This window comes from Aerococcus agrisoli, from assembly GCF_003797145.1.
In the GTDB taxonomy this organism is placed as follows: Bacteria; Bacillota; Bacilli; order Lactobacillales; family Aerococcaceae; genus Aerococcus; species Aerococcus agrisoli.
Genome location: NZ_RKMG01000002.1, coordinates 1 through 57671, shown reverse-complemented (window position 1 = coordinate 57671; position 57671 = coordinate 1). Strand labels below are relative to the sequence as shown.

Sequence of the window (57671 nt, the reverse complement as noted above, 5' to 3'; positions counted from 1 at the left end):
GGTTATTCAAACAAAATAAAAACTTACAACCGAAAGTACTCATTGCCTATGACCGCGTATCACTATTTGATAAAGAAGACGGTGAATTCCGAGTAACCTTTGACCAAAACATACGTTACCGTAACGACCATTTAGCACTTGTTCAAGGTGACGTTGGCGAACCGGTAGCCCCAGGTCTGGGTATTCTAATGGAAGTGAAGGCACTCGGCGCCTACCCATTATGGTTTGTAGCTTTGTTAGATAAATACGAAATCCGCAAATCAAGCTTCTCAAAATATGCCGAAACATACGAACGTCACTTATTCAAACAGGAGGATATTATTCATGTTCACTAGTCTTTTTTCAGGCGACACAGCCAACTTAGTCTTTAGCGATTTAATCATCACAGCCATTGTTTCGATGGTATTAGGTATTTTGGTAGCCATTGTTTACATGTACAAAAATACTTACACGAAAAATTTCGTTATTACCTTAGCAGTTTTACCAATCCTAGTACAAACGGTCATCATGTTGGTGAACGGTAACTTAGGAACAGGGGTAGCCATCTTAGGTGCCTTCTCCCTAATTCGATTCCGGTCAGTACCAGGTGGATCACGTGAAATTGCTTCTGTATTCTGGGCAATGGGTGTTGGTTTAGCAACAGGAATGGGTTATGTAACCTATGTAGCTGTATTCTCAGCACTAGTCGCTATTTTCTTACTAGTTCTTTATACCTTACCATTCGGTGAACATGCGAAAACGGCGGAACGTGAATTAAAAGTTACAATTCCAGAAGATTTAGATTATCCTGATTTATTTGACGATATCTTTGAGAAATATACCCAATCAGCATCGTTAGACAACGTCCGTACAACAACTATGGGTAGCCTATACGAATTACGGTACAAACTTGTTTTGAAAGATATTAAGCAAGAAAAAGCCTTAATCGATGAAGTGCGTGTTCGTAACGGCAATCTACCTGTAATTTTGGGTAAAGTTGCAACAGCTGCAGACCAACTATAGACTAGCTTAAAAGGAGCAAATATGATGAATATACATAAACAAACAGGAAAAATATTAATGCCAATTTTGGTATCAGGTCTCTTATTAGGGGCTTGTGGCCAAGTTGCTGAGAGCCAAGCCTCGGCAAGTACATCTAGTTCAAGTGAAACAACGGCTGCAACAGCAAGTTCAGCTACTGATGCAAGTGGTGATACAACTACTTCAACATATGGTACCTATGAAGAGGAAGATTTAGAAACAACATACGATGAGGCTGAAGCAGTCACCATAAATTTATCGGATGATGGTACGGAGGCTAGTGATGGTGTAACTGTTGATGGTTCAACAGTAACGATTACCCAAGCAGGTACATACGTCATTAACGGATCGCTTTCTGACGGTCAATTGCAGGTTTCTGTTGGTGCAGAGGATAAAGTTCATATTATTTTAAATGGTGTCACAATCAATAATAACGATGGTGCAGCCATTAATATCACTGAAGGTGAAAAAGTGATTACAACTTTAGCTTCAGGTACTGAGAATACTTTAACTGATGGATCAAGTTACACTTTAGCAACAGATGAAACAGAACCGGATGCAACCTTCTATTCAAAAGCTGATTTAGTCATCAATGGTGATGGTAAATTAGTAATTGAAGGGAACTACTCAAATGGTATCCGCTCTAAGGACGATTTGATCTTGGTTTCCGGTGAATATGACATCACAGCAGTCAACAATGGTATCAAAGCTAAGGATAATTTATCTATCTTAGATGGTACATATACTGTAACAACCAGCGAAGGTGACGGTTTACAAGCCGATAATGAAGATGAAGCTGATTTAGGTAACGTATATATCGACGGTGGTAGCTTTACGATTAACGCTGGCCGCGATGGGGTTCAAGCCATCAGTAACTTAATGGTTCAAAATGCAGAAATGACGATTACAACTGCCGATGGTGCTAGTTCAACTTCTGTTGATACAGCCGAATCATACAAAGGGCTAAAATCAACAGGGGCAATTGAAATTGCTTCCGGTACAATCAACATTGATTCAGCTGACGACGCCATCCACGCAAATGCAACTATTAGCGTTTTAGGTGGTACCATTAATGCAGCATCAGGTGATGATGGTATGCATGCAGATACAAACCTTAGCATTTCTGGTGGTACAGTCGATATTCAACAATCTTATGAAGGTTTAGAGTCTTCAATTATCGATATTGCAGGCGGTGAAATTAACGTTGTGGCTAGTGATGATGGTTTGAATGCCGGTGGTGGTTCAGATACGGAAACAACGACAGGAACTTTTGGCGCTGATAGCTTTGGCGGCCAAATGGGCGGTGGAATGGAAGCCGATGAATCTAAAGAACTAAATATTAGTGGTGGTACCTTAATTGTAGATTCAGAAGGTGATGGTCTTGATTCAAATGGGATTATTACCATGACTGACGGGTTAGTTATCGTGAATGGTACAACAAGTGGTGGTAATGGGTCATTAGACTATGGATCATCATTTGATTTAAGTGGCGGTACTTTAGTAGCCACTGGTACATCAGACATGGCACAAAATGCTTCAACAGCAAGTCAAACTTCTGTAGGTATCACATATGATACTACCCAAGAAGCAGGTACTTTAGTAAGCCTTGTGGATGCAGACGGTAATACTGTCTTCTCATTCAGTCCAACGAAAACTTATAGCCACGTGGTAATATCAACTGCTGACTTAGCTACAGGTGATTACACCTTAGTATCTGGCGGTACAAATGATGGTACAGAATCAAATGGTTACTATACAGATGGTAGTGTCAGTGGAGGTACTGAACTAGCTACATTAAGTATCACAGATACTATTACAAACTTAACTTCAACAGGTGAAACTGCTACTGCAACAGGCATGATGGGTGGTGGCGGACCACAATTTTAATTCAGACCAAATAAACCAATTTCTACACGACAGCAGGCTTGACCACCTGCTGTTTTTTGTCATTTTCATAATGTTTTACCATTGAAGCATGAATATTATCCTAAGAAGGGTGATTAGTATAGGTTTTTGCCCTTATTTTTGTTACAATTATTTAGAATTACAAATGGAGGTTCGAAATGGTAGAAGAACGAAAATATGATCCATCTTTACCTGTACCTAATCATGTAGCTGTCATTATGGATGGTAATGGCCGTTGGGCTCAAGAGCGTGGTTTAAAGCGTACGGATGGACATTCAGAGGGCTTGAAAGCCTTAAAACGTGTAGTTATTGCAGCACACAAAATGGGGATTAAAGTGTTAACTGCATATGCATTTTCAACTGAAAATTGGAAACGTCCACTTTCTGAAGTCAATTATTTGATGAGTTTACCTAAAGTATTAAATGATGAAATTTTACCAGATTTAATTGAAAATAATGTACAAGTCCGTTTAAGTGGTTCTTTTGAACAAGTGCCTATGGGGACAAAAAAATATATTCAAAATGCAATGGATAAAACAAAAGACAATACTGGCTTAATCCTAAACATTGCCTTCAACTATGGTTCACGTGACGAAATAACCAAAGGTGTTCGTGAAATTGCACAGGCTGTGGCAGATGGTGCGTTACGTGTCAAAGATATTAATGAAGACACGATTTCTAATCATTTATATACAGCACAGTTGGGTGAATTTGCAGATCCAGACTTGATGATTCGTTCAAGTGGTGAGGTTCGTTTATCTAACTATTTATTATGGCAATTGGCTTATAGTGAAATGATTTTTACGGAAACAAAATGGCCAGACTTTGACGAGGCTGTTATGCAAGCTTGCATTGGCGAATTCCAACATCGGAACCGTCGTTTTGGGAAAATAGATTCAAAATAGAAAGAGGGATTTTTATGACACAAAGAGTGATCACAGCCGTTGTGGCGCTAGCAGTTTTCATCCCCCTTTTATTAATTGGCGGACATCCGTTTGATTTAATGATTGCAATCATAGCCGTAATTGCCTTCCGGGAAATCTTGCAAATGGCACATATTCCATTCTTTTCTTGGCAAGGAATCGTGGGTGTACTGACGATGGCGTTCCAATTATTGCCATCGTATTACTTAGCACTTTTTCCACAAGAAATAGATTTTATGACCTTATATTTTGCAGGTGTAGCAGTGCTGTTAATGATTATGGTATTTAAACCGGAAAGCGTAAATTTTGAAACAGTTGGCGTGATTAGTTTGGCTGCCGTTTATGTGGGGCGCGGCTTTCACCTATTGATTGAAACACGTATTTTAGGTTTACTACCGGTCCTATACATCCTCTTGATTATTGGGGGGAATGATACCTTTGCTTATCTAGTAGGGCGAAGAATTGGTCGCACACCATTAGCGCCAAAGATTTCACCAAATAAAACAATTGAAGGCTCTGTAGGGGGAATTGTAGGTGCTTTTGTTTGCACTAGTATTGTGTTATACTTCAGCAACCCATTTGGTCTATCAATTTTTGATAACGTGGTTTTAGCCATTGTCTTAGGTTTAACTGGGCAATTAGGAGACTTAGTGGAGTCTGCCATGAAACGTCATTACCAAGTGAAAGATTCCGGCAATATTATGCCAGGACACGGTGGCTTCTTAGATCGATTTGATAGCCTATTATTAGTATTACCAATTTTTTATTTCCTTATTCCATTTTTAGGCAATTAGATAGGAGTAGCACATGACAAGTATTATCGCTTTTATACTAATCTTTTCAATTATTGTCATCGTCCATGAATTTGGACATTATTATTTTGCAAAAAAAGCGGGCATTCTTGTTCGCGAGTTTTCAATCGGCATGGGTCCAAAAATTTACCATTATGAAGCCGAAGAAACTACCTATACACTACGCATGCTACCAATCGGTGGTTATGTCCGTATGGCTGGTTTAGAAGAAATGGCAGACACCATCACCAAAGGGATGCAAGTGGTCATTGAACAAGACACAGAAGGTATTGTTCAAACAATTTCCTTAGAAAATGAAGGTCAAAATTTCAATGGTCTACCACTTGAAGTGTGGGAAGCAGATCTAGAAAATGAGATGTTTATTGAAGGAATTCCTTATGGTGGTTCTGAACGTGTTCGCTACAGTGTATCGAAACAAGCCAATATCGTTGAATCAGACGGTACGATTGTAAAAGTAGCACCACGCGAACGCCAATTCCAATCAGCTACAATTTGGCAACGTCTAATTGTGAATTTTGCGGGACCAATGAACAACTTTATTTTAGGGATTATCGCTTTTATCCTACTTGCTTTCATGCAAGGTGGGGTTTGGTCAAATGAACCAATTATTGGTGAAATTCAAGCAGATAGTGTAGCACAAGTTGCCGGTTTACAAACTGGTGATGAAGTCGTTGCTATCAATGGTGAAGCTGTTGATTCATTTGCAGAACTTCAATCAACTATTCAAAGTAATCCAGATACAGCATTAACCTTCGAAGTAAATCGTGATGGGGCAACTGAAGAAATTACGGTAACCCCTGAAGCGACAACTGTGGATTCTGGCGAAACAGTGGGCTTAATTGGTGTACAACGTTCACAAGATACGTCATTTTTAGCGAAAATTGCTTATGGTTTTACGACTACTTGGTCAATGATGACTGGTATTTTCTCAGTAATTGCAGGTATGTTTAAAACTGGTTTTGACATCAATAACTTTGGTGGTCCAGTGTATATGTATCAAACAACCTCTGAAGTGGTATCCTTTGGTTTAGTCGGTATTATTTCATGGTTAGCTTCATTGAGTATTAACTTAGGAATTGTGAACCTGTTACCTGTACCAGCACTTGATGGCGGAAAAATCGTCCTAAATCTGGTAGAATTAGTGCGAGGCAAACCATTACAAGCCAAAACAGAAGGCATGATTAATATTGTGGGTGCAGTCTTAGTGTTAATCCTAATGATTGCAGTAACCTGGAATGACATTATGCGCATGTTTGGCTAGTTAGTGTTACATTATAAATAGATTTGTATAAAAGGCCATTGCTATGGCCTTTTATTGTTCAATATACAGAAAGGAAACTTGACGATGTCAGAATCAAAAGAAGGATTATTTCAAGCCTTACTAGGGCAAATACAATGGACATCCGACGATCCGCTTGTACAAGCAGGCTGGTTAGAAGATGTGATTGTGCATACAAAGTCACGGTTGTGGCAATTTAAAATTGGTTTTCCGAATCGTCTGAGTGCGGCAACATTATTAACTTTCGAGGATCATTTAAGAAAAGGCTTCAATCATATTGGTGCGGTAGATTTTTCTTTTCACATTACAGATGAATCTAAACCAAGCAGTGAAGAGGTCCTAGATTATTGGCCGATTGTGATTAGCCGTTCTGGTATTTCAAGTGGTGTAGCAAAATCCATTTTTGAAGGTCAGTTACCGACATTCGAAAATGACCGCTATATCATTCGCGTTGATAATGCGACGATGAAACAATTTATTCAAGACAATTACATTGAAACAATTAAACAAAATTATATGGTCTTAGGTTTCTATAAGGTGCCATTTGATATTGTAGTGGACGAAGAAACGGCTAAAGATCGTCGTGACGTCTTTACTGAACGTGCCAATAATTTGGCAGAGAAACAGCAAGAAATGGCAAAACTTGCCGTTGAAAAACAACAAGAAATGGCCAATGCAGAAAGCAACGGACCTGTCATCAAAGTAGACAAGATTCAATTAGGGAAACATATCCCAGTGGATGATAAGTTACGTCCAATGAATACATATGTGGAAGAACAACGTTTTGTATCAATGGAAGGTGTCGTTTTTGAAGTTGAAATTAAAATTTTAAAAACAGGTCGTCGTATATTAAATGCGAAGATTTCTGATTATACATCTGCTTTCCTAATTCAAATGTTCTCTCGTAATGATGAAGATATCGCGATTTTTGACGCCATTCGTAAAGGTATGTGGTTACGCGTTCGTGGTGACCTACAAATGGATGACCGTTTCGCTCGTGATCTAGTCTTAAATGTACGTGATTTAGAAGAAATTCAAAAAGAAAAACGTAAAGATACAGCACCTGAAAAACGTGTGGAATTACACGTTCATTCTAATATGTCGATGCTAGATGCAACGAACGGTATTGCGGACTTCGCAAATCTGGCTGCTTCATGGGGACACCAAGCAATTGCCATTACGGACCATGCTACATTACAAGCATATCCTGAAGCATCAGGCGTAGCTAAATCAACAGGTATTAAAATGTTGTACGGGGTTGAAGCCAACGTTGTGGATGATGGGGTAAATATTGCTTACAACCCGCAACATATTGAATTAAAAGAAGCTACATATGTTGTATTTGACGTGGAAACGACAGGGTTATCCGCTGTTTACGATAATATTATCGAATTAGCAGCAGTGAAAATGCAAAATGGTAATGTCATTGACCAGTTTGAAGAATTTATTAATCCAGGTCGACCATTGTCAGCTACTATTATCGAATTAACGAGTATTACAGATGCTATGTTAGCCAATACACGTACGGAAGCTGAAGTTTTAACTGATTTTAGAGAATGGGTTGGCGACGCGATTTTAGTAGCCCATAATGCGAGCTTCGATATGGGCTTTATCAATACAGCCTATAAACGACTTGGTTTTGGCGAAGCACCGAATGCCGTTATTGATACCTTGGAGTTATCTCGTTTCTTGCATCCACAATTGAAATCACATCGTTTGAATACCCTAGCAAAACGCTATAATGTCGGACTAGAACAACATCACCGTGCCGTTTATGATGCGGAGACGACAGGAGCCTTGGCTTGGATCTTTATTAAAGAGGCTGCAGCTGACCATGATATTCATTTTCACGATGAGATCAATAAAGATGTTGGTAAAGGAGATGCCTATAAACAAGGACGTCCTTTCCATGCGATTTTATTAGCCAAGAACCAAACAGGTTTGAAAGACTTATTTAAACTTGTTTCAGCATCTAATATTGATTATTACTACCGCGTACCGCGTATTCCTAGATCATTATTATCTGCCCACCGTGAGCACTTATTAATTGGTTCAGCATGTTCGGGTGGAGAAGTTTTTGAAGCCTTAATGCAAAAAGGTAAAGTTGAAGCTGAGAAAAAAGCAGCCTTTTACGACTACCTGGAATTGCAACCAAAAGCCGTATATCAACCATTGATTCAAGACGAATTGATTCAAGACGAAGCGACACTAGAAAAAATTATGCGTGACATGTTAGATATCGGCCAAACACTGGATAAACCAGTTGTCGCAACCGGTGACGTGCATTATTTAAATCCGGAAGATAAGATTTACCGTGAAATTCTAATTAATTCGATTAAATCAAATCGGACGAAATATTTCCCAGAAGCGCATTTACGTTCAACTGATGAAATGCTTGCTGATTTCGCCTTCTTAGGTGAAGAAAAAGCTTATGAAATTGTGGTGAAAAATACCAACGCCATTGCGGACAGTATTGAATTTATCGAGCCGTTAAAAGATAAATTATATACACCAACAATTGAAGGGGCAGAACAAGAATTAACCGATATGTCTTATGCCAAAGCCCATGAAATTTACGGTGAGGAATTACCTGAAATTGTAGAAGCGCGTTTGGAAAAAGAATTAAAATCAATCATTTCAAACGGTTTCTCCGTTATCTATTTGATTTCACAAAAATTGGTTAAAAAATCAAATGACGACGGTTATATCGTTGGTTCCCGTGGTTCCGTAGGTTCATCTTTCGTTGCAACCATGTCAGGGATTACTGAGGTAAACCCGTTAGCACCGCACTATGTCTGCCCTGATTGTCATTACAGCCAATTCTTTACGGATGGGTCTGTGGGTTCAGGATTCGACTTAGAGGACAAAGCTTGTCCACAATGTGGCGCTATGATGGACAAAGATGGCCAAGATATTCCTTTCGAAACCTTCCTTGGATTCAAGGGTGACAAGGTACCCGATATCGATTTGAACTTCTCAGGAGAATATCAATCACGTGCCCATGCATATACTAAAGTGCTGTTCGGTGAAGACCACGTATTCCGTGCGGGTACAATCGGTACCGTAGCGGATAAGACAGCCTTTGGTTATGTGATTGGTTACGACCAAGATAAGAACTTAAACCTACGTAAAACAGAGAAGGAATTTTTAGCAAAAGGTGCTACTGGTGTGAAAAGAACGACCGGTCAGCATCCAGGGGGTATCATTGTTATTCCAGAAAATATGGACGTATATGACTTTACCCCAATCCAATACCCAGCGGATGACGTGGAATCAGAATGGAAAACGACGCACTTTGATTTCCATTCCATCCATGATAACGTCTTGAAACTGGATATTCTGGGACACGATGACCCGACCATGATCCGTAAACTGCAGGACCTTTCTGGTATCAAGCCAACAGATATTCCAACAGATGATCCGGAAGTATATGAACTATTCAACGGGACTGAGGTATTAGGTGTTACACCTGAACAAATTTATTCCAATACTGGTACATTGGGTATTCCCGAATTTGGGACACGTTTTACCCGTCAAATGCTAGAAGCAACGAAACCATCTACATTTGCGGAGTTGCTACAGATCTCTGGATTATCTCACGGTACCGACGTTTGGTTGGGTAACGCAGAAGTGCTTGTCCGTGAAAAAGGCTTGCCATTAAGTGAAGTTATCGGTTGTCGTGACGACATCATGGTTTATTTAATCCATAAAGGTTTACCAGAGTCTGACGCTTTCCAAATTATGGAAAAAGTGCGTAAAGGTAAAGGATTATCGGATGAACATAAAGCCATTATGCGTGAATACGATGTGCCAGAATGGTATATGGAATCATGTCAAAAAATCAAATACATGTTCCCGAAAGCTCATGCAGCGGCATACGTATTGAACGCCATGCGTGTAGCTTGGTTTAAAGTGAAACATCCGATTTGGTATTATTGTGCATACTTATCTGTACGTGCATCAGACTTTGATTTGGTTTCAATGTCAAATGGACTTGAATCAACCAAAGCGAAAATTAATGAAATTAATGGTAAAGGGTTAGAAGCATCTACCAAAGAAAAACAATTATTAACTGTATTAGAAATTGTCAATGAACTTTGGGAACGTGGCTTTACCTTGAAAATGGTAGATATTAATAAATCAGATGCAACTGAATTTGTCATTGAAGATGACAAAACATTAATTGCGCCATTTAGAGCCATCGATGGACTTGGTATCAATGTGGCCAAATCTATCGTTGCAGCACGTGAAGAATCACCATTCTTATCTAAAGAAGATTTACAAACACGTGGTAAAGTATCGAAATCAATTATTGAATACATGACTGAAAACCATGTACTTGATGGGTTACCTGATCAAAACCAATTATCATTATTCGATTTTTAATATGTAAGTATTTAAAAATGGCTGGGATTTTTATCCTAGCCATTTTTTTTGTAAAAAGAGATAAACTTTGAGGAAAAATACAGATTATGTTAACATGAATTTAAAAGTTTATCACTTTTATGATAATGAAGGAATAGACCTTCATTCAATAAAACAAACAAGCCAACATTTTGATTAAATGCCTGACTTGTTTTTTTTAGACTTATTTTGCAAAGGAGGAATTAGATGCAGCTTTTAAAAGATAAATTTAAAGAAGTATTGTCATCTGTCATGCCCATCGTTGCGCTAGTTGTCATACTCGCCTTAACGATTGTTGATGTACCAGGCGATGTAATGGCGCGGTTCGGTATAGGATCAGTATTGTTAATTCTAGGACTAACGATATTCCTATTTGGGGTTGATATAGGTATGGAACCAATAGGGGATTATTTAGGGCATTCGATTATCCGAGCGTCATCCCATTTTATGGTCTTGTTATTAACTTTCCTAATTGGTTTTTCCATTACCGTAGCAGAACCTGACCTACTCATTTTAGGTCAGCAAATATCAGATGCCACAGGTGGCGCAATAGGTGCCCAATTTATTGTGTTTGTAGTATCAATTGGGGTAGGGATTATGATTGCCTTAGGTGTGTATCGTGTCATGAAGGATATAGCCTTAAAATGGTTCTTCTTGATTGTGTACGGGCTGATATTTATCTTGACCCTATTTGCAGATTCAACGTTCTTAGCCATGGCATTTGATGCTTCTGGTGCGACCACGGGTGCATTGACGACGCCATTTATTTTAGCCTTAGGAGCCAGTGTATCATCACGTAAGGGTGGTAAAGGTGCCGAAGATGACTCATTCGGTTTAGTTGGTGCCATGTCAACGGGGCCAATTATTGCTGTGCTGTTAATGGCTATTATCCAACAAACAAAAATTCAAGATTTCAGTCAAGAGTATCAATATGCAAAAGGAATCTTCGCACCATTTATCCGTAACATGAAGCATACCTTCCAAGAATCCTTATTTGCCTTAATTCCAATTTTGATTTTATTTGCAATCGTGTATTTAATTCAAAAACGCTTATCCCAAATGGAACTGATTCGAATTATGGTAGGTATCGTATATGTTCTCATCGGATTGACCTTATTCTTAGTCGGTGTAAACCAAGGATTTATGGATATGGGTCGCTATTTAGCAACTGAGTTAGCTACAAATTACCAAAGTTTACTGCCATGGATTGGCCTTGTCATGGGTCTGGTTGTTGTTTTAGCAGAACCAGCCGTCCATGTATTAGGTGATCAAGTGGAAGAGGTAACGGGTGGACATATTCCGAATAAGTTGCTACTATTTGCCTTATCAATTGGTGTAGGCTTAGCGGTAGCTTTATCGATGGTCCGCATTATGGTGCCAAGTGTTGAATTATGGCATTTTTTATTACCAGGATTTGGCTTATCTATTTTATTAAGCTTCTTCGTGCCAAATCTATTTACGGGTATCGCATTTGATGCTGGTGGAGTGGCATCTGGCCCAATGACGGCTACCTTTATCTTGGCCTTTGCACAAGGGGTAGCGGCCACATTACCACAAGCTGATGTATTAGTTGACGGTTTTGGTATTATCGCCACCGTCGCTATGGCCCCAGTTTTAATGATTCAATTAATTGGCTTGTTCTATAAATTACGTGTGAAAAACAATCAAGCCCTGGATGAATAGAATAGTATAGGAGGAATGATTGCATGACAATACAATCACAACCGGTCGCATTCTTTGCCATTCTAAACCATGGCTACGGGAATAAGGCCTTAAAAATTGCGAAATCCCACGGAACTAGTGGTGGTACTTTGGTACTTTGTGAAGGAACCGTTTCAAACCGCTTTTTACAGTTGATGGGATTAGATGAATCTAAAAAAGAATTATTAATCACGCTAGTACCGAAAGAGAAAGAAGATGAAATCCATCGTGCAGTTGTTGATGGACTAAATCTGAATAAAAAAGGTAGAGGAATATTATTTTCTAGCGATACTTCAAGTGTTTATGGTAGTCGGTTATATCATCACGATTTTGAGGAGAATGAGCAAACAATGGGGAATTATCAATTATTAGTAACAATTGTATATAGAGATAAAGGCGATGAAGTAGTAGACGCAGCACGTCATGCGGGTGCTAAAGGTGCTACCATTCTACATGGTAGAGGGATTGGTACCGCGGAAATTTCAAAATTATTCTATATTGAAATGCAACCAGAAAAAGAAGTTGTGCTATTGGTCGTTGAATCAGAAAAAGTTGATCATATTGCGAACGTAATTAAAGAAGAATTGCAATTAGATTTACCTGGTAAGGGTGTTACATTCTCAATTCCGGTAAATGCGGTAAGTGGATTAGTCCAAGACTTGTAAAATCCCGTGCTAGCAACAATTATTGCGAAGCCTAGTGAAATATGTTATACTGTAACAGTAGAGAGAAAGACAGTGGTGGAGTGAGCGGTGACGCTCACTTTTTTCATGGTAAAAAGTAATTGCAAAAAGTGAGGGGAAATATGGCTAAAGTAACTGATCAAATGGAAGAGATTGTGAAACCCGTAATAGAAGGCTTAGGATTTAAATTATTTGATATAGAATTTGTCAAAGAAGGTAAATCTTGGTTTCTAAGAATTTATGTGGATAGACCAGGTGGCGGTATCACTATTGAGGATTGTGTGTTAGTAAGTGAACACATTTCTGAGACTGTTGACCAGTTAGAAACTGATCCAATCCCACAAGCATATTACTTGGAAGTCTCATCTCCAGGTGCAGAACGCCCATTGAAAGATGCGGACGATGTTCAAGCTGCAATTGGTGAATGGGTATTCTTGTCATTCTATCAAGCCGTAGATGGTCAAAAAAATATTCAAGGCCGTTTAAAAGCTGTTGAAGATGATGAATATGTCATTGAAACAAAAGTTAAAACACGTCTTAAAGATATTACTGTTTCAAAAACAAACGTGTCTTTAATCAGATTGGCTATTGAATTTTAATTGAAATCATTGTGAAAGAAGGAATATAGATGAGTAAAGAAATGTTAAGAGCCTTCGAGGTGCTTGAAGAAGAGAAAGGTATCTCTAAAGATGTCATTCTTGAAGCGTTAGAGGCTGCCTTAGTTTCTGCATATAAACGTAATTACCAACAAGCGCAAAATGTTGAAGTACATTTTGATGACAAAAAAGGTGATATCAAAGTTTTTGCGGTCAAAGAAGTAGTGGAATTAGTCATGGACTCTCAATTAGAAGTATCTATTGAAGATGCACATGAAATGAATAAAGCTTACGAAGTTGGCGACAAAATCAAATTTGAAGTAACGCCTAAAGACTTTGGTCGTATTGCTGCACAAACTGCAAAACAAGTAATTATGCAACGTGTACGTGAAGCTGAACGTTTAATCATTTATAATGAATATATTGACTATGAAGATGATATTTTAACAGGTATCGTTGAACGTCAAGACCGTCGTTATGTATATGTTAGCTTAGGTAAAATTGAAGCGGTTATCCCACCAGAAGGTCAAATTCCAAACGAAACATTCCAACCACACGAACGTGTGCAAGTGTATGTTGAACGTGTAGAAAATACGACTAAGGGACCACAAGTATACGTGAGCCGTAGCCACCCAAGCTTGTTGAAACGTTTGTTTGAACAAGAAGTACCTGAAATCTTTGATGGTACAGTTGAAATTAAAGCTATCGCACGTGAAGCTGGTGACCGTTCTAAAGTTGCAGTAGTTTCAAATGACGCCAACATCGATGCTGTTGGTACTTGTGTTGGTCCACGTGGTACTCGTGTTCAACGTATTGTAGATGAATTAAAAGGCGAAAACATGGACATTGTACAATGGTCTGATGATACAGCTACATTCATTTCAAATGCCTTGAATCCTGCAGATGTTTTATCAGTACATTTTGTACCAAATGAAACATCATGTGTGGTTGTTGTACCTGAAAACCACTTATCACTAGCAATTGGTAAACGTGGTCAAAATGCACGTCTTGCTGCTAAATTAACAAACCACAAAATTGATATCAAATCTGAAGCTGACTTCGAAGCTTACAAATTAACTGAAGAATATGCAATTCGTTTTGGCGAAAAAGCAGCATCAGTTGAAGATGAAGAAGTTGAAATCGCTGATGATGCCGCAGCTGTTGAAGAATATGTTGCGCTAACTGAATCAGTTGATGAAATTACTGAAGAAGATCAAATCGCTTTAGATGATATCGACGAAGGAAACTTCGACGCAGAAACATTTGAATCAGAAATTGATGCAATTGAAGGCGACGATGAAATTTTATTCGGTGAAGAATTAGACCAACAAGAACGTTTAAACGAAGAACGTTAAGATTAGGTGGTGTGAAACATGAAACAACGAAAAATTCCTATGCGAAAATGTGTTGTGACCAATGAAATGTTTCCCAAAAAAGAATTGGTAAGGATTGTTCGAAACCCAGAAGGTGAAGTTGAAATTGACCCTTCTGGTAAAAAGAACGGCCGTGGCGCATATGTGTCACTAGATCCGGATGTTGTTCAAAAAGCTTGGGATAAACACGTATTAGATCGTCATTTAGATGTTAAAATCTCTGATGAATTCTATAGCGAGTTAAAAGCTTATGTAGCACATCAAAAAGCCAGAAAAGAGCTTTTTGAAAATGAACAATAATAAAATCAATTTGTTAGGTTTAGCGCAAGCCGCTGGTAAATTAGTTTCAGGGACTGAAACAGTAGTAAAAGCCGTGAAACAAGGCACTGCTGATTTGGTCATTGTTGCTACAGATGTGAGCGATCAAACCAAACGAAACATTGAGAATAAATGTGAATTTTATGACATTCCTTGGGTTCAAGTGTTTACGACAGAGGAAATCTCGATTGCTTTAGGCAAGAAGAGATCCATTGTCGCTTTCACAGACCGAGGCTTTGTAAAAAGTTTCCAAAAATAATAATGACAGCGTATATTTTTACATCAAATAGGAGCGTAAAAAGTATGAGAGAATAGTAGATTAAGGAAGGTGATGACATGTCAAAAAAACGTGTCTATGAAGTTGCTAAGGAACTAGGCGTTTCCAGCAAAGAACTATTAAGTGAAGCAGAAAAAGTGGGATTTGAATATTCAAGTCACATGGCTTCAATGACAGATGAAGAGGTCAGCAAACTTAAGAGCAATTTTGCTAACGCTAAAAACAAAGCAAATAATACAAATAACGATGCTCAAGAAGCTAAGGCCCCAGCAGCAAAAGCTGAGCCTACGAATGATAAGAAACCTGCAGATGCACCAGCGAAGAAAGAACCTGCTAAAGCAAATGCAAATCAACAAAATCAACAAAACCAGTCGCAAAATCGCCCTAGCCCAGCAAAAGAGAATAAAAAACATATGAATAATAACAATAATAATTTTAGAAATAACAATAACGGTGGATTCAAAGGTAAAGGTAAAAAAGGCAAGAAAGGTCGTTTTAACAACGATCAAAACCGTACAAGTAATCCTGTACCAGCTCGTAAACCAAAACCACTTCCAGAAAAAGTGGAATATACTGAAGGTATGACAGTTGCAGATTTAGCGAAAAAACTTCACCGTGAACCAGCAGAAATTATTAAAAAATTATTCTTGATGGGTATTCCAGCAACTCAAAACCAAGGTTTGGATACTGATGCGCTAGAATTAATCTTAGCTGAATACGGCGTTGAAGCTGAGGAAAAAGTTGTTTTGGATCAAGCAGACTTTGAACACTACTTTGAAGATGCAGAAAATGCACCTGAAGAAGAATTAGAAAGTCGTCCAGCTGTTGTTACAATCATGGGTCACGTTGACCACGGTAAAACAACATTACTAGACTACTTACGTCATTCTCAAGTAGTTGACGGGGAAGCTGGTGGGATTACACAACATATTGGTGCCTACCAAGTTCGTACAAATAATCGTTTGATTACCTTCCTTGATACTCCAGGACATGCGGCCTTTACAACAATGCGTGCCCGTGGTGCTGATGTTACAGATATCGTTATCTTAGTAGTTGCTGCTGATGATGGTGTAATGCCACAAACAGTTGAAGCGATTAACCATGCGAAAGCTGCCGATGTGCCAATCATCGTAGCAGTGAACAAGATTGATAAACCAACAGCTAATCCTGAACGCGTAATGCAAGAATTAACTGAATATGGTTTGATTTCTGAAGAGTGGGGTGGAGATACAATCTTCGTGAACATCTCTGCGAAATTCGGTCAAAACGTTGAAGACTTATTAGAAATGATTCTATTAGTATCTGATGTTGAAGAATACAAAGCTGCACCAAACCGTTTAGCTTTAGGTTCTGTAATTGAAGCTCGATTAGACCCATCTAAAGGTGCGATCGCGACATTACTAGTTCAACAAGGTACATTACATGTTGGTGACCCAATCGTTGTTGGTAACACACATGGTCGTGTCCGTGTAATGACTAACGATGCAGGTCGTCGAATTAAATCTGCTGGCCCATCTACACCAGTTGAAATCACAGGTTTACAAGATGCACCTCAAGCTGGGGACCGTTTTGTAACATTTGATGATGAAAAAACTGCACGTGCAGTTGGTGAAGAACGTGCGAGCCGTGCTTTAGCTGCTCGTCGTAACGCTAACCATGCCGTAACTTTAGAAAATCTATTTGAAACACTTCAAGAAGGTGAATTGAAATCTGTAAATGTCATCATCAAAGGTGATGTTCAAGGTTCAGTTGAAGCCCTTGCTGGAAGCTTACAAAAGATTGAAGTTGAAGGCGTACGTGTAAACATTGTCCACCAAGCTGTTGGTGCAATCAATGAAAGTGACGTTACTTTAGGTCAAGCTTCTCAAGCATTGATCATTGGTTTCAATGTTCGTCCTACTCCGCAAGCGAAAATGCAAGCTGAACAAGACGAAGTTGAATTACGTCTATACAATGTTATCTACGATGCCATCAATGATGTTGAATCAGCGATGACAGGTATGTTAGACCCAGAATTCGTTGAAGAAGTTACTGGTACTGTTGTTGTACGTGAAACTTACAATGTATCTAAAGTAGGTACAATTGTCGGTGGTTACGTAACGGATGGTTCAATTTCACGTAACTCTCAAGTACGTATCATCCGTGATTCTATCGTTATCTTTGATGGTAAATTGGGTTCATTACGTCGCTTTAAAGACGATGTGAAAGAAGTCGGCCGTGGATTCGAGTGTGGTTTAACAATCGAAAACTACAACGATATCAAAGTTGATGACGAAATCGAAGCATACCACATGGTAGAAGTGAAAAAATAATTCAGAGGTGAATATAAATGGCAAAATTTAGAGCCGAGCGTGTAAGTCAAGAAATCCTACGTGATGTAAATGATATTTTACGCAAAAATGTAAAAGATCCTCGCGTTGAAGGTGTAACCCTTACTGATGTTGACATCACTGGTGACCTACAACAAGCAACTATTTACTATACTACTTTAAGCGAACTAGCTAGCGAACGTGAAAAAGCCCAAAAAGGCTTAACAAAAGCGAGCGGTTTAGTTCGATCTGAAATTGGTAAACGTTTAAATCTGTATAAGACACCAGAAATCACATTTGAACGTGATCGTTCAATTGAATATGGTAGCCATATCGATAAATTGCTAGCGCAATTACGTAAAAATGATGATTTTGATTCATCAATGGCTGATTCAGAAGCAGACGAAAAATAGTATTAATGAAACACCTAGGACTCGTTCCTAGGTGTTTTTTTGTGCCGTCAATAAGATTTTTGTGTTGGTGGTTTGAGATTTTGTTTGTAAAAACGAGAAGAGGCTTGATGGAAAATTGGTCGTTTTTGGCTAAGTATCACCTTTTTTCAGGTATTATTTTTTAATTGTCATAAATAATCATGTTACATACAATGTCATAATTATCACTTTTGGCGTATTGAACAATTTTTGCAAATGTGCCATAGACCCTTGTGGGCATGGTGTTTCAGGCTAGATTGTAATATTTGTCATTTAAAACTTAAGGATTACAAAAGATTTCAATAAATGACAAAGCATTTAAAGAGCCTTAACGAATGGCCTTTTGGGGTTCCTTTTTCAATTCGAGGTGTGTAGTATAGGGCAAGTAGTCGAGACAGTGACTAAATAACTTAGACAAGAATAAGGAGTAATACATTATGAAATTCAACAAAACAATTCTAGGAACTACATTTGCCCTATCGGCATTATTTGCAACAGCAGGTTTTAATACTGAAGAAGCAAAAGCAGCAGAGTGGACAGCTCGTACAGTAGAAGAAGTTTCAGCTGATATCGAATCAGTGGACGAATCCACATCTTCTTATACAATTGTTTACGGTGACACATTATCTACTATTGCAACAGCAGCGGGTGTTAATTTAGATACATTAGTACAAATTAACGAGATCGAAAATGCTGATCTTATTTTCCCAGCTAACAAAATCTCATTCACAAAAGATGAATCTGGCGAAGTAGATGAAATCGTTGTGGAAGATACAACACATACAAAAGATACTTATAAAGTAGAAGAAGAATCAGTTTCTAAAACTGAAACGACACCAACTGTAGAAGCTGTTTCTTATGAAGCAGAAACAACTCCAGAAGTAGAAGCAACAGCTGTTGAAACAACTACTGAAACAGAAGCGACAACTGAAACTACTACTGCTACCGCATCAACTGACTATTCTGCAGCATCAGAAGTACCATACTTCGTATTGCAAGTTGTAGAAGCAGAAGCTGGTCCTGGTTATGCTGATACAGCAGCTGTATTCTCAGTAATCGTGAACCGTGCGAACTCAGGTAACTGGGGTGGTACAACATTATTAGACGTAGTAAATGCATCTGGCCAATTTGAAGTTGTTTCAAATGGTATGGCAGCAAGTACTTCAGTTTCAGATACAACTTATCAAGCAGTAAATGACGTGTTAACAAATGGTGTAACAACATCTGCACAATCATTCTACGCTTCAGGTGATGGCGTAACAAACGTATTCTATTAATCAGTAGATTAAATGAATTGAGAAACCACTTCGAAAGAGGTGGTTTTTTGTTTGGCAAAAATGACAGTAAAAAAGGCCGAAACATATACAGTTTCGACCTTAAAATTTGTGATTGATGCGTCCGGAGGGAATCGAACCCCCATCATAAGAACCGGAATCTTATGTGATATCCATTACACTACGGACGCTAAATTTGAAATATGTATTCAATAGATAAAATACAATAACAGAATAAGTATACCGTATTTTAGACGCTTATTCAAGGCGACAATAGGCGCAATACTAGGACAATCAGCCTGTGTCATGATAGAATACTAAAGGTAAGAAGAATCAGTCAATTTTGTTGACCAATTTTGACCATTAAGGTATAATAATCTTGTAATCATCAAAGGAGGACAAATATATGAATTTAGTGCCAACAGTAATTGAACAATCTTCTCGTGGCGAACGCGCATACGATATTTATTCACGTTTATTAAAAGACCGTATTATTATGTTGAGTGGGGAAGTAAATGACGACCTAGCAAACTCAATCATTGCCCAATTATTATTCTTAGATGCTCAAGATCCAGAAAAAGACATCTACTTATACATTAACTCTCCAGGTGGATCTATCACTTCAGGTATGGCTATCTACGATACAATGAACTTTGTACATGCAGATGTACAAACAATTATCATGGGTATGGCTGCATCTATGGGTTCATTCTTAGCAGCAGCTGGTACAAAAGGTAAACGTTATGCATTACCTAACGCTGAAATCTTAATTCACCAACCATTAGGTGGCGCACAAGGTCAAGCAACTGAAATCGAAATTGCTGCCCGTCACATCTTAAAAACAAAAGAAAAAATGAACCGTCTATATTCAGAAATGACTGGTCAACCTGTAGAAGTTATCGAACGTGATACTGATCGTGATAACTGGTTAACAGCTGATGAAGCAAAAGAATATGGTTTATTAGATCACATTATGGCAAATAATGCTGAACTTAAAAAATAGTAATACAATTTGACTAATCAAGGAGAAGCTGGCAGTTATGCTAGCTTCTTTCTTTTATTATTTAAAAATGAAGGCGCTTTGTAAAATTTGTGCAAATTCCAAAACTATTTATCAAATCGCTTGCATGGAGTACAAATTATTGGTAAGATACTTGTGTAAGAGGTTGAGGAACGTAGGTTTCAAAATTTTTTACCGGAAGGTGGTCAAAAAAAGACATCCTGGACATTAAAAGTCCAACGTCTTTTTCCATTGAAATTTATGTACCAGGAAAGTGGAGACTATGGATAATCTATTTGATGATATTTTAAAAGTAGTTCCGGAACTAAAAGAAGATTATTTTGAAAGAATTCGTGTTTTACAGCGAATCTTAAAAGATGGTCCAATTGGTCGAAAGGGCTTAGCTGAAAATTTAGCTATGACTGAAAGACCCTTGCGTACAATCACTGATATTTTGAAACGACAAGGTCTAATTGATTCTTCACCAGCTGGTATGACTATTACTAGTCAAGGTGAAAGGGCAATTGCTACGGGTCAAGACTTGTGGCGTGATATTTCAAAAATTCATCTACATGAAAAAGCTTTGGCTGATGTGCTCAACATAGCAGATGCTCGGATTGTATCAGGTGACATTGATTTAGATAAAAACATTTTATTCGAAATGGGTTTACAGGTTTCAAAATATCTCGATAATAAATTATCGGATGGTAATCATACGATTGCTATTACGGGTGGGTCCACCATGCTAGCGGTCAGCGAGCATATCCAATTAAATCACTCAGCCAATCGACACTTTACAGTGGTAGCGGCTCGAGGTGGTATTGGCGATGCGTCAGCGACTCAAGCCAACACAATTAGCGACATTTTAGCACAGCGGTTACATGGCCATAACATTTCATTGTATGCGCCAGAAAATCTTTCTGAAGTTGCCAACAAGGCATTGATGAATGATCCTGTAATTCAATCTACTTTAAGTAGATTAAAAGAGGCTAACGTTTTACTTTTTAGTGTTGGTAGTGCTAAAATTATGGCAAGGCGACGAGGACTTGATTCTAAGAGTAATTCTAAAATCAAAACGGACCACGCTGTCGGCGAAGCGTTCGGATGTTTCTTCGATAAAGATGGAAATATCGTTCACCGCGTGCCAAGAATAGGCCTTCAATTAGAAGATTTAGCAGATGTAGATTTGCCAATTCTAATTGCTGGTGGCAATATGAAAGCAGAAGCGATTCAAGCTTTTGCAAAACTCGCACCAAAACAATTAGTGATTATCACTGATCAAGGTGCCTCAAACACGGTTTTAAATGGGGAATCCCATTAAAATAATTATGTATTTCTTTAAGGAGGAATTTTGTAGTATGGCAATTAAATTAGCAATTAACGGTTTTGGTCGTATCGGTCGTTTAACTTTACGTCGTATTTGGGAAGAATCAAATTCAAATGTAGAGATCGTGGCAATCAACGATTTAACAGAAAATGAATTTTTAGCTTACCTATTAAAATATGATACTGCTCATGGTACTTTCAACCATGATATTCAAACAACTGATAAAGGTATTTCTATTGACGGTAAAGAAATCGCTGTATACTCTGAACGTGACGCTAACGACTTACCTTGGGGTGATTTAGGTGTTGACATCGTTCTAGAATGTACTGGTTTCTACGCAACTAAAGAAAAATCTCAAGCGCACATCAATGCTGGTGCTAAAAAAGTTATCATCTCAGCTCCTGCTGATGCTGAAACTAAAACAATTGTATTCGGTGTAAACGAAGACATCATCGAAGCTGAAGATACTATTATCTCAGGTGCTTCTTGTACTACTAACTGTTTAGCTCCAGTTGTAAACGTATTGGAAAAAGAATTTGGTGTTAAACACGGTTTAATGTCAACAATCCATGCATACACTGCAACTCAATCTTTACAAGATGGTCCTAACGGTAAAAAAGGTAACTACCGTAACGGTCGTGCAGCTGCTGAAAACGCAATTCCTGCTTCAACAGGTGCTGCTAAAGCTGTAGGTCGCGTTATCCCTTCAGTTAACGGTAAAGTTGACGGTACTGCTATCCGTATTCCTATCGTTACTGGTTCAATGACTGAATTCTACGCAGTATTAGACAAAAAAGTTACTGTAGAAGAAGTTAACGAAGCTATGAAGAAATACGCTAACCCTTCATTCCTATACAATACAGATGAAATCGTTTCTTCTGATATCGTAGGTGTTCCAGCTGGTTCAATCTTCGACGCAACTCAAACTCGCGTTCAAGAATCTGAAGAAGGTCAATTAGTGAAAACTGTTGCTTGGTATGACAACGAAGCTGGTTTCGTTTCTCAATTTGTTCGTTTAATCGAATACTTTGCTGCTAAACAATAATTCACTTTATTGCATACAGTATTAATCAGTTGAATTTGGGCGGGAAGCTTCGCGCTTCCCGTCTTTTTTATTAAGTAACTACTTTAGATAAGGAGTGCTATATACATGGCTAAGAAAACTGTCAAAGATGTAGATTTAAAAGGTAAAGTTGTTCTAGAACGTGCAGACTTTAACGTACCAATGGACAAAGAAGGCAATATTACTGACGATAACCGTATCGTTCAAGCATTACCAACTATTGAATATATTCTTGAACAAGGTGGACGTTTAGTATTATTCTCACATTTAGGTAAAGTTAAAACTGAAGAGGACAAAGCTTCTAAATCACTTCGTCCAGTTGCAGTTCGTTTATCTGAAAAATTAGGTAAAGAAGTAACATTCGTACCTGAAACTCGTGGTAAAGAATTAGAAGATGCTATCGCTAACTTAAAAGACGGCGAAGTATTAATGTTTGAAAACACTCGTTTTGAAGATGTTGATGGCAAGAAAGAAAGCAAAAATGATCCAGAATTAGGTAAATACTGGGCTTCATTAGGTGACGTTTTCGTTAACGACGCTTTCGGTACTGCTCACCGTGAACATGCATCAAACGTTGGTATTTCTAACAATCTAGAAGCTGTTGCTGGTTTCTTAATGGAAAAAGAAATCAAATTCTTAGGTGACGCTGTAAACGAACCAAAACGTCCGTTTGTTGCTATCTTAGGTGGTGCAAAAGTTTCTGATAAAATCAGCGTAATCGAATCATTATTGAACAAGGCTGACAAAGTCTTAATCGGTGGTGGTATGGCTTATACTTTCATGAAAGCTAAAGGTTACGAAGTTGGTGGGTCTCTTCTTGAAGAAGACAAGATTCCATTGGCTAAAGACTTAATGGAACGCGCTGGCGACCGTTTAGTATTACCAGTTGACTTTGTAGTAGCTGATGCTTTTGACAACGATGCAAACACTGATGTTGTTGAAGTTGACGGTATCCCTGCAGACTGGCAATCACTTGATGTTGGTCCTAAAACAGTTGAATACTACGCTGAACAATTATCTGATGCTAAAACTGTTGTTTGGAATGGCCCAATGGGTGTATTCGAAATGCCAAGTTTCGCTAAAGGTACTAACGGTGTAGGTGAAGCAATTGCTAACTTAACTGATGCTACAACTATCATCGGTGGTGGTGACTCTGCTGCAGCTGCTTACCAATTAGGTTTAGCTGACAAATTCACACATATTTCAACTGGTGGTGGGGCTTCATTAGAATTCCTAGAAGGTAAAGAATTACCTGGTATTGCTGCCATCGCAAACAAATAATTATTTTTAACACTTGAACAAAACTTGTCGAAAAGGAGTTTTTCAAACATGCGTAAGACATTAATCGCTGGTAACTGGAAAATGAACAAATCTGCAGCTGAAGCACATGAATTCGTTGCAGCTTTGAAAGAAGGCTTCCCTCAAACAGAAGCTGAATCATTAATCGCACCACCAGCAATCTACATTGAATCATTAATCAAAGAAACTGAAGGTACTGACATTCAAATCGGTGCTCAAAACGTTCACTTCGAAGATGAAGGTGCATTTACAGGTGAAATCTCACCAGCTGCATTAGAATCTTTAAACGTACCGTACGTGATTATTGGTCACTCTGAACGTAGAGAACTTTTCGGCGAAACTGATGAAGACGTTCGCAAAAAAGCAGCTAGCATTTTCAGCCACAACATGACACCAATCATTTGCTGTGGTGAAACACTTGAAACTCGCGAAGCTGGCCAAGAAAAAGAATGGGTTAGCGGTCAAATTCGTGCAGCTTTAGAAGGCTTAACTGCTGATCAAGTAGCTCAAGCTGTTATTGCTTACGAACCTATCTGGGCAATTGGTACTGGTAAAACTGCTTCTGCAGATGATGCACAAGAAATGTCAGCTCACATCCGTGATTTAGTATTTGAAATCGCTGGTAAAGATGCTGCAGACCAAACTCGTATCTTATACGGTGGTTCAGTTAAACCTGCTAATATTGCTGAATTATTAGAAAAAGAAGACGTTGATGGTGCGCTCGTAGGAGGAGCAAGTCTTGATGTTACTTCTTACATCGCATTATTAAATGGAGGTAAATAACTTATGTCTAAATCACCCGTAGCGATTATTATCTTAGATGGATTCGGTTGGAGAGAGGAATCTTACGGTAACGCTGTTGCCCAAGCTAACAAACCAAACTTCGATCGTTACTGGAATGAATTTCCACATGCTACAATGAAAGCTTCTGGGTTAGACGTTGGGTTACCTGATGGTCAAATGGGTAACTCTGAAGTTGGCCATACAAATATTGGTGCTGGCCGTATTGTATACCAAAGCCTAACTCGTATTGATAAAGCTATTTCTGATGGCGAATTTGCTGAGAACGAAGCATTAAATGGTGCTTACACTCATGTAAAAGAAAACCATTCAGCTTTACACATCTTCGGCTTATTGTCTGATGGTGGGGTTCATAGCCATATCCGTCATATTGAAGCATTGATCAAAGATGCCAAAGCTAAAGGCGTTGAAAAAGTTTATATTCATGCCTTCCTTGATGGTCGTGACGTAGATCCACATGCTGCGCCAGGTTACATCGAAGAACTTGAAAAAGTAATGGCTGAAGAAAACATTGGTCAAATCGCAACAGTTTCTGGACGTTACTATGCAATGGACCGCGATAATCGTTGGGAACGTGTACAAAAAGCCTATGATGTTATCTTTAACGGCAAAGGTGAAAAAGGTACTGACGCAACTGAAATCGTTAAAGCAAACTATGCAAATGGCGTGACAGATGAATTCGTTGAACCAACTAACGTTGTGGATGGCGAAGGTAACCCTGTTGCTTTAGTACAAGATAATGATGCCATTATCTTTGCTAACTTCCGTCCTGACCGTGCTAGTCAATTATCTGATGCAGTTACTGCAAAAGAATGGGATCATTTTGAACGTGGAAATGAACCAACAAACATTAAGTTTGTAACAATGACTAAATACCGTGATGATATTCAAGCTGATATCGCATTTAAACCAATTCCATTAACAAATGTATTGGGTGAAGTTTTAGCTAAAAATGGCTTAAACCAATTGCGTATCGCAGAAACAGAAAAATATCCACACGTTACATTCTTTATGAATGGTGGATCTAACGATGAATTTGAAGGAGAAAAACGTATTCTTATTAATTCTCCTAAAGTTGCAACTTACGACTTGAAACCAGAAATGTCTGCTTACGAAGTAACAGATGCATTAGTTGACGAGATTGAAAATGACCGTCAAGACGCTATTATCTTGAACTTTGCAAACCCAGATATGGTTGGTCACTCAGGTATGTTAGAACCAACAATCAAAGCTATCGAAGCTGTTGATGAAAACCTTGGTCGTGTAGTAGATGCTATCTTAGCTAAAGGTGGTCAAGCAATTATTTTTGCAGACCACGGTAACGCGGATACTGAACTGAACGAAGATGGATCACCAAACACAGCACATACAACTGTGCCAGTTCCTGTTATTGTAACGAAAAAAGGTGTTGAATTACGCACTGACGGTCGTTTAGCAGATGTTGCGCCAACGATGTTAGATTTACTAAATCTTGACCAACCTGAGGAAATGACAGGAGAAAGCTTAATTAAACACTAAGCAACCTGATAAACATACCCACAAAAAAGTGGGTATGGTATACTATTTATGTAACAAATTTGAAATCACTTTAAATTTAAAGGAGAGAAATTATGTCTGCAATTACTGATATTTATGCTCGCGAAGTCTTGGATTCTCGTGGTAACCCAACTGTTGAGGCTGAAGTATACACTGAAGCTGGTGGTTTTGGTCGTGGAATCGTTCCATCTGGTGCTTCTACTGGTGAACACGAAGCTGTAGAATTACGTGACGGTGACAAAGGCCGTTACTTAGGTAAAGGTGTTGAAAACGCAGTTAACAACGTGAATACTGTTATCGCTGATGCAATTATCGGACTTGACGTAACTGATCAAATTGGTATTGACCAAGCTATGATCGATTTAGACGGTACTGCTAACAAAGGTAACTTAGGTGCTAACGCTATTTTAGCTGTATCTATCGCTACTGCTCGCGCTGCTGCCGATGAATTAAACATTCCATTATACAACTACTTAGGTGGTTTTAACGCTAAAGTGTTACCAACTCCAATGATGAACATCGTTAATGGTGGTTCTCACTCTGACGCGCCAATCGCTTTCCAAGAGTTCATGATTATCCCTGCTGGTGCATCTTCATTCAAAGAAGCATTACGTTGGGGTGCTGAAACTTTCCACGCATTGAAATCAATCTTATCTAAACGTGGTTTAGAAACTGCTGTTGGTGATGAAGGTGGATTTGCGCCACGTTTTGACGGTACTGAAGATGCTGTAGAAACTATCATCGAAGCAATCGAAGCTGCTGGTTACAAACCAGGTGAAGACATTTACTTAGGTTTTGACGTTGCTTCTTCTGAATTCTACGAAGATGGTATCTACGACTACTCTAAATTCGAAGGTGAAGGCGGAGCTAAACGTACTGCTGAAGAACAAGCTGCTTTCTTAGCTGAATTAGTAGAAAAATACCCAATCATCACTATCGAAGACGGTATGGATGAAAATGACTGGGATGGATGGAAATTATTAACTGAAAAATTAGGTGAAAAAGTTCAATTAGTTGGTGACGACTTATTCGTAACAAACACTGAAATTTTAGAACGTGGTATTACTGAACACGTTGGTAACTCTATCTTAATCAAAGTTAACCAAATCGGTACTTTAACAGAAACATTCAACGCTATCGAAATGGCGAAACGTGCTTCTTACACTGCTGTTGTATCTCACCGTTCTGGTGAAACAGAAGATGCTACAATTGCTGACATCGCTGTTGCAACTAACGCAGGTCAAATCAAAACTGGTTCATTATCTCGTACAGACCGTATGGCTAAATACAACCAATTATTACGTATCGAAGATGAATTAGGCGAATTAGCTGAATACCAAGGGCTAAAAGCTTTCTACAACTTAGAAAACAAATAATTAAGTACTAGATAACCCGTCACTTACGAATATTCAGACAGTTAACAACTAAGCATAGGTAGCTCGCTACCTATGCTTTTTTTGTATATTTGATTTTTGTGATAGGTAAATACGAATTTTTTGTGAAAATAATTCAACTTTTTTATTGACATAAATTTTTAATGAGATAAAATGAGAACAGTATTAATATTTCATTAGGGATGAGGAAACATTATGGGATTAAAAAGAAGTTTAATCGTAACATTAGCAACAGCTGCATTATTAGCAGCATGTGGAACAGGTAGCGAAACAGCTAGTTCAGGTACAGATGGAGAAGCGGCAGCAGTCGTAAACTATGTTGCACCTACAGAAATCGCTACAATGGACTCTGTATTGGTTACAGATATGAATAGTGCCAATTATATTGGACAAGTTCAAGATGGTTTATATTGGGAAAATGATAAGAATGAAATCCAACCTGCTTTAGCTGAAGCATTACCTGAAGTATCAGAGGATGGCTTAACTTACACAATCAAAATGCGTGAAGATGCTAAATGGTCAAATGGTGATCCAATCACTGCCAACGATTTTGTTTATGCACTTCAACGCTTAGCAAATCCTGATACTGCAGCACCATATTCATACTTACTAGCAGGCTTTAAGAATTCAGAGGCTGTATTAAGTGGTGAAGCACCAGTTGAAGATCTAGGTGTAAAAGCATTGGATGATTACACAATTGAAATTCAATTGGATACACCAATTCCATACATTGAAAACTTATTAGCCTTCACACCATTGTACCCACAAAACCAAGCTTTTGTTGAAGAAGCGGGCGATGCTTACGGTACAAGTTCTGAGAATATCGTTTTCTCAGGTCCATTTACAATGTCTAATTGGGATGGTACAGGTTTAACATGGACTTTGGAAAAAAATGCTGACTACTACAATGCTGATAGTGTAGCTATTGATGAAGTGAATGTTCAAGTTATTAAAGAAGGTTCAACAGCAGTTAACTTGTTTGAAGCAGGGGACATTGATAATGCACCGTTAACTGGTGAACTTGCAAAACAATACCAAGGTAATGAAAATGCAGTGCAACAAGCAAAAGCACGTAACTACTGGATGGCATTTAACTACAATAACGAAGTTTTCCAAAATAAAAACTTACGTGAAGCAATTGATTATGCAATCAACAATGAAGAGCTAGCAACAAATGTAATCGGTGATGGTTCTAACGCTGTTGCAACTTTTGTACCTGAAAACTTTATCTTTAATCCTGATACTCAAGAAGATTTTGTAACTGAAGTAGGCATTACTGATAAATATGATCCAGAAGAAGCAGCACGTTTATGGGACTTAGCTAAAGAAGAATTAGGTGTTGAAACTTTAGATCTAAACCTATTAGGTGATGATGATGAAAAAGGTAAAACAACGACTCAATATATCCAAGGACAAGTTCAAAACAACTTAGAGGGTGTTACAGTTAACCTACAAAATGTACCGAAGAAAAACCGTTTAGCTCAAGAAGATGCTCGTGATTACGATATGGTAATTACAGGATGGGCGGCTGACTTTGCTGATGGTATCAACTTCTTCGAATTACTTGAAACTGGTGGATCATACAACCGTGGTGACTACACAAATACTGCTTATGATGCAGAAATTGAAGCAGCGCGTGGTGAAAATGCAAATGATCCTGTAGCTCGTTGGGCAAACTTTGTTGAAGCACAAAATATCTTAGTGGAAGATGCTGCTTGGGTACCTTTATACCAAGAAGTTGAAACACAATTAAGAAATCCTAACTTAACAGGTATTACATTTAGATCAGTAGGTAATGAATTTGACTTAAGAACTGCTACTTTAGAAGCTGCAGAATAAGTACAATATTTGAACAAGTTGATTTTAGACCGCAAGTAAAAATACTTGCGGTTTTCTTGTTTATTAGGGTTTTATGAATATTCTATGAAAAATATGAGAAGAATTGATTGACAACGGATTCATTATCTAGTAAATTATTGCCATATTGTAATAAATATCTTATTGGGTCAAAAGACTCGAAGATGGAGGAAGTATTATGGAAAGAAAAAATCTTTTAAAATCACTAGCAGTGATTGGTTTATCTGGTTTAGTTTTAGCAGCATGTGGTAACAGTGGAGACGACGCAGCTACATCTGATAGCAGCGCAGCGTCAAGTACTGCAACTTCTGGGGAAAATGTATTAAACTGGACAACAACAAGTGAATTACCAACTATGGATACAACTATGGTAACTGATACAGTTTCATTCGACATGATGAATAATGTAAACGAAGGTTTATATCGTCAAAATGCTGATAATGAATACGAACCAGCAATGTTAGATGGTGAACCAACTATCTCTGAAGATGGAACAGTTTACACTTATAAAATTAAAGAAAATGCTAACTGGTCAAATGGTGACCCTGTAACAGCAGGTGACTTCGTGTTTGCATGGCAACGTTTAGTTAACCCTGATCAAGCAGCACCATATTCATACTTAGCTGATGGTATCATTCAAAATGCTACTGAAATCATCAACGGAGAAATGGAACCTAGCGAATTAGGTGTTAAAGCTGTCGATGACAAGACTTTAGAAGTTACTTACGCTAAACCAGTTCCTTACTTAGAAGGTTTGCTATCTATGGCGCCATTCTACCCATTAAACCAAGCATTCGTTGAAGAGCAAGGCGAAAACTACGCTACTAACTCAGATACTGTATTATCTAATGGTCCATTCACATTAGCTGGTTGGGACGGTACTAACTTAAACTGGCAATTAGTGAAAAACGATACTTATTGGGATGCTGAAAACGTTCAATTGGACGCTGTAAACTACCAAGTATTGAAAGAAACTTCAACTGCAATCAACTTGTTTGATAGTGGTGAAATTGACTACACAACTGTTTCTGGTGAATACGTTGCTGCTCGTGAAGGTGACCCTAACATGGCTAACGCACCTGAATCAACAGTATTCTACTTGAAGATGAACCAAGAACGTAACGGAGAAGCTACACCATTAGCTAACAAAAACATCCGTACTGCAATCGCTAAAGCAATTGATAAACAATCATTTGCTGATCAAGTATTACAAAATGGTTCTAACCCTGCAGACTACTTCGTTCCAGAAGGATTGGCATTTAACCCATCAACAGGTGCTGACTTCCGTGAAGACTCTGCTGCTGCAGCTGAATTCTTAACTTATGACGTAGCTGCTGCTCAAGAAGCATTCACAGCTGGTTTAGAAGAATTAGGTACAGATTCAATTAGCATCGAATTATTAGTAGATGATACTGAAAATGCACAACGTTCTGCTGAATACATCCAAGGTCAATTACAAGAAAACTTACCTGGATTGGAAGTATCAATCGTTGCACAACCATTCAAAAACCGTATTGCTGCTGATAACTCTCAAGACTACGACTTACAAGTTGCTGGTTGGGGTGCTGACTACGCTGACCCAATTAACTACTTAGAATTGTTCATCACTGATGGTGGTAACAACAACTCTGGTTACTCTAATGAAGAATACGATGCATTAATCGCTAGTGCAGCTGCTGAAACAGAAGACTTAGATGCTCGTTGGGCTGACTTAGTTTCTGCAGAATCTATCATTATGGAAGATGCTGGTATTGCACCACTTTACCAACGTTTTGGTGCTTACTTACAACAATCTACAGTTGAAGGTGTAGTTCACCACCAAGTTGGTGCTTCTACTTCATTCAAATGGGCTTCAAAAGCTGAATAATTTCTCAAAAAATTAGCACAGTAAGAAGTGAAAACAACCTACCTTTAAAGGTAGGTTGTTTTTTTTATGTCTTCAGTCAATGTCACATATATTGACGTAAAAAGATTGCTGTGTTAGAATTTGTAATGCTTTTGATGAAAATATGAAAATGTTATCATCAATTTTTTAAATAATTAATCTTTTATGACTCATATGCGAAATTAGCGAATAATTGCGATGTGAGTCGTTTTCCATCAAATGGCGGTAATTACCTTATGTTTGGTAAATGAAGCTAGTGAAGGGGAGAGAAATGAAAAATGGAGGGTGATTTAACTTTAGTCTAACTTACTTGAAGTTAGGTAGATAAAGTAACATGGTTACTAAAAAGCGTTCCACCGGTTAGCGTATGCGTGATTGCTAGCTATAGTAATTCGAGGATAAAAAAAGGATGGAAATTTTCCACCCCTTATGGTCTTATATGTAATAGTAAGCAATGAGACAAGCTAAGCTAATTGCCAAGAAGATACCACCGATTTTTAAGAAACCAATGTACCAAGTACCAATAGATTGGGACAATGTTTGTACATTTTTCTTAGAATCATCATTTTTTTTTGAATTTTTTTGTTCAATAACACCAGGTCTCCATCTGCGTAGGCTATATTGAAATAGGTCAAAAGTCCCGTCTTTTAAGATTAAACCGAACATTCCGGCGATTAGAAAAGGGGCGCTGATGTAGAAATAACTATTGCTTAAGTAAAATAAAGTGATACCCTCGTGTAAAAAAATTGATATAATGAACGGTATCGTGGCAAAAAGCAAAAGGATGCTTTTCCAGCGTTTATAAATCATTGTGAGATCAAATCCTTTCAATATGTCCATAATTTAACACAATATAGGAGGTGAAGCAATTTGAAATCGTATTACAAATATTTACTTCGTAGAGTATTTTATATGTTCTTAACAATATTTCTAATTGCAACAATTACATTTTTCTTAATGAAGCTTCTTCCTGGTACACCGTTCCAAAATGAGGACCGGTTATCGGCAGAACAAATCATCATCATGAATGAACGTTATGGATTAAATGATCCAGTCATTGTTCAATATGCTCGTTATATGATGGGTATATTCTCAGGTGACTTAGGTGTATCTTTCCAATTCTCAAATACACCAGTAACAGAATTATTAGGTAGTCGTATCGGCCCATCATTACAATTGGGTGCACAAGCGATTATCCTTGGTACTTCATTAGGTATCATTCTTGGGGTTATCTCAGCAATGTATAAAAACACTTGGATTGACTCAACTGCCACATTTGTAGCTATCCTTGGTCGTTCTATCCCTAACTTCGTATTCGCGGTATTACTACAATTAGTATTCGCTGTACAATTAGGTTGGTTCCCAATCGCTTTATGGGATGGTTCTTTTGCCGCAACAGTTTTACCAACAATTGCCTTAGCTATTTCACCATTAGCTGACTCTAGTCGATTCATTCGTACTGAAATGGTTGACGTATTGAACTCAGACTATATCGAATTAGCTCGTGCGAAAGGGTTAAGTAGAACTGCAGTAGCATTTAAACATGGGGTGCGTAATGCTTTAATTCCATTATTAACATTATTAGGTCCTTTAACAGTAGCCCTAATGACTGGTTCTATGGTTGTTGAAAATATCTACGCAATTCCTGGTATTGGTGAACAATTCGTTAAATCAATCCAAACAAATGACTACCCAACTATCATGGGTGTAACAATTCTTTATTCTGCAATGCTAGTAGCAATGCTATTATTAGTGGATATTTTATACGGTATTGTTGATCCACGTATTCGAGTAAGTAACGAAGGAGGCGAATAATATGGCTGAAAATAATCAATCATATACATCTATTCCAGCTGATAAATTCCGCCCAGCTACACAACATGATCATATCGCTGAACGTGAACAAATTGCAGGTGAGTCATTAAACTTCCTACAAGATTCATGGCGTCGATTAAAGAAAAATAAAATCGCTATTTTATCATTAATCGTTTTAATTATTGTCGTTATCTTAGCTGTTTTAGCACCAGTAATCGCACCAGCTGATCCTAATGTACAAAATGTTCAATTTGCCAATATTCCACCGAAGATTCCTGGATTGGAAAACTTTGCATGGTTTGATGGTAAATCTTCAGTAGCAGGTACTGAAATTGACCAATATGCAGCAAATAACGTACCAGAAGGCGTTTACTACTATTTAGGTACTGATGCTTTAGGTCGTGACCTATTGTCTCGTATTCTTTATGGTACACGTGTATCATTATTCATCGGTTTAATGGCAGCTTTATTCAACTTATTAATTGGTGTACCTTATGGTATCATCGCTGGTTGGAACGGTGGCCGTATCGATAACATCATGATGCGTTTCTTGGAAATCTTATCTGGTGTGCCAAACTTAGTAATCGTAATCTTGATGTTATTGGTATTAGAACCAGGTATCATGTCTATTATTATTGCCTTGGCAATCACTGAATGGATCTCTATGGCTCGTGTAGTTCGTGCCCAAACAATGAAAATTAAAAACCAAGAATATATCTTGGCAGCACGTTCATTAGGTGAGGCAGCATGGAAAATTGCTTTCCGTCATATCTTACCGAACTTGTCAGGTATCATTATTATCCAAACAGTATTCTCAATTCCGTCCGCAATCTTCTTCGAGGCGTTCTTGAGTTTCATTGGTTTAGGTATTCCGGCACCAAATGCTTCATTAGGTACATTGATCAATGATGGTTACAAGACATTCCGCTTCTTGCCTCATTTAATGTGGTACCCAGCAGGTGTAATCTGTATCGTCATGATTGCATTTAACATGTTAGCAAATGGTTTACGTGATGCTCTAGATCCAAAAACGAATGATTAAGGAGTTGAGCAGAATTGAGTAGCAAAACAGAAAATATTTTAGAAGTAAAAGATCTAGAAATTAATTTCAAAACGTATTCTGGTGATGTTCAAGCCATTCGTAAAGTGAATTTTGACTTGAAACAAGGGGAAACGTTAGCCATCGTAGGTGAGTCTGGTTCAGGTAAATCTGTAACTGTACGTACAATCATGCGATTATTAGCAAACAATGCTGATGTTAAAGGTGGAGAAATCCTTTTTAACGGCGAAGACTTATTAAAGAAAACTGAAAAAGAAATGCAAGGTATCCGTGGAAAAGACATCGCGATGATTTTCCAAGATCCTATGACTTCTTTAAACCCTGTTATGAAAATTGGTAAACAAATTGCTGAACCAATTATCATTCACCAAAACAAATCTAAAAAAGAAGCATATGAGCGTGCTGAAGAATTACTTACTTTAGTAGGTATTCCAAATGCATCTGAACGTATGAATCAATACCCACATCAATTTTCAGGTGGACAACGTCAACGTATCGTTATCGCGATTGCTTTGGCATGTAACCCTCGTATCTTGATTGCCGATGAACCAACAACAGCGCTTGACGTTACAATTCAAGCACAAATTCTTGAATTGATGAAAGAATTACAAGAAAAAATTGATACTTCAATCATCTTCATTACCCATGACTTGGGTGTTGTTGCGAACGTTGCTGACCGTGTTGCAGTTATGTATGCTGGTAAAATTGTTGAGTATGGTGATGTAGATGAAATCTTCTTCAATCCACAACATCCATATACATGGGGCTTAATCGGTTCAATGCCTACATTAGATACAAAAGGTAAATTGGTTTCAATTCCTGGTACACCACCAGACTTGTTAGACCCACCAAAAGGGGACGCCTTTGCCTTACGTTCTGATTACGCAATGGAAATTGATTACGAAGCAGAACCACCAATGTTTAAAGTTTCTGATACACATTCAGCAGCAACTTGGTTATTACATCCAGACGCGCCTAAGGTTGAAGCTCCGGCTGAAATCCAACGCCGTTACAAAATCTATGATAGCTTAAAAGCTGGCATCATCCCTGAAGGATACAATGCTGGTGCACCTAAGGTTTCATTAGATGAAAATACTGAAGTCGTTACAGCTCAAGATACTGAAGGTGTAATCGCGACAGATAATATGGAAGGAGATGACTCAATTGGCTAATGAACAAGAACCCTTATTAAAGGTAAGAAATTTAAAACAATATTTTAGTGCCGGCTCTAAAGGTGAAGTAAAGGCCATTGATGATATCTCATTTGATATCTTTAAAGGTGAAACTTTCGGTTTAGTTGGGGAATCAGGTTCTGGTAAAACAACTACTGGTCGTGCAGTAATGCGCCTTTATCAACCAACTTCTGGAGAAATCATCTTCGAAGGTAAAGATATTGCCAAACTAAAAAACCGTCATGAAATGTTAGATTTCCGTAAAGATATCCAAATGATCTTCCAAGATCCATATGCGTCATTAAACCCGCGTATGAAAGTTGAAGATATTATTGCTGAAGGTCTAGAAATTCATGGCCTAGTGAAAACTAAAGCTGAGCGTAAAGCTCGAGTTGCAGAATTACTAGAACAAGTAGGTTTAAACCCACAACATGCGACTCGTTACCCACATGAATTCTCAGGTGGACAACGTCAACGTATTGGTATCGCACGTGCTCTTGCAGTGGCGCCAAAAATGATTGTAGCCGATGAACCTATTTCAGCACTTGATGTGTCAATTCAAGCCCAAGTTGTTAACTTGCTTGAAGAACTTCAAGAAGAATTTGGTTTAACATTCTTATTCATCGCCCATGACTTGTCAATGGTGAAATACATTTCAGACCGTATCGCGGTTATGTATATGGGTAAAATTGTTGAACTAGCTGACGCTGATGAATTGTACTACCACGGATTACATCCATATACAAAGAGTCTGTTATCTGCAATTCCATTGCCAGACCCAATTTATGAACGTAGCCGTCAACGTATTACATACAACCATGCACCATTAAACGGTGATGAATCAATGGTTGAAATTTCACCAAACCATTTTGTATACTGCTCTCCTAACGAAGTTGAGAAATACAAAAAAATGCGCGCAGCACAAGGTAAATAATATAATTGAACGAGGTTGGGATGAAAATCCTAACCTCGTTTTCTTTATGTGGATACAGCCATAATCATTAAATTGTAAGTGACCTATACTTATGTTAAAATAGGTATGTAGAACAAAACGGAGGGGTACTTTTGTATAATATATTATTGACAGTCTTGATTATTATCGCTTTCTTACTAATTCTAGTGGTTGTTGCACAACCATCAAAAGGAAATAGTGCAAGCAACTTAACAGGTGGTGGTGATGCCATGTCTGGTAAGAAAAGAAAAGCACGTGGTTTTGAAGCTGTATTGAATCGTTTTACAGTCATCCTAGGCCTAGCCTTTATGGTGATTGCATTACTACTCGCAAACTTATCTGCATAAAATTTGAGGCGGTTCTATGCATAGGACCGCTATTTTTTTGCTTACAGGCCAGAACTATCGGGGTAAATAATTGATTTAAGTAGCATTAAAACATACAATGAAGTAACAAATCATTTATTTAGAGAAAATAAACGAAGACAATAAAGTAGGGTGAATATTACATGCAAACAAAATTACCAGAGCCATTTTTCTTTGAAGGCAACGAAAAGGCAATCATCCTTTTCCATGCTTTTACAGGGACTTCTAATGATGTGCGGATGTTGGGTCGTAGACTCAATCGTGAGGGGTATACTGTGTATGCGCCGCAATTAACGGGGCATGCAACAGAAGATGTATTCAACCTCGTGGCACCAGGTAACCCACAAACGTGGTTAACAGATGGTCAAAAAGCTTATGATGAATTAAAAAAACGTGGCTATCAAAAAATTGCTGCCTTTGGTTTATCACTAGGTGGTACCATCGCAACAAGTGTATTGCTGAATAACGATGTCATTGGCGGTGGCGTATTCAATACCCCAATCGTGACCAACCAACCAATCACTGAAAGTAATGTACCTGGATCATTTATGCTTTTTGCAGATCAAATGTTAAAAAGAAATGGCCTCAACGATAATGAAATCCAAGCACAGAAGCCGCAATTGCAAACACAATTAACCGACACCCTACAAGGCATTGCTGCCATAAATGCAAGCTTACGAAACCGGATAAACGAAATCCAAGTACCATTTTATATCGCTGCATCAGGTCAAGATGAGTTGGTTGATCCAACTGCTGGTGAGCAATTTGCAGACGCTATTACAACTGCACCCGTGGACTTGAACGTATTTCCATCTGCAACACACGTCATTACAGTAGGCAAGTACCATCATGAATTTGAAACGACTGTCATTGACTATTTAACAACATTAAACTGGGAGTGAAAAAGTGAGTAAAAATTTAAACGAAATAAAAACAGAGGTATTGGCCTTTTTAGCTGATACAAATAAGAAATATACAGCCCAGTCTTTAAGTCAAGCAATGGGCTATGACAAGGCGGAAGATTTTACAGTTGTGGTAAAAGCAATTGCAAAATTAGAACAAGAAAGCACAATTCAAATTACGAAAGACGGTTCTTTACGTATGAATCAAGCAAAACCTTCATACACAGGTAGCTTTACGCAAAATGCCCGTGGTTTTGGTTTTGTTAAAACGGAAGAACTTGAAAAAGATATCTTCATTGGTAAAGGGAAAACAAATGGTGCCCTTCAAAATGATATCGTCCGTGTGGAAATCACACGTGATGAACAACCGCTACAGGACAAATCCGCTGAAGGTGTTATTGTGGAAGTCATTGAGCGCCACACAGCACGCTTAACAGGTGAATTCACACCTTTTAATACTAAAGACCAAGAAGAAACTGGGTTTATTGGTAGCGTGAAACCACAAAATCACGGTTTCGATAATTTAACAGCCTTGATTAAGGCTGACGGTTTACACCCAGTAGAGGGTGAAATTGTGGTTGTTGAGGTAACAGATTATCCTGACAAACAACATCCTTTTGTGGTTGCAGGTAATGTTATCCAACAAATTGGACATAAAAACGAACCCGGGGTAGATATTCTAGCGATTTTAAACATGTTTGAAATTCCGCATGAATTCCCAGAAGAAGTGATGGAACATGCGAATGAAGTACCAGAAACGATTGCGCCTGACGATTTAAAAGGGCGTACAGACTATCGTGACGTGATGACCATTACCATTGATGGTGCTGATGCGAAAGACTTGGATGATGCAATCTCATTAAGTAAATTAGCAAATGGGAACTATCAACTTGGTGTTCATATTGCAGATGTGTCTTATTACGTGACTGAAAATTCACCAATGGACCGTGAAGCATATGAACGTGGGACATCAGTTTATTTAACTGACCGCGTGGTACCAATGTTACCGCAACGATTATCTAACGGTATCTGTTCATTGAACCCAGAAGTAGATCGTTTAACCATGACAGCTATGATGGAAATCGACCATAATGGGGGCATTGTTGATTACGACATCCACCCATCAGTAATCCACTCTAACTACCGTATGACTTATTCAGATGTAAATGAAATCATTACGAATAAAGATGAAGCCTTACGTGAAAAATACAGTGAAATTGTCGACATGTTAGAAAATATGGCACAATTGCATGATATTTTGTATACCAAACGTGTACGTCGTGGTGCCATCGATTTTGATTCACGAGAAGCTAAAATTATTGTAGATGCTGAAGGGCATCCACAAGATATTGTTGTGCGCGAACGTGGTGTTGGTGAACGTATGATTGAATCCTTCATGTTAAGCGCTAATGAAACGGTGGCTGGTCACTACACGAAAAAAGTGTTACCTTTTATTTACCGTGTCCATGAACAACCAGACGAAGACAGAATGCAACGCTTCCTTGAATTCGTAACAGCTTTTGGTATCGTGCCTCAGGGTACAAAATCGTCAATTCGTCCAAAAGATATTCAAAACATCATTAAAGAAGTACAGGGTGAAACTTATCAACCAGTAGTATCGATGATGTTATTACGTTCAATGAAACAAGCCCACTATGATGTAGAGCCAATTGGTCACTACGGATTAGCTGCTGAAGATTATACGCATTTTACATCACCAATCCGTCGTTACCCTGACTTGATTGTGCACCGTATGATTCATTACTACAATGACCACAAACGTCCAGATTCTGAACGCCAAGAAAAAATGAAGGCTAAGTTGTCTGATATCGCAGAACATTCTTCTAAGATGGAACGTCGTAGTGTTGATGCAGAACGCGAAACGGATAGCTTGAAGAAAACAGAATTCATGTTGGACAAAATTGGTATGGAATTCGAAGGAATCATTTCTTCAGTTACTGGTTTTGGATTATTCGTTGAATTGCCAAATACAGTTGAAGGACTTGTCCACATCTCAATGATGAAAGATGACTACTACAACTTTGTCGCAAACCATTTAATTATGGTTGGTGAACGTACGGGTAAGACTTACCACATCGGTGATAAAGTAACTGTTAAAGTGATGGATGTAAATACAGATACGCGTGACATCGATTTTGTCCTAGTGAAGGGCGAAAATGATAGCGAAACTGGTCTAACACATCAAGGCAAGAATAAAGAATTTAACCGTAACAAAGGCCGTAAAGGTAACAACCGTAGTCGCCGTCGTAACAACAAGGGAGATGGCAAAGATAAGCAAGCTCGTCCAGAAACAGCTAGCAAATCTACAGGCTACAAAGGAAAAGCGAATCCTAATCCAAATAACAAACGCACAAACAACAACAAAAACAATCCAGTAAATGCGAAAAAGAAACCTGCAGCTAAAAGTAATCGAAACTTCGTGATTCGTAAAAGCAAAGGGAAGTAATTTTTCCATTTCTAAGTAGGTGAATGAAGAATGGCAAAAAAACCAAAGCAAAAAAATGACGACAATGTCTTAGCAAGTAACCGTAAAGCCAGTCATGACTTTACGATACTAGACACCATTGAGTGTGGTGTCGTGTTGACAGGGACAGAAATTAAATCTGTTCGTCAGTCAAAAATTAATTTAAAGGATGGCTTTGCCCGTGTTGAACGAGGTGAGGTGTGGATGTACAATGTACATATTTCTGAATTTTCTCAAGGAAATATTTTCAACCATGATCCTTTACGTCCGCGAAAACTCTTATTGAAAAAATCTCAAATTTTGAAATTAGAGAAGGATATTCAACGCGAAGGTCAAACCTTAGTACCTTTGAAAGTCTATTTAAAACATGGCTATGCCAAAGTTTTATTAGGTATTGCAGAAGGTAAGAAAAAATACGACAAACGTCGTGCTTTAAAAGAAAAAGACATGAAGCGAGAAGCGCAACGTGCTTTAAAAAATTAACAGTGTAACATGCCCGGTGAATGATTTGTTGACCGGGCATGTTTTTTTATACTAGGGAATCGGTTTTCTTAAAAAAAGAAAGACAAAGATTTGAAAAATGAAGGCACTTTCATGGTAGAATACAAGTAATCTGTTATCACGTCATGTGCACCTAAGTGCAAGTATCTCAGCGTGCTTAGGGTGATGGGTATGATAAGATGATGAAAAGAAAGCGAGTGACTAATTGATGAATTATAATGATCGATACTTACTATTATTATCTGAACAATTTCCGGATATAGCTTCAGTAACAACTGAAATCATCAACCTAGAAGCAATTATGGAGTTACCAAAAGCAACCGAACATTTCATTAGTGATTTACATGGTGAATATGATTCAGTGTCTCATGTAATTCGTAATGGCTCTGGTAATATCAAAGAAAAAATTAGAGAAGTTTTTCAAAATCGCTTATCAACTAGCGAAATGAATCAATTAGCAACCATCGTCTACTATCCTGAAGAAAAGTTAGCGAGCATTTTAAAAGATGTTCATGATGAAGCAGCACGTAATGAATTTTACACGCTTACGATTTCACGCATGATAGAATTGGCGCAATTCGTAGTGTCAAAATATACACGTTCTAAAGTTCGTAAAGCGATGCCTGCTGATATGTCGTATATTTTGGACGAATTGATTTTCAAGGATTCAGTTCTGACCAATAAAGGGTCTTACTATTGGAATATTATCCAAAATGTGATTGAATTAGGTGCAGCAAATCGCTTGATTTCAGCTTTATCTGAATTAATGCGTGAGTTAGTGGTGGATCATTTGCATGTGTTAGGTGATATCTATGACCGTGGTCCATCTCCGGATAAAATTATCGACTTATTGGCCCAACAAAAATCAATCGACATCCAATGGGGCAACCATGATGCCATTTGGATGGGTGCTGCCTCAGGTTCGCGCGTTTTAATTGCCAATGTATTACGTATTTGTGCGCGTTACGATAACCTAGAAATCATTGAAGATGGCTATGGTATTTCTTTGCGTCCATTAGTAGCCTTTGCTGAAACAACTTATCCTGATGAGGGGATTAATGAATTTTTACCGAAAATCGACGAATCAGTAGATCATTTCCCTGAAGAAATTAAGCAAATTGCTAAAATGCAACAAGCAATCACCATCATTCAATTCAAATTAGAAGCGCAAGTAATCCAACGTCATCCTGAATTTCACACGGATAACCGTCTGTTTTTGGATAAAATAGATTATGAAAAGGGTACAGTCGTAGTCGATGGCAAAACATATCCATTGAAGAATACTGTTTTTCCAACAATTGACCCTAATGATCCGTTCAAATTAACTGAAGATGAAGAGTACGTGATGGCGAAATTACAAGCTGGATTCTTAAATTCGGAACGTCTGCAAAAGCATATTGCCTACCTATATAGCAAGGGTTCATTATATAAAGTGTATAATGATAACTTGTTGTACCATGGTTGTATCCCGATGAATGAGGATAAGTCCTTTAAGCTAGTTGTCATCCATGGTCGTGCGTATGCCGGTAGAGCCTTACTGGATCAATTTGAGAAGGCTATGCGTCAAGCATATGCGTCTAAGGGACCGGATGAGGATGCCAACCCTGATTTGGATTATATGTGGTATATATGGCAAGGTGAAGGTTCGTCTCTTTTTGGAAAAACAAAAATGACGACTTTTGAGCGTTATTATATTGAAGATGCGGAAACACATGAAGAACCGAAAAATATTTACTACCAATTGCGTAATGATAAAGCTTGTGCCGAAAGTATTTTGGAGGAGTTTGGGGTACCAGCCGACAAGGGGCATATTGTGAATGGCCATACGCCGGTTAAGGAACGTAAGGGTGAAGATCCAATCAAAGCTGAAGGGAAATTATTGGTCATTGATGGGGGATTCTCAAAAGCGTATCAACCAACAACTGGACTTGCAGGCTACACGCTACTATACAATTCATTTGGGATGTTATTAGTTAGCCACCAACCGTTCTCTAGTATTGAAGATGCCGTTGAAAATGAAACGGATATTGTGTCAACAAGACGGATCGTTGATAAAGAACTAGATCGCTTAAAAGTACGCCAAACAGATGTAGGGGTTAAATTAAAAGACCAAGTAATTCAGTTGAAAAAATTACTACAAGCCTACAGAAATGGTACAATAAGACCTAGAGTAGTATAACCAAGGAGGAATTATTAATGTCAAAAGGTGTGACGATTTACTTCATGCGCCATGGAGAAACGTATTTAAATTATTACGGACGCATGCAAGGATGGGCAGATGCGCCATTAACGCCACGCGGTGAAGCAGACGTACGTCGAAGTGGTCGCGGGTTAGCTGATGTTGAATTTTCAGCTGTATATACCAGTGATTTACAACGTACGGTGAAAACAGCAGAACTGATTTTAGATGAAAATCACGCAACTGCCAAAGATATACAAATTGAAAAACGTCCAGAATTTAGAGAAGTCTTTTTCGGTTCTTTTGAAGGGTTAGAAGCAAAAGACCTTTGGGACAAAGTAACAGCTGTTGCTACCGAAAAAGCAGGTGAGTACACTGGTTTTACCACTGATGAAAGTGTGCGTTTAGAATTAGATACTTTCAAGGAAATGGACCCTTATCATGACGCTGAAAACTTTATGGAGTTTTGGATGCGTGTTGAATTAGGCTTAATAGATGTGATTACGAAACATCGCGAGACAGATAAGAAAATCTTGATCGTGAGTCATGGTATGACCATTCGTAATATGATTCATGAATTAATTCCACAATTTGAAATTGATGCAATGTTGGATAATGCAAGTGTATCTATCGTAAGATACCAAGATGGCCAATACCATTTAGAAGCATTCAACCAAACAGATCACTTTGCAGTGGAAGAAATTAATGAAGAAGAAACAGATTTAGATCATTCAGATATGTCTTAAACGACAAAAAAACTTGGCTGAGAAAAATCTCAGCCAAGTTTTTTAATGTGTACTTATATAACTTATAAGTGAATGGAGGTGAGGGGATTTGAACCCCTGTCCAAACACTCCGATTGCACAACGTTTACCACTATAGTTGATTCTTAATTTTGCGCACTAGGGGTGAATCTACAAACCACTTAGATTGCTAGTCTGATTAATCTCTTTTCCTTACTCCAGACGGAAGCTTAGAACGTAACCTACTATAATAGGACTCGGAACCAGCGCATAGGTGACGCCGGGCGAATCTTAGCTAGCTGTTATTAGGCAGCGAAAGCTAAAGTGTTTGTTGTTTGTTTGTCAGTTATATTTAAACTGTGAACGTTGATACGAAGACGTAACCTCCGAGCAGTAGTCATACACCGGGCTATGCCTGTCGAATCCAATAACACCCCCGTGAATGTACCCATTATTATAACATATTTTTTCAATAGGGGTCAAATAAAGGTTTTCCCTGCATAAGAAGTTACAAATGCAAGGGCTATCATTAGGACTCATTTAAATATATGGTATACTATATATACACTATAAATTAAAAAAGAGGTTGATATTATGTCAAACGAAAATAACGGTACTTTTGATAAAATCAAAGGTTCAATCAACGAAACAGTTGGTAAAATTACTGGAGACAAAGAATTAGAAGGCAAAGGTAAGGGCCAACAAGCTCGTGGCGAAGTTGAAGAAAAAGTCAACCAAGCTAAGGATGCATTTAACGATGCGAAAGCTGATGCACAAGGTCGTTTAGATGGTTTTACCAATAAAGACGACGAAAAATAATTCCAATCACATCAAAATAAAAGTGGTGGTCATACATGTTATGGCCACCTTTTTTCTGTATTTTGGCTGACATAGTTCCTAGGGTATAATAAAGAAAACAACTATTGGAGGAATTTCTGTGAGAAGAGTAATTATTGATTCAGATACAGCAGGAGACGACACTACAGCCATCTTGATGGCCCTAAAACATTTTAAAGTAGAAGGGATTACTATCGTCGCTGGGAACGTAGCGTTTGATCAAGAGGTAGACAATGCCTTAACAACAATCGAAACGTTCAATCCTGACTATAAGGTACCTGTGTATAAAGGTTACCAAAGTCCCATGATTGCCCTGCCGAATGAAGTGCACGATACTGTAGAAGAAATTCAGGGTGGTAATGGCATGGGGGATGCGGTTTTCCCAAAACCACAACAAAAACCTGAAGATCAACACGCCATTGATTTTATTATTGATACCGTCAAAGCAAATCCAGGAGAAATCGAATTAATTGCCTTAGCACCCCTAACAAACATTGCCATGGCCATCAAAAAAGCGCCGGAAATCGCTCAAGATATTAAACATATTTGGATCATGGGCGGGGTTAACAACCGTCTTGGTAACATGAATGTATCGGCCGAATACAACTTCTACGTCGATCCAGAAGCAGCCCGTATCGTATTGAACGCATCTACAGCGAAAACTATGGTCACTTGGGATGCCAGCCTAGACTTCGGTGTCATTTACGAAGAAGATATTGAGGAAATCGAGGCCATTCAAACAAAAGGGTCTAAATTTTTCTTGGACATCAACATGTTTGTCCGCGCTTTTGAATTGGCGAAAAGGGGTATCGATGGGATAACCTGTACAGACTCATTGCTGACGGCTGTTGCTGCCTTACCAGAATTAACCCTTCAGTCCACCGACTACTATGTCGATGTTGAAACACAAGGGCAATTTGCGCGTGGTTACAATATTGTCGACTGGGAAGAAGAATTCAAACGCACGCCTAATTGTCGTGTCATCGAACGTATCGATAGCCAAGCATTCAAAAACGCACTCAAAGATTTACTAGCAGGCATTCAGTAAGGAGTGGCTAGGGTGAAAAATGCAGACATGCTAATCCAAGAAATGTACGCCAATGCAACACCGGATGCAGCGGCAATGGCTAAGTATCAACGTAATAAATTTCCCTTTTTAGGTATTCGTAGTCAAACTAGACGTGATATTTTAAAACCTTATTTGAAGGCAGCAAAAGCAGAAGCCAAGGCCCAAAATACGATAGCCCCCAATGAACCAGTTATTGACTGGGATTTTGTGGCCGACACGTGGCAATTAGCAGAACGTGAGTTTCAATATATCGTTTGTGATTATTTAGCTGAAATGAAAATATATTTATTACCAACAGATTTACCTAAGCTGAAACAACTCATTACTAGTAAATCGTGGTGGGATTCAGTGGATTCTTTGGTAAAAACAATTGGCCATATGGTTCATAAGTATCCTGACCTAAAAGATGACATGATTTCATTGAGCAAATCTGACAATATTTGGTTAAAACGTACGTCCATGATTCATCAACTGGGTATGAAGGATAAGACGGATACAGCACTTTTAGCGATTACCTGTGAAAATTGCTTGGGAACCAATGAATTTTTTGTGGATAAAGGTATGGGTTGGATTTTGCGCGATTATGCCAAAACCAACCAAGACTGGGTTGTCCGTTTCTTAAAAAATCATGAAACAGATTTGTCTAATTTAACTTGGCGTGAAGCCAGCAAGCATTTTGATATTGAAAAAGCGGGATAGTTTCTCCATATATAGGGGTCCAAGGCATTAAATTTTAATTAACATACAAAATATGGTATAATAATAAATAGAAGGCGCATGGATAACTAGGAGGCTATATATGAGTATTAAAGTCACAGATGAAATGCAAGTACTTGTCGGAACTGAATTACGTCGTGGTACGAGTAAATCGCGAATTGCATCGCTATTAGATCTACCGTATGACGAAGCAGTTGAAGTTATTAATGTTGTGAAAGATTCCGTACGACCAGATATCGGAGATGAAATTCGTTTCACTTTCCGTGAACGTAAAATGGTCGGACAGATAGAAAAATTATTAACAAACTCAGCAGTTGTTAAAATTTATTGGGAATATTCTGATGAAGAGATGCGCGAAATTTGCGAGTCTAAGACAATTGTCAACTTTAAGGATATTGATGAGTATGTTAAGGTGCCTTCTTAATAGATTCGCTATCAAGCAATATTCATTTTTCATTCAGTCAGGTAAGTAGGCACATTATGCCAATATTGCTTATCTGATGCACAAACATTTAATCAAACAAAATTTCAGGGAGCTTGGAAATATATTTTCCAGGCTCTTTTTTCTTGTGTCTAGAAAAAGAAATCCTTATTCAGTGGTTTGTACAATATTTGTATTTTTAAAAAATGCCCATTTAAAATGTTTATATGCTATTTTTACTAGTCTACAAGCCCTTTTCGAGGGCTTGCTTATTATTTTTCAGTAATCTAGTTTTAATAACTAGTTGACAAAGTTACTTATATAATTTAATATCTCGTTATTGACTACAAAAGATGTCAATTAAAACAAAGTTAAATCATTGTAAAGATAACAAGGGCTTTCTTAAGGAAACGCCATTACATGATTTAGCTAAAATATGGAGGAAAATATTAATGACTACTTTAGAAAAAATCCAAGAATTAATCACTGAACAATTAGATTTAGAAGCTGGTGAAGTGAAAGCTACTACCAACATTCGTGAAGATATCGATGCAGATTCTTTAGACTTATTCCAAATCATCAACGATATTGAAGATGAATTTGATATTGAAATCGAAGACGAAGACAAAATCAATACTGTTCAAGATTTAGTTGACTACGTAGAAGCAAACAAAGACTAATTCTAGTCCGATACTACTGGTCGATTAAGAGAGGAAGTAATCCTTAAGTGAAAACTGATTTTTGGGAACGAATAGGCGTTACCTATCCAATCATTCAAGGTGCTATGGCATGGGTTGCGGATGCAGATTTAGCATCAGCAGTTTCCAATGCTGGCGGTCTTGGTGTTATTGGTACCGGACATGATCCGGTTGATGTGGTACGCGCTAAAGTTGAAAGAATGCAAGAATTGACAGATAAGCCGTTTGCCGTCAACGTGATGTTGTTAAATGAACATGTCGAAGAGGTTGTTGCTTATATTTGTCAATCTGGTGTGAAAATCATCACAACAGGTGCTGGTTCGCCAGGTAAATACATGGATCAATTTAATGCGGCTGGTATTTCAGTCATTCCCGTGGTTGCATCCGTTGGTTTAGCCAAACGTATGGAACGTGAAGGTGTGCATGCAGTAATTGTTGAAGGTATGGAATCTGGTGGTCATGTTGGAAAACAAACCACAATGGCATTGGTACCACAAGTAACGAAGGAATTAAATATTCCGGTAATTGCAGCGGGTGGTATTGGTGATGGTCGTGGTATGGCCGCGGCATTCATGCTTGGTGCAATTGGTATTCAAGTAGGGACACGCTTTGTTGTCGCTCACGAATCAAATGCCCATGACAACTTTAAAGACCGTATTTTAAAAGCCAAAGACATTGATACAGTTCTAACAGGAGAAACAACTGGTCATCCAGTACGTGTATTACGTAACAAATTGACCAAAGAATACTTACGTGTGGAAAAAGAAGAAGCTAGTAAGGAAAATCCTGATTGGAATCGTTTAGAAGCAATTGGTACGGGGGCGTTACGTCGTGCTGTAGTTGAAGGTAATCTTGATACGGGTTCGTTTATGGCTGGCCAAATTGCTGGTTTAGTAGATAAACGCGAATCAGTATCAGAAATTATTGAATCATATATGACAGTATGTAAGGAAACGATTGCTGCTCAAGCAAGTGAATGGCTATAAAGCTAAGAATTTAATGAACATAGTGGAGCAGTGAGATGGTGGATACCTTTCACTGCTTTTCTAATCTAAGGAGAACATTATGACGATTGCATTTTTATATGCTGGACAAGGTGCCCAATACACAGGCATGGGTCAAGATATACTCAATCACCATCCAGAACTAACTACTTACTTCGATCAAGCTTCAGAAATTTTAGGCTATGACATGAAGGCCTTATGTTTTGAAGACGAAGAAAAAATTAACCAAACTGAATATACCCAACCAGCAATTCTGACGGTTTCAACAGCTTTTAGTTCTTTATTGAAAGAAGCGGGTATTGAAGCGGATTATGTTGCGGGATTAAGTTTAGGTGAATATGCTGCCTTAGTTGAAAGTGGCGTGCTGTCATTTGAAGCGGCAATTGATGTTGTGAGTCATCGTGGCCGTTTCATGCAGGCAGCTGTACCAGCGGGTGTTGGTAAAATGGTAGCGGTCATGAAAATGGACCGCAAAGTCATTGAAGATATTTGCTTACAAGTGTCTTATGACATGGGTAAATATGTAGCACCTGCTAACTACAATACACCGAAACAAATTGTTATCGGAGGCTACGCTGACGCAGTAGATGAAGCGGTCAGTCGTTTAGCCGAGAATGGTGCGAAAAAAATGGTTGAGCTGAATGTGTCTGGACCTTTCCATACAGAATTACTCGCAGAGGCTTCTAAACAATTAGACAGCTATCTAGATTATGTGTTATTTAATGCGCAACAAATTCCTGTGATTTCCAACACGACGGCTTTACCACACGAAGATGGACATATTAAGGACATGTTAGTGGAACAAGTGATGCAACCTGTTAAATGGTCTGATTCGATTGAATATTTAATTGCGCAAGGTGTGGATACAGTAATCGAAATTGGTCCTGGTAAAACCTTGTCTTCATTTATGAAGCAAATCAATAAAGATATACGCGTTTTCCGTGTAGAGGACGAAGAAACACTACAAGCAACCATCGTTGGTTTGAAAGGATAAACAATGACTGAACAAACTGAAAATCAAACAAAAACAGTACTGATTACCGGTGGTAGCCGTGGTATTGGTGCAGCCATTGCCCATAAATTTGCGGCCAATGGTTATCACATTATTATCGTGTCTCGATCAGGTTCTACACCTGAACACGTTGATGCATTGACAGCGTATGGTGTTGAAGTTCGTGATTTCAAGGGTGATGTGACTGATTTTTCTTTTGCAAAAGAAATTATGGACACCGTGAAGGCTGATTTCAATACATTAGATGTATTGGTCAATAATGCAGGGATTACCCGTGATACCTTATTGATGCGTATGAAAGAAAGTGATTTTGACGCAGTAATCGACATCAACTTAAAGGGTACTTTTAACTTTATTCAAGCAGCTTCTAAGTTGATGATGAAACAAAGAGCTGGTGCCATTATCAATATTGCATCAGTAGTTGGTGAAATGGGTAATGTTGGTCAAGCAAATTATGCTGCTTCAAAAGCCGGTATGCTTGGGTTAACTAAGTCGGCTGCACGCGAACTAGGTATGCGTGGTATTACTGTGAACGCAGTTGCACCGGGTTATATCGAAACAGATATGACTGACGAAATGCCTGAAAAGGCAAAAGCAGCAATGCTTGAAAATATTCCATTAAGTAAATTAGGGCAACCATCTGACATTGCAGAGGCCGTGTACTTTTTAGCAACACAAAGCTATATCACGGGTACAACGCTTGATGTTAATGGTGGCTTATACATGAATTAGGAGGCAATACAATGACAAGACGCGTAGTCGTAACAGGTATGGGTGCTATTACACCTATCGGAAATGATGTCAAAACATTCTGGGAAAATTTAAAAGCTGGTGTCCACGGTATTGGCCCAATTACAAAATTTGATGCAAGTGAATTAAATACAAATTTAGCGGCTGAAGTGAAAGATTTTAATGCTAAAGATTATATGGACCGTAAAGAAGCAAAACGTATGGATCCATATAGCCAATATGCAGTCGCTGCGGCTGGTGAAGCTGTTGCGGATGCTGGTTTAGATTTATGCCAAGCTGATGTAGACCGTATTGGTGTGTATCTAGGAACAGGTATTGGTGGTATTCAAGAAATTCAAACAGGTGTTGAGAAAATGATCGACAAAGGTATTAAACGTGTGAATCCTTTATTCGTACCTGTATCTATTTCAAACATGGGTGCAGCAAATATCTCAATGCACTTTGGGCTAAAAGGACCAGCTTTGACGATGGTTACAGCTTGTGCTTCTGCAAATAATGCCATTGGTGAAGCATTCCGTTACATTAAACACGGTTATGCAGATATCATGTTAGCAGGTGGTGCTGAAGGTGCCATTAATGAAATTGGTTTAGGTGGTTTTGATAACTTAACTGCAACTAGTGAAGCAACTGACCCCGACCGTGCATCTATTCCTTTTGACAAAGACCGTAATGGATTTGTGATGGGTGAAGGTGCTGGGATTCTTGTCTTAGAATCACTTGAAGGTGCCTTAGCGCGTGGCGCGAAAATTTATGCAGAAATCGTTGGTTATGGTGCAACTTCTGATGCTTACCATTTAACACAACCATCTGCTGATGGATCAGGTGCTGCTAAAGCGATGTTACTTGCGCTTGAAGAAGGTGGCATTGCGAAAGAAGAAGTATCTTATATCAATGCACACGGTACAGGTACGCCAGCCAATGACTCTTCAGAAACAGTTGCGATTAAACGTGCTTTTGGTGAAGACCTAGCGTATAAAATCCCTGTTTCTTCAACAAAATCTGCTGTTGGTCACTTGTTAGGTGCTGCAGGTGCAGTTGAAGCCGTAGCAAGTATTTTAGCGATTCATGATTCATTTATTCCAGCAACATTAGGTTTCCAAAATGCTGATCCAGCATGTGATTTGGACATCGTACCAAATGTTGGTCGTCAACAAGAAGTAAATGTAGCCATTTCAAATACCTTAGGTTTTGGTGGACACAATACGGTCATTGCCTTTAAAAAGGTTGGTGAATAAGCTTTGAAACATGAAGAAATACAAGCTTTAATTGATAAAATCGATCAATCATCGATTCAAGAATTTTCAATTAAAACACAAAACGAAGATTTATATATTTCAAAAATCAAGGATCACAAACAAGATGCACCTGCTTATGTCGCAAACCAAGACGTTGCGCCTAAACCAGTTGCACCGGTTGAACCAGTGCCTGCAGTAGCAGCGACACCAGTAGCAGAAGCCAAGGAATCTGAAGTAGAGACTAAGGAAGCTGATGCGAATGTTCTAACCATTAACAGTCCTTTAGTAGGTGTTGTCTATTTAGCCAAAGACCCTGAACAACCTGCATTTAAGTCAGTTGGGGACCGTGTAGAAGCGGGCGAAACTGTATGTATCGTTGAAGCGATGAAAGTGATGAATGAAATCCCAGCAACATCTGCTGGGGTAATTTCTAAAATCTTGGTAAGTGATGGCCAAGTTGTAGAGTTTGACCAACCATTATTTGAATTGACAGAAAGTTAAATTGAAGGAGTATATCAATGACAAATTATGCTGAGAAAAAAGAACCTGTTTTAACAGCAATGCAAGTGCAAGAAATTATCCCGAACCGTTTCCCAATTTCATTTGTTGACCGTGTTGACGAGATCATTCCGGGCGAAAAAGTTGTTGCTCGTAAAAATGTAACGATCAATGAAGAATACTTTGTCGGTCATTTTCCCGGTAACCCAGTTATGCCTGGTGTCTTGCAAGTGGAAACAATGGCACAAGTAGGCTCAATTCCATTATTATCACAACCAGATTTTAAAAATAAAATTGCTTATTTAGCTGGTTTGGATGATGTGAAATTCCGTAAAAATATTGTGCCTGGTGATGTATTAGAGGTCACAGTTGAGATTGTGAAATTGAAAAAACGTATGGGTATCGGTAAAGGTACGATTCGTAATGAATATGGGGAAGTTTGTTCTGAAGCCTTAATGACTTTCATCATTTCAGAAGTAGATAAAATCGACTAAGTCAAGACGAGGTGACCAAGTTTGGTCATGACCTATAGAATAAGAGGTATTTGATGATTAAGAAAGTATTAATAGCGAATCGTGGAGAAATTGCTGTTCGCATTATTCGTACATGTATTGAGCTAGGAATCGAAACGGTAGCTGTTTATTCGGCTGCTGATAAGGATGCCTTACATGTGAAACTAGCTGATGAAGCAGTATGTATTGGTGGCCCAAAATCAGCTGATTCTTATCTAAATATGCAGTCTATTCTATCAGCTGCAGTGGTGACGAATGTACAAGCCATCCATCCAGGTTTTGGATTTTTGGCTGAAAATAGTAAGTTCGCCCGCCTATGTAAAGAAATGAATATTGAATTTATTGGACCTAGTCCTGAAGTCATTGATTTGATGGGGGACAAACAAAATGCTAGAGATACCATGAAGAAAGCACATGTGCAAACAGTGCCTGGTTCTGATGGTATTTTGGAAAGTCCTGAATCTGGCATTGCCCAAGCCAAAAAAGTTGGCTACCCAGTTTTATTGAAAGCAACAGCTGGTGGTGGTGGGAAAGGTATGCGGATGGTCTATGAGGAAGATCAATTCATAGACGCTTACTATGAGGCTTCTCGTGAAGCTCAGAATGCCTTTGGTGATAACCGCCTATATATGGAGAAGGTTATCCATCCAGCCCATCATATTGAAGTGCAAGTATTGGGTGATAAATTTGGTCATGTGATTCATTTAGGGGAACGTGAATGTTCAATGCAACGGAATCATCAAAAAGTCATTGAAGAAACGCCAAGTCCTTTTATTTCTGAGGCAACGCGTATGAAAGTGACACAAGCGGCGGTTCGTGCAGCAGAACAATTGCAATATGAATCAGCAGGGACAATCGAATTCCTTGTAGATAATGATCAAAATTATTATTTCATGGAAATGAATACACGTATTCAAGTAGAACATCCAATTACGGAAATGGTTACAGGTGTGGATATTGTGGCAGAACAATTGCGTGTGGCATCGGGTTTACCATTGTCATATGAACAAGCAGATATTCAATTCTCTGGTCATGCATTAGAGTGCCGTATTAACGCTGAGATGCCTGAAAAGAATTTCATGCCAGCATCTGGTTCCTTTGAAACCGCACATTTTCCTGCTGGTGGCTTAGGTATTCGTGTTGATTCAGCTATTTACGCTGGCTACAAGTTACCACCGTATTATGATTCAATGGTTGCTAAATTGATTACCCATGGTGACAATCGTGCGCAAGCCATTAACCGGATGCTACGTGCGGTTTCAGAAATGACCATTACAGGTATTGCGACCAATCAACAATTCCAATATGACTTGTTGTTTGATGAAGCATTTTTAAAAGGAAATTACACAAACGATTATCTGGAAACGAATTTCTTACCAAATTGGTTACAGGATCATCAAACAGTTACGAAGTAAGAAAGAAAGTAGATGAATGATGGGATTAAAACGCAGAAAAGCATATATTCCTATGCAAGAGGACGATCAAAGCAATAAAAAATTGCCAAAGGATCCAAATAATCAGGCATTTGTACCGGATGGCATGTGGCAAAAATGCCCGCAATGTCATCAAACAATCTTGACGGATGACTTAGGTGCGGAAAAAATTTGCCCACATTGTCAATATCATTTCCGTATCTCATCAAGCGAACGTTTAGCCAATATCATTGATAAAGGCACTTTCGTTGAAATGTTTCAATTAAAAGAAGCAGATATGGATACAGACCCATTAAATTTTCCAAGCTATGCTGAGAAAAAGGCTAAGGCTAGAAAAAACACGGGGCTTGATGAAGCTGTAGTGACTGGTGTCGGTGAAATTTTTGGTTACCGTACAGCGATAGGTGTCATGGATTCCTTCTTTATGATGGGGTCTATGGGGACTGGTCTTGGAAAAAAAGTGGCAGCACTTTTTACATATGCTACGGAACATAGACTACCAGTCGTTATTTTCACGGCATCTGGTGGTGCGCGAATGCAAGAAGGTACTTTGTCATTAATGCAAATGGCCAAGGTATCGATTGCTGTTCAAAAACATAGTCAAGCTGGTTTACTATATATTCCAGTATTGACAGACCCAACTACGGGTGGTGTTACGGCTTCATTTGCAATGGAAGGGGACATTACTATTGCAGAGCCGGGTGCCTTAATCGGTTTTGCTGGTAAACGTGTCATTGAACAGACTATTCGCCAACAATTGCCTGAAGGTTTCCAAACGGCAGAACATCAACTACACCATGGCTTTATTGATATGATTGTGGAACGCTGGAAGCAAAAAGTAGTCATCGCTGAGTTATTACAAATGCATGGTGTTAGAAAAGGAGCGAGACATTTTGAAAATTAAAGCAGAAAAATTGTCGAAACTCGTTACGACACCAAGTGCAAATGTAAAAACAAAAGAGCCTGCTGATGTTGTCACAGCGTCCCGTGATATTCATCGTTTAACGACATCTGAATTGGCCAAACTTGTCTGTGATGTCTTCTATGAAATGCACGGTGATCGTCGTTATGGTGATGATGGGGCCATCATTGGTGGTGTTGGTATGATTAATGGCAAGGCTGTTACCATTGTTGGTACTGAAAAAGGACATACCGTTCAAGAAAATATCCAACGTAATTTTGGTTCGCCTCATGCCGAGGGTTATCGTAAAGCCATTCGTTTGTTCCAACAAGCGGAAAAATTCCGCCGTCCGGTGATTACCATTGTCAATACATCAGGTGCTTTCTGTGATGTAGAAGCAGAGGACCGGGGTATTGGTCAAGCAATTGCTGAATCAATGCAAACCATGGCAACTTTAACCGTACCGACGATCACCATCTTGATGGGTGAAGGTGGATCTGGTGGTGCCTTAGCCTTGGCAGTTGCGAACAAGGTATGGATGATGGAAAATGCCATGTATTCTGTTTTGTCACCGGAAGGTTTTGCCACAATTTTATGGAAAGACCCAAGCCGTGTTCCAGAAGCAGCAGAGTATATGAAATTTACAGCGCCAGACTTATTGGATTTTAAAGTGATCGATCAGATTATTCCAGAAAATTATAGCAACCGTGCCTTAAGTCATGATGAATTAGCCATTATGATTAAGGACATGTTGTTGACGGAAATCGAGACCCAAGAAGCAATGACGCCTGAAGACTTATTAGCGGCGAAAGAAGCTAGATTTCAACAATTCTAATAGAAAAGGCTGAAAGTGACTAAATTTTATGATTTGGTCACTTTTTTGCGTGGCTAAGAATTGAATCTTTTCTAAGATGTGATAGGATTAGCATATGTAAAAAGCACTAAGACGTTGTTTTAGTCACAAATTTATAAATGAAAAAATAAGAGGATTAGTATGATGAATCAAGATAATGATTTTGAAAGGTCATTTAAATTAGATGTAGAAGAAAGTATTCAATTAATGAAGCAAGGCAATATGACCGAATCCTTAAAAATGCTGTTAGTTGCGCGAAGAAAACGTAAAAGTGTTGTCGACTTCCGTAATTACACGATTGGCGTTTTGTATGAAGAAGAATTAGAAACGGATTTAGTGGATATTTTTGCTTTATTAATTGAAGTGTATGGAGAAAGAGTCATGGCTGACCCGGATATTATCGATGTAGAAGCTGAAGTGCCTTGGAAGGAATTTTACCAATTTATTCAAAAGGTGCTTCAAGGTCAGATTAAATTAAGCTTGCCACAACACGGTATTTTATCGCCGATTATGCAGGTGATTATCGTGCCTGAAATGATGTCAAAAATTGCAGCCATCGAGCTAGACCCTGATGATGAAAGATCAAATGTTGAGGCACTTCACGGCTTGCATACCTTATTTGATAAGTTGCTCTTAACCGAACGACCATTGACGATATTGGAAAAAGCGCAAATAAATCATTTACTAGAGTTAGAAGATGATGTACCAGCAGAAAAACTACTGTCATTTTTAAATCGTGACCGTGATTTTGTCTTCCAATCAGAAATTCTGCAATATATTCATGCCCATAAGCATGACGGTCGCAATATTACGTTGAAAGATATATATGATGATAGCCACGAGATTAGTTTGAATGACTTGTTTGAAATTGAAACCAATCAACGTTTCTTAGACTTGGTTTCTTATGTAGAAGAAGTATACGTTCACGAACCTTATCGTGTCGCCTATTTGATGGAAAATATTTATGATATCTATACCGTGATGTACCCATTCGTTGACGAATTAGGCGCAATTGACGCGGAAGATTTAATCGAGGGATTAACACAATTAATGGAAAGTGGTGACCCGCAACATATTGAAAATCAAGTGTTGAAAGACATTTATGATTACTGGTTCTATGAATATATGCAAAATTTTGCAAGTTTTGATTAACATTAACGAAAAGGTGAGTAGATGTTACGCATAGCGATAGATGGTTCCGTCGATGGGCAATTCGGCGCAGCCGGTGTAGGTATTGTTTTGGTGAAAAATGGACAACAAACCCAATTGAGACAGCCCTTAGTCGGACAAATGGATAACCATGAAGCCGAATTTCGGGCACTCTTACATCTGCTAACAGTTTTAGAGGACGACGACCTTCAAAATGAGATGATCATCTGTCAAACAGACTCCAAGATTGTTTATGATGCAGTGCATAAACGGCACCATAAACGAGAACCATATCAATCTTTATTGAAAGAAATACTGAAACATTTGGATCATTTTTCACTTTTTACACTGAATTGGGTTCCTGATCGAGAAAATAAAGGTGCAGATAATTTGGCACGTCAGGCCATGCATGAAGCAAAGGCTAAGATGTAAATAGACATGCAATAAAACACTAAATAAATGGTGTTTTGTCAATATTTCTACTGTATTCGCTTAAGATTACTGGTATAATTGGGGAAATTTAGTGGTAATTTGGGAGATATGGGGGAGATAATATTGAAGAAAAGCTTGTACGTGTTAACACCAATTATCTATTTAATCGTTGCGAATCTTTATTCAAAAGCTGCAGAGACATTTAATAGTATAGGAAATGTATATCTGGCATTGCTAGTCGTGTTATTGATTGGTATGTTCTATCTATCGGGGCACAACGACTTTAAATTAACCCTAGCTTTAACAATCATTTATGGTATTTTTATGCTGATTCAACCATTACCATTTGTTTTAATACCATTCTTTGACCGCATCACACCACTCAACATTGGCTTAGTATTCGCTTTCTACGCAGCCAACCTAATTCAAAATATATTCGAAAAAAATCAAAGCCGATAAAAAAGTGGCGGGGATAAAGGCACATTAAAAAAGGACGGGAACAACTCATT

At 38.4% G+C, this 57671-nt stretch carries 52 protein-coding genes, 1 tRNA gene, 1 other RNA gene and 1 pseudogene (1 of these 55 running past the window's edge); 52 read left to right on the top strand and 3 right to left on the bottom strand.

What is annotated here, in order from left to right:
* The 16 genes from EF384_RS00940 to EF384_RS00865 form a co-directional block, all read left to right on the top strand.
* On the top strand, positions 1-335 hold the final stretch of the coding sequence (locus EF384_RS00940; RefSeq protein ID WP_123779117.1) for a polyphosphate polymerase domain-containing protein. Its footprint begins 403 nt before the window's first position; 335 of the gene's 738 nt are visible here — the last part of the coding sequence; its start codon lies off the left edge, out of view; it ends in the stop codon at positions 333-335.
* The gene (locus EF384_RS00935) at positions 325-1002 is read left to right on the top strand and encodes a DUF4956 domain-containing protein (protein ID WP_123779116.1); all 678 of its coding nucleotides are present in this window, start codon (positions 325-327) and stop codon (positions 1000-1002) included. Before EF384_RS00940 ends, EF384_RS00935 begins: the two co-directional genes overlap by 11 nt.
* Positions 1003-1023: 21 nt before the next feature.
* Positions 1024-2907, top strand: a complete 1884-nt coding sequence (locus tag EF384_RS00930) for a carbohydrate-binding domain-containing protein (RefSeq protein WP_233569992.1) — start codon at positions 1024-1026, stop codon at positions 2905-2907.
* 176 nt (positions 2908-3083) lie between these two features.
* Positions 3084-3830 (top strand): undecaprenyl pyrophosphate synthase, encoded by a 747-nt coding sequence (uppS, locus tag EF384_RS00925; RefSeq protein WP_123779115.1) that lies wholly within the window; start codon positions 3084-3086, stop codon positions 3828-3830.
* A gap of 14 nt (positions 3831-3844) precedes the next feature.
* A complete protein-coding gene (locus EF384_RS00920) occupies positions 3845-4642 on the top strand; it encodes a phosphatidate cytidylyltransferase (RefSeq protein WP_123779114.1) in 798 nt (265 codons plus the stop codon).
* Between the two features lie 13 nt (positions 4643-4655).
* Positions 4656-5921, top strand: a complete 1266-nt coding sequence (gene rseP, locus EF384_RS00915; RefSeq protein WP_123779113.1) for an RIP metalloprotease RseP — start codon at positions 4656-4658, stop codon at positions 5919-5921.
* A gap of 84 nt (positions 5922-6005) precedes the next feature.
* Positions 6006-10325 (top strand): PolC-type DNA polymerase III, encoded by a 4320-nt coding sequence (locus tag EF384_RS00910; RefSeq protein ID WP_123779112.1) that lies wholly within the window; start codon positions 6006-6008, stop codon positions 10323-10325.
* Between the two features lie 225 nt (positions 10326-10550).
* The gene (locus EF384_RS00905) at positions 10551-12026 is read left to right on the top strand and encodes a DUF1538 domain-containing protein (protein ID WP_123779111.1); all 1476 of its coding nucleotides are present in this window, start codon (positions 10551-10553) and stop codon (positions 12024-12026) included.
* A gap of 23 nt (positions 12027-12049) precedes the next feature.
* On the top strand, positions 12050-12709 hold the full coding sequence (locus tag EF384_RS00900; protein WP_123779110.1) for a P-II family nitrogen regulator: 660 nt from the start codon (positions 12050-12052) through the stop codon (positions 12707-12709).
* A gap of 140 nt (positions 12710-12849) precedes the next feature.
* Positions 12850-13326 (top strand): ribosome maturation factor RimP, encoded by a 477-nt coding sequence (gene rimP, locus EF384_RS00895; protein WP_123779109.1) that lies wholly within the window; start codon positions 12850-12852, stop codon positions 13324-13326.
* 29 nt (positions 13327-13355) lie between these two features.
* A complete protein-coding gene (gene nusA / locus EF384_RS00890) occupies positions 13356-14678 on the top strand; it encodes a transcription termination factor NusA (RefSeq protein ID WP_123779108.1) in 1323 nt (440 codons plus the stop codon).
* An 18-nt stretch (positions 14679-14696) separates the two neighbouring features.
* A complete protein-coding gene (gene rnpM / locus EF384_RS00885) occupies positions 14697-14996 on the top strand; it encodes an RNase P modulator RnpM (protein WP_123779107.1) in 300 nt (99 codons plus the stop codon).
* Entirely contained in the window at positions 14986-15273 is a 288-nt protein-coding gene (locus EF384_RS00880) for a L7Ae/L30e/S12e/Gadd45 family ribosomal protein (protein WP_123779106.1), read from the top strand. The genes rnpM and EF384_RS00880 overlap by 11 nt, the downstream gene beginning before the upstream one ends.
* Positions 15274-15350: 77 nt before the next feature.
* A complete protein-coding gene (gene infB, locus EF384_RS00875) occupies positions 15351-17603 on the top strand; it encodes a translation initiation factor IF-2 (RefSeq protein WP_123779105.1) in 2253 nt (750 codons plus the stop codon).
* Between the two features lie 17 nt (positions 17604-17620).
* On the top strand, positions 17621-18013 hold the full coding sequence (gene rbfA / locus EF384_RS00870; protein WP_123779104.1) for a 30S ribosome-binding factor RbfA: 393 nt from the start codon (positions 17621-17623) through the stop codon (positions 18011-18013).
* A gap of 455 nt (positions 18014-18468) precedes the next feature.
* The gene (locus tag EF384_RS00865) at positions 18469-19308 is read left to right on the top strand and encodes a cell wall hydrolase (RefSeq protein WP_123779103.1); all 840 of its coding nucleotides are present in this window, start codon (positions 18469-18471) and stop codon (positions 19306-19308) included.
* Between the two features lie 116 nt (positions 19309-19424).
* On the opposite strand, the gene EF384_RS00860 is transcribed toward EF384_RS00865, so the two are convergent.
* Positions 19425-19496 (bottom strand) — tRNA-Arg (locus tag EF384_RS00860).
* Positions 19497-19708: 212 nt separating this feature from the next.
* Here EF384_RS00860 and clpP point away from each other — a divergent pair.
* The 9 genes and pseudogenes from clpP to EF384_RS00815 all read left to right on the top strand — a co-directional run.
* Positions 19709-20308 (top strand): annotated as a pseudogene (gene clpP, locus EF384_RS00855) (ATP-dependent Clp endopeptidase proteolytic subunit ClpP); the annotation flags it as partial.
* A gap of 280 nt (positions 20309-20588) precedes the next feature.
* A complete protein-coding gene (locus tag EF384_RS00850; RefSeq protein WP_123779101.1) occupies positions 20589-21626 on the top strand; it encodes a sugar-binding transcriptional regulator in 1038 nt (345 codons plus the stop codon).
* A 37-nt stretch (positions 21627-21663) separates the two neighbouring features.
* On the top strand, positions 21664-22677 hold the full coding sequence (gene gap, locus EF384_RS00845; RefSeq protein ID WP_123779100.1) for a type I glyceraldehyde-3-phosphate dehydrogenase: 1014 nt from the start codon (positions 21664-21666) through the stop codon (positions 22675-22677).
* A gap of 105 nt (positions 22678-22782) precedes the next feature.
* Positions 22783-23976 carry a phosphoglycerate kinase gene (locus EF384_RS09800; protein WP_123779099.1) on the top strand — a complete coding sequence of 398 codons (1194 nt, stop codon included), beginning with the start codon at positions 22783-22785 and terminating at the stop codon, positions 23974-23976.
* Between the two features lie 48 nt (positions 23977-24024).
* Positions 24025-24777 carry a triose-phosphate isomerase gene (tpiA, locus tag EF384_RS09795; protein WP_123779098.1) on the top strand — a complete coding sequence of 251 codons (753 nt, stop codon included), beginning with the start codon at positions 24025-24027 and terminating at the stop codon, positions 24775-24777.
* Between the two features lie 3 nt (positions 24778-24780).
* The gene (gene gpmI / locus EF384_RS00830; protein ID WP_123779097.1) at positions 24781-26313 is read left to right on the top strand and encodes a 2,3-bisphosphoglycerate-independent phosphoglycerate mutase; all 1533 of its coding nucleotides are present in this window, start codon (positions 24781-24783) and stop codon (positions 26311-26313) included.
* A 92-nt stretch (positions 26314-26405) separates the two neighbouring features.
* Positions 26406-27707, top strand: coding sequence for a phosphopyruvate hydratase (gene eno / locus EF384_RS00825; protein WP_123779096.1), 1302 nt, complete (start codon positions 26406-26408; stop codon positions 27705-27707).
* 213 nt (positions 27708-27920) lie between these two features.
* On the top strand, positions 27921-29564 hold the full coding sequence (locus EF384_RS00820) for a peptide ABC transporter substrate-binding protein (protein WP_123779095.1): 1644 nt from the start codon (positions 27921-27923) through the stop codon (positions 29562-29564).
* 196 nt (positions 29565-29760) lie between these two features.
* Positions 29761-31449 (top strand): peptide ABC transporter substrate-binding protein, encoded by a 1689-nt coding sequence (locus tag EF384_RS00815; RefSeq protein WP_123779094.1) that lies wholly within the window; start codon positions 29761-29763, stop codon positions 31447-31449.
* A gap of 453 nt (positions 31450-31902) precedes the next feature.
* On the opposite strand, the gene EF384_RS00810 is transcribed toward EF384_RS00815, so the two are convergent.
* Entirely contained in the window at positions 31903-32277 is a 375-nt protein-coding gene (locus EF384_RS00810; protein WP_123779093.1) for a DUF3899 domain-containing protein, read from the bottom strand.
* Positions 32278-32337: 60 nt separating this feature from the next.
* Here EF384_RS00810 and opp3b point away from each other — a divergent pair, with 60 nt between their 5' ends.
* The 10 genes from opp3b (at position 32338) to EF384_RS00760 (ending at position 43644) form a co-directional block, all read left to right on the top strand.
* The gene (gene opp3b / locus EF384_RS00805) at positions 32338-33282 is read left to right on the top strand and encodes an oligopeptide ABC transporter permease (RefSeq protein WP_123779092.1); all 945 of its coding nucleotides are present in this window, start codon (positions 32338-32340) and stop codon (positions 33280-33282) included.
* A gap of 1 nt (position 33283) precedes the next feature.
* Positions 33284-34324 carry an oligopeptide ABC transporter permease gene (gene opp3C / locus EF384_RS00800; protein WP_123779091.1) on the top strand — a complete coding sequence of 347 codons (1041 nt, stop codon included), beginning with the start codon at positions 33284-33286 and terminating at the stop codon, positions 34322-34324.
* Between the two features lie 14 nt (positions 34325-34338).
* The gene (locus EF384_RS00795) at positions 34339-35514 is read left to right on the top strand and encodes an ABC transporter ATP-binding protein (RefSeq protein WP_123779090.1); all 1176 of its coding nucleotides are present in this window, start codon (positions 34339-34341) and stop codon (positions 35512-35514) included.
* The gene (locus tag EF384_RS00790) at positions 35507-36448 is read left to right on the top strand and encodes an ABC transporter ATP-binding protein (RefSeq protein WP_233569991.1); all 942 of its coding nucleotides are present in this window, start codon (positions 35507-35509) and stop codon (positions 36446-36448) included. Before EF384_RS00795 ends, EF384_RS00790 begins: the two co-directional genes overlap by 8 nt.
* A gap of 131 nt (positions 36449-36579) precedes the next feature.
* Positions 36580-36813 (top strand): preprotein translocase subunit SecG, encoded by a 234-nt coding sequence (gene secG / locus EF384_RS00785; protein WP_123779088.1) that lies wholly within the window; start codon positions 36580-36582, stop codon positions 36811-36813.
* Between the two features lie 161 nt (positions 36814-36974).
* Positions 36975-37733, top strand: coding sequence for an alpha/beta hydrolase (locus tag EF384_RS00780; RefSeq protein ID WP_123779087.1), 759 nt, complete (start codon positions 36975-36977; stop codon positions 37731-37733).
* 4 nt (positions 37734-37737) lie between these two features.
* The gene (gene rnr, locus EF384_RS00775; protein WP_123779086.1) at positions 37738-40200 is read left to right on the top strand and encodes a ribonuclease R; all 2463 of its coding nucleotides are present in this window, start codon (positions 37738-37740) and stop codon (positions 40198-40200) included.
* A 30-nt stretch (positions 40201-40230) separates the two neighbouring features.
* The gene (gene smpB, locus EF384_RS00770; protein ID WP_123779085.1) at positions 40231-40701 is read left to right on the top strand and encodes an SsrA-binding protein SmpB; all 471 of its coding nucleotides are present in this window, start codon (positions 40231-40233) and stop codon (positions 40699-40701) included.
* 226 nt (positions 40702-40927) lie between these two features.
* Positions 40928-42898 (top strand): fructose-1,6-bisphosphatase, encoded by a 1971-nt coding sequence (locus tag EF384_RS00765; protein ID WP_123779084.1) that lies wholly within the window; start codon positions 40928-40930, stop codon positions 42896-42898.
* Between the two features lie 17 nt (positions 42899-42915).
* Entirely contained in the window at positions 42916-43644 is a 729-nt protein-coding gene (locus EF384_RS00760) for a histidine phosphatase family protein (protein ID WP_123779083.1), read from the top strand.
* Between the two features lie 70 nt (positions 43645-43714).
* On the opposite strand, the gene ssrA is transcribed toward EF384_RS00760, so the two are convergent.
* Positions 43715-44079: a transfer-messenger RNA gene (ssrA, locus tag EF384_RS00755) on the bottom strand.
* Positions 44080-44235: 156 nt separating this feature from the next.
* Between ssrA and EF384_RS00750 the strand changes: the two genes are divergently transcribed.
* The 17 genes from EF384_RS00750 to EF384_RS00670 all read left to right on the top strand — a co-directional run bounded on the left by EF384_RS00750 (position 44236) and on the right by EF384_RS00670 (position 57621).
* Positions 44236-44460, top strand: a complete 225-nt coding sequence (locus EF384_RS00750) for a CsbD family protein (protein ID WP_123779082.1) — start codon at positions 44236-44238, stop codon at positions 44458-44460.
* A gap of 118 nt (positions 44461-44578) precedes the next feature.
* Positions 44579-45526, top strand: coding sequence for a nucleoside hydrolase (locus EF384_RS00745; RefSeq protein ID WP_123779081.1), 948 nt, complete (start codon positions 44579-44581; stop codon positions 45524-45526).
* A gap of 12 nt (positions 45527-45538) precedes the next feature.
* Entirely contained in the window at positions 45539-46246 is a 708-nt protein-coding gene (locus EF384_RS00740) for a DNA alkylation repair protein (protein WP_123779080.1), read from the top strand.
* Between the two features lie 100 nt (positions 46247-46346).
* Entirely contained in the window at positions 46347-46688 is a 342-nt protein-coding gene (locus tag EF384_RS00735) for a DUF2187 domain-containing protein (protein WP_123779079.1), read from the top strand.
* A gap of 449 nt (positions 46689-47137) precedes the next feature.
* The gene (locus tag EF384_RS00730) at positions 47138-47365 is read left to right on the top strand and encodes an acyl carrier protein (RefSeq protein WP_123779078.1); all 228 of its coding nucleotides are present in this window, start codon (positions 47138-47140) and stop codon (positions 47363-47365) included.
* Positions 47366-47412: 47 nt separating this feature from the next.
* Entirely contained in the window at positions 47413-48369 is a 957-nt protein-coding gene (fabK, locus tag EF384_RS00725; RefSeq protein WP_123779077.1) for an enoyl-[acyl-carrier-protein] reductase FabK, read from the top strand.
* 79 nt (positions 48370-48448) lie between these two features.
* Positions 48449-49381 (top strand): ACP S-malonyltransferase, encoded by a 933-nt coding sequence (gene fabD / locus EF384_RS00720; protein ID WP_123779076.1) that lies wholly within the window; start codon positions 48449-48451, stop codon positions 49379-49381.
* Positions 49382-49384: 3 nt separating this feature from the next.
* Positions 49385-50131 carry a 3-oxoacyl-[acyl-carrier-protein] reductase gene (gene fabG / locus EF384_RS00715; protein WP_123779075.1) on the top strand — a complete coding sequence of 249 codons (747 nt, stop codon included), beginning with the start codon at positions 49385-49387 and terminating at the stop codon, positions 50129-50131.
* 11 nt (positions 50132-50142) lie between these two features.
* Entirely contained in the window at positions 50143-51384 is a 1242-nt protein-coding gene (gene fabF, locus EF384_RS00710) for a beta-ketoacyl-ACP synthase II (RefSeq protein WP_123779074.1), read from the top strand.
* 3 nt (positions 51385-51387) lie between these two features.
* Entirely contained in the window at positions 51388-51885 is a 498-nt protein-coding gene (accB, locus tag EF384_RS00705; RefSeq protein ID WP_123779073.1) for an acetyl-CoA carboxylase biotin carboxyl carrier protein, read from the top strand.
* A 17-nt stretch (positions 51886-51902) separates the two neighbouring features.
* A complete protein-coding gene (gene fabZ / locus EF384_RS00700) occupies positions 51903-52376 on the top strand; it encodes a 3-hydroxyacyl-ACP dehydratase FabZ (RefSeq protein ID WP_123779072.1) in 474 nt (157 codons plus the stop codon).
* A gap of 53 nt (positions 52377-52429) precedes the next feature.
* Entirely contained in the window at positions 52430-53809 is a 1380-nt protein-coding gene (gene accC / locus EF384_RS00695; RefSeq protein ID WP_123779071.1) for an acetyl-CoA carboxylase biotin carboxylase subunit, read from the top strand.
* 19 nt (positions 53810-53828) lie between these two features.
* A complete protein-coding gene (accD, locus tag EF384_RS00690) occupies positions 53829-54731 on the top strand; it encodes an acetyl-CoA carboxylase, carboxyltransferase subunit beta (protein ID WP_123779199.1) in 903 nt (300 codons plus the stop codon).
* 10 nt (positions 54732-54741) lie between these two features.
* Complete coding sequence (gene accA, locus EF384_RS00685; RefSeq protein ID WP_439647002.1) at positions 54742-55563, top strand: carboxyltransferase subunit alpha; 822 nt, start codon at positions 54742-54744, stop codon at positions 55561-55563.
* A 159-nt stretch (positions 55564-55722) separates the two neighbouring features.
* Positions 55723-56733, top strand: coding sequence for a hypothetical protein (locus EF384_RS00680; protein ID WP_123779069.1), 1011 nt, complete (start codon positions 55723-55725; stop codon positions 56731-56733).
* A gap of 21 nt (positions 56734-56754) precedes the next feature.
* Positions 56755-57162 carry a ribonuclease HI family protein gene (locus EF384_RS00675; protein WP_123779068.1) on the top strand — a complete coding sequence of 136 codons (408 nt, stop codon included), beginning with the start codon at positions 56755-56757 and terminating at the stop codon, positions 57160-57162.
* Between the two features lie 123 nt (positions 57163-57285).
* The gene (locus EF384_RS00670) at positions 57286-57621 is read left to right on the top strand and encodes a hypothetical protein (protein ID WP_123779067.1); all 336 of its coding nucleotides are present in this window, start codon (positions 57286-57288) and stop codon (positions 57619-57621) included.
* The last annotated feature ends 50 nt before the right edge of the window (positions 57622-57671 follow it).

Coding starts and splice junctions, on each gene's coding strand:
- EF384_RS00935 (WP_123779116.1), top strand. CDS start 325: ATGTTCACTAGTCTTTTTTCAGGCGACACAGCCAACTTAGTCTTTAGC.
- EF384_RS00930 (WP_233569992.1), top strand. CDS start 1,024: ATGATGAATATACATAAACAAACAGGAAAAATATTAATGCCAATTTTG.
- uppS (WP_123779115.1), top strand. CDS start 3,084: ATGGTAGAAGAACGAAAATATGATCCATCTTTACCTGTACCTAATCAT.
- EF384_RS00920 (WP_123779114.1), top strand. CDS start 3,845: ATGACACAAAGAGTGATCACAGCCGTTGTGGCGCTAGCAGTTTTCATC.
- rseP (WP_123779113.1), top strand. CDS start 4,656: ATGACAAGTATTATCGCTTTTATACTAATCTTTTCAATTATTGTCATC.
- EF384_RS00910 (WP_123779112.1), top strand. CDS start 6,006: ATGTCAGAATCAAAAGAAGGATTATTTCAAGCCTTACTAGGGCAAATA.
- EF384_RS00905 (WP_123779111.1), top strand. CDS start 10,551: ATGCAGCTTTTAAAAGATAAATTTAAAGAAGTATTGTCATCTGTCATG.
- EF384_RS00900 (WP_123779110.1), top strand. CDS start 12,050: ATGACAATACAATCACAACCGGTCGCATTCTTTGCCATTCTAAACCAT.
- rimP (WP_123779109.1), top strand. CDS start 12,850: ATGGCTAAAGTAACTGATCAAATGGAAGAGATTGTGAAACCCGTAATA.
- nusA (WP_123779108.1), top strand. CDS start 13,356: ATGAGTAAAGAAATGTTAAGAGCCTTCGAGGTGCTTGAAGAAGAGAAA.
- rnpM (WP_123779107.1), top strand. CDS start 14,697: ATGAAACAACGAAAAATTCCTATGCGAAAATGTGTTGTGACCAATGAA.
- EF384_RS00880 (WP_123779106.1), top strand. CDS start 14,986: ATGAACAATAATAAAATCAATTTGTTAGGTTTAGCGCAAGCCGCTGGT.
- infB (WP_123779105.1), top strand. CDS start 15,351: ATGTCAAAAAAACGTGTCTATGAAGTTGCTAAGGAACTAGGCGTTTCC.
- rbfA (WP_123779104.1), top strand. CDS start 17,621: ATGGCAAAATTTAGAGCCGAGCGTGTAAGTCAAGAAATCCTACGTGAT.
- EF384_RS00865 (WP_123779103.1), top strand. CDS start 18,469: ATGAAATTCAACAAAACAATTCTAGGAACTACATTTGCCCTATCGGCA.
- EF384_RS00850 (WP_123779101.1), top strand. CDS start 20,589: ATGGATAATCTATTTGATGATATTTTAAAAGTAGTTCCGGAACTAAAA.
- gap (WP_123779100.1), top strand. CDS start 21,664: ATGGCAATTAAATTAGCAATTAACGGTTTTGGTCGTATCGGTCGTTTA.
- EF384_RS09800 (WP_123779099.1), top strand. CDS start 22,783: ATGGCTAAGAAAACTGTCAAAGATGTAGATTTAAAAGGTAAAGTTGTT.
- tpiA (WP_123779098.1), top strand. CDS start 24,025: ATGCGTAAGACATTAATCGCTGGTAACTGGAAAATGAACAAATCTGCA.
- gpmI (WP_123779097.1), top strand. CDS start 24,781: ATGTCTAAATCACCCGTAGCGATTATTATCTTAGATGGATTCGGTTGG.
- eno (WP_123779096.1), top strand. CDS start 26,406: ATGTCTGCAATTACTGATATTTATGCTCGCGAAGTCTTGGATTCTCGT.
- EF384_RS00820 (WP_123779095.1), top strand. CDS start 27,921: ATGGGATTAAAAAGAAGTTTAATCGTAACATTAGCAACAGCTGCATTA.
- EF384_RS00815 (WP_123779094.1), top strand. CDS start 29,761: ATGGAAAGAAAAAATCTTTTAAAATCACTAGCAGTGATTGGTTTATCT.
- EF384_RS00810 (WP_123779093.1), bottom strand. CDS start 32,277: ATGATTTATAAACGCTGGAAAAGCATCCTTTTGCTTTTTGCCACGATA.
- opp3C (WP_123779091.1), top strand. CDS start 33,284: ATGGCTGAAAATAATCAATCATATACATCTATTCCAGCTGATAAATTC.
- EF384_RS00780 (WP_123779087.1), top strand. CDS start 36,975: ATGCAAACAAAATTACCAGAGCCATTTTTCTTTGAAGGCAACGAAAAG.
- smpB (WP_123779085.1), top strand. CDS start 40,231: ATGGCAAAAAAACCAAAGCAAAAAAATGACGACAATGTCTTAGCAAGT.
- EF384_RS00765 (WP_123779084.1), top strand. CDS start 40,928: ATGAATTATAATGATCGATACTTACTATTATTATCTGAACAATTTCCG.
- EF384_RS00760 (WP_123779083.1), top strand. CDS start 42,916: ATGTCAAAAGGTGTGACGATTTACTTCATGCGCCATGGAGAAACGTAT.
- EF384_RS00750 (WP_123779082.1), top strand. CDS start 44,236: ATGTCAAACGAAAATAACGGTACTTTTGATAAAATCAAAGGTTCAATC.
- EF384_RS00735 (WP_123779079.1), top strand. CDS start 46,347: ATGAGTATTAAAGTCACAGATGAAATGCAAGTACTTGTCGGAACTGAA.
- EF384_RS00730 (WP_123779078.1), top strand. CDS start 47,138: ATGACTACTTTAGAAAAAATCCAAGAATTAATCACTGAACAATTAGAT.
- fabD (WP_123779076.1), top strand. CDS start 48,449: ATGACGATTGCATTTTTATATGCTGGACAAGGTGCCCAATACACAGGC.
- fabG (WP_123779075.1), top strand. CDS start 49,385: ATGACTGAACAAACTGAAAATCAAACAAAAACAGTACTGATTACCGGT.
- fabF (WP_123779074.1), top strand. CDS start 50,143: ATGACAAGACGCGTAGTCGTAACAGGTATGGGTGCTATTACACCTATC.
- fabZ (WP_123779072.1), top strand. CDS start 51,903: ATGACAAATTATGCTGAGAAAAAAGAACCTGTTTTAACAGCAATGCAA.
- accC (WP_123779071.1), top strand. CDS start 52,430: ATGATTAAGAAAGTATTAATAGCGAATCGTGGAGAAATTGCTGTTCGC.
- accD (WP_123779199.1), top strand. CDS start 53,829: ATGGGATTAAAACGCAGAAAAGCATATATTCCTATGCAAGAGGACGAT.
- EF384_RS00680 (WP_123779069.1), top strand. CDS start 55,723: ATGATGAATCAAGATAATGATTTTGAAAGGTCATTTAAATTAGATGTA.
- EF384_RS00675 (WP_123779068.1), top strand. CDS start 56,755: ATGTTACGCATAGCGATAGATGGTTCCGTCGATGGGCAATTCGGCGCA.